This window comes from Photobacterium sp. 1_MG-2023, assembly GCF_030547945.1.
Taxonomy (GTDB): domain Bacteria; phylum Pseudomonadota; class Gammaproteobacteria; order Enterobacterales; family Vibrionaceae; genus Photobacterium.
Genome location: NZ_JAUORR010000003.1, coordinates 173,015 through 230,685 on the forward strand (window position 1 = coordinate 173,015; position 57,671 = coordinate 230,685).

Genomic DNA, 57,671 nt, shown 5'->3' on the forward strand with positions numbered 1-57,671 from the left:
CGCATTGCGCTGAAGCCGGTGTGCATGCACTGACGCTGGAGGTCAATATCGGGAACAAAGGTGCCCGGAGTTTCTATGAGAGACATGACTTTATCCCGCGCCGTCAGTTCTGCATGATGACCAAAACCATCAAACCGACCAAACTGCCCCTGAATATGGCATCCTGAATGCGACCTCAACACAGGGCTCTGCACAACGAGCCCTGATGACACCCGTCGCACCAAAGCTTGTCTCCCGCAGTTCAAAGCCGTTACACTCCTCTGCGCTGTTCATCAATCAAGTCTAATCCATGTATACCCTGCGTCCTTATCAGCAAGACTGTGTGAAAGCCACAGTGCACTATTTTCGTAAACACAGCACACCCGCAGTGCTGGCGCTGCCAACCGGTGCCGGAAAAAGCCTGGTCATTGCCGAACTGGCCCGGATTGCCCGGGGCCGGGTGCTGGTACTGACGCACGTAAAAGAACTGGTCGAGCAGAATCATGCCAAATATGAAAGTTACGGCTTAAAAGCTTCGATTTTTTCTGCCGGATTAGGGCGGAAAGAAACCGATCAGCAGGTGGTGTTTGCCTCGGTACAGTCCATGGTGAACAGCCTGGATCAGTTTGATGCAGAGTTTTCTCTGCTGGTCATCGACGAATGTCACCGGGTGCCGGACGATGAGAACAGTGCTTATCAGCGTGTCATCCAGCACCTTCAGGCCATCAATGCCGGCATCAAGATTCTGGGGCTCACTGCAACACCCTATCGGCTGGGTATGGGCTGGATCTACAAATATCACACGCGCGGTCAGGTCCGTACGGAGCAGGATCGCTTCTTCCGGGACTGCATTTTTGAACTGCCAATCCGCTACCTGCTGGATGAAGGGTTTCTGACCGAACCCAAAGTGATGGATATGGCGGTGATTGGCTACGATTTTTCCAGCCTGAAACCGGCCAATCATGGTCATTACCGCGAAGCGGATCTGGACGCTGTGATTGCCAGATCCGCACGCGCGACGCCCACGATTATTGAACAGGTCATTGATTATGCAACAGATCGCAAAGGCGTGATGATTTTCGCCTCTACGGTGAATCATGCCCAAGAAATTATGGGCTATCTGTCGGGCGAAAAAGCAGCACTGGTTGTCGGAGATACCCCGCTGGAAGAACGGGACAGGATCATCACCGCATTCAAGAACCAGCAGATCAAATTTCTGGTGAATGTCTCTGTACTCACCACGGGATTTGATGCCCCTCATGTCGATCTGATTGCGATCCTGCGTCCGACCGAGTCCATCAGCCTGTATCAGCAAATTGTAGGCCGTGGTTTGCGTTTATCTGAAGGGAAAACCGATTGTCTGGTGCTGGAATATGCCGGGAACTGTTATGACCTCTATCAGCCGGAAGTCGGCGACCCAAAACCGGACAGCGCCAGCGAAGTGATTATGGTGCCCTGCCCGGCCTGTGGTTTTAAAAACAGCTTCTGGGGCAAACTCGACCCGGCGGGATTTCTGATCGAACATTATGGTCGCCGCTGTCAGGGCTATTTTGAAGACGATGACACGGGTGAACGGGAAGAATGTGGCTACCGTTTCCGGGCCAAATACTGTGAAGAATGCGGTGCAGACAACGATATTGCGGCGCGGCGCTGTCATCAGTGCGACGCGGTCATGGTCGATCCGGACAAAAAGCTGCGGGATGCACTCAAGCTCAAAGACGCCATGATCATGAAATGTACCGACATGCAGCTTGAGCCGGGTAAAAACCAGTACGGGAAACCCCAGTTGAAAGTCACCTATTTCAGTGAAGAGGACGGCCAGATCAGTGAAACCTGGCAACTGACGAACAAAACTCAGAAATCCGAATTCCTGAAGAAATTTATCAATCCGCATCTGGTGGACCGCCATCGGCCCTTTACCGAGACGGCACCCACCAAAGTGGCCAGCAACGAACACCGGCTTCGCCCGCCGGAAATCATTATCGCCCGCAAAAGCGGCCGCTTCTGGGCAATCCGGGATAAGCTGTTCGATTTGGATCAGTACAAGCAGTAAGTCTGATGATTCAGAAAGAAAAAAGCCGCACTCTCGTGCGGCTCCTGTCATGCCCTATCTCCGATGAAGAATCAGAAGGCGTAATCCACATTCACACCCCAGTTACGACCTGGCTGAGTATGGCGGTCTAAGCCTGGTTCCGTCGGCTTAAACCCTTCAACATCCTGATAACGCCAGTATTTCTTATCGAATGCGTTAAACAGACCTGCACGCACCATCAGATTTTCGGTCGGCGTATAATAAGCAGTCAGATCAACCACGGTGTAACTTGGCGCATCAACATTGGTGTCATTCGACCAGTCTGAACCAGATTTCGATGCAACGTAAACCGTACTGATCTCACTTCCCCAGTCACCACTTGGCGCGTCATAACCTAGGCCCACAACCGAAGTGAACGGCGAGACAGAATCTAAGGCTGCTCCTGTCTCTTTGTCTTCACCTTCCTGATAAGCCAGAGAAACTTTTGCGTAAGTGCCACTCGGTGCATTCAGGGCTTCATCCAGCCAGAGTTCAGATGCGAATTCGACACCATAAATTTTGGCCGCATCTAAGTTTTCATTCGTGGTAACCTGAATTCCTTCGATAACCTCAGTCTGTGAAGCAATGAAATCTTCATAGTCGGTGTAAAAAACTGCCATGCTCATTGATCCGATGCGTCCCTGTGCTCTGGAACCGATTTCGTAAGCAAGGCTTTTTTCTGGTTTCAGGTTCGGGTTAGCAACAATTTTGTAGCCATATGCCCTGTTATCTTTATCTTCATACATTTCACCAATGGTTGGTGAACGGAAACCCTGACTGATTTGAGCATAAGTATTGAACGACTCAGTCCAGTGATATACCGCCCCCAGACGCCCCGTCACCGCATCACTATCATGATCAGGCAGACCTGAAGAATTGGCAGGTTCAGCCTGATAGTTGTCGTAGCGGAGGCCACCGGTCACGACCAGTTGATCCTGCATTAAATACAGTTGATCCTGCAAGAAAATACCGTATTTCACGGATTTTGCATTTGGCACTTCTACCGGGCCAGGTTTCACGGTCCCGGAATCCAGGAAGTAGTCTTTATAATCCAGTTCGAACTCATTTTGTACAACACTCAAACCATAAGTCAGCTCATGACGAGTATCGGAGAACGCAATAGCTTTATTAAACTGCGTATCAAACTGCATGCTGGAGTCTTCACCGCTACGGAAGCGATTCCGATGACCATATCTATCCGTATGATCGTAGTTATCATGTTTACTCTCACTACGCTGCCAGTTCAAAGCCCAGTTCACTGTATCCGCAGCGGCCAGATTAGCCTGCCATTCGTGGGTCAACCCCAATCGGATCCGATCATCTTCATCATGACCACGCACACTGGTGTAAACAAAACCCGGCATGAAACCACCGCCAGCATCGTAATTTTCCTGGCTCAGGATCTGGGCATCTGTATCACGTGTATAATATTCCGCAACCAAGCCGACCCGGTTGGTGTCGTTCACCTGAACATACACTTTGCCAAGCACGTTATGCGATGCAAAAGTCAGCGGGTTCGCCTGCCCACGACTGTTGCCTTCAATATCAGCCCCATCGCCATGTGCTTCTGTTTCATGGCCATCCCGATAGGTATAAATCAGCAAACTTTCCACAGCACCGGTACGATTCGCCGCTTCAACGGTTGCTTTGTATTGATCACTGTCACTCGCATAACCTGTTTTCACAGCCAGATGATTGTTTTCCCCAGTCTGTAAAACATCTTCCGGATTTTTAGTTCTCAGTAAGACTGTCCCGCCAATTGCATCGCTGCCATAAAGGCTTGAACCCGGTCCTTTGCTAACTTCCACAGCCGTTAACGTATCCACCTCAAATCCGTTTGAATATTTACGCATCTGCTCGGCTCCCGGATTGTAGCCCGCCGGTTGCTCCACATCATCAACCATCACTTTCACCCGGCTTCCTGACACACCACGCACAGTAAAATCAGAAATACCAAAGCGACCATTCCCATTCACCTGAACACCCGGTTCATACTTCAGTGCATCTTTCAGATCATTCGCGAGATTCTTTTCCATATCCTCCGCGGTAATCTTAGATACAGATCCCGGTACATCTTTGATGCTCTGCTCCATTCGGGTTGCAGTAATCACCATCTCATCTGTATAAGCTTTCTTTTCCTGAGCCTGCAATGAAGGAGAAAGGGCCAGCAGCACAGCACTGGCAATCAGTGATAATTGTTTGTGGTTCATAATCCCTGCTATTAATTTTTTTATCATTAAAGTTCTAATTGATAGGGATTATACAAAAAGAAATGAGAATTACTATCAATCTCAATGTTATTTAGATCACAGTTACACTACTTATTTGGAACTTCGTCCGAATGATGAAACCCGTTTGATGAATATCATTGCATGTATAAAAAAATACTGATCACACCTCATTTCGTGCAACCGCTTATTTTTTCGCTGATTTGGGATGTTTTCGGGAAATCTGCTTGTCTGGGGAGATTCGGGGTGTTAGTATCCGCGCTCGATTTGACGGTATTCGGTAAGGTCGCATTACGGAATACCTTTTTCATTCACTCAATAAAGAGTAAGCATCATGAAATTTGAAGCACAAGTACGTTCTGACCTGGGTAAAGGTGCGAGCCGCCGCCTGCGTCACGCTAACAAGTTCCCTGCAATCATCTACGGTGGCGAAGAAGCACCAGTTTCTATCGAACTGAACCACGATGACGTGATCAACCAAATGGATAAAGCTGGTTTCTACGAAGCTATCACTCTGGTTATCGACGGCAAAGAAGTGAACGTGAAGCCTCAAGACATCCAGCGTCACCCGTTCAAGCCAAAAGTTCAGCACATGGACTTCATCCGCATCTAATTGCGGATTGGCGGAAACGCTGAAAGAAAAGCGCCCTCTGGGCGCTTTTTTTGTACCTTTCAAAACAAGCTTTGTTGTGGATTTTCAGCCTGTTGTGCAGCCTGGGCATCTAATTCGCGCTGACGCCGCTTGATTCGCTGATAACGTTGCCGGCACAGTTTGATCACATGCCGCTTCTGATCATTACTCATAGCCTGCCAGTGAAAACGCTCTTCCCGGCTTCTCAGACAGCCTTTACAGTAGCCGCGATTATTCACCTGACAGACCCCAATACACGGACTGGGGATGATAAAGAATTCTAACTGCTCCACCCCTGCCTCCGCCTGATATTGGTGAAAAAATAGACATACCGAGATACTAACGGGTTTGCCTGCAGAACGCCAGTTCACGGGCTTTCACCGTTTCTGAGTTCTGACACAAGCCAGCCTCAGTGAGCCAACTCACAATCGATACATTTAATTAACATTATCAGCAAAAAGACTTACTCCGTAAACACCGCAACATTCCCCTCATTCCAACCCGAATAAAACAATAAAAAACATAACATTAGACATACCCCTTCAATTTACTAAGTAGATATACCTAATACCTTGGTCGAGAATTCGCGTCGCACACAATCAAACCAACTCCGTGTTATTGCGCTTGTTCCCGCCTATGCTTTGTTCAATGCTTTGATTGCAGAGGGTTATATCCCCAATATCACAATAATCATGAGGACGTGAAACATGAGTTTAGTAAAACGCACTGTACGCAATGCGCTGGTTGCCGCCGGCGCGGTTGCTGTTTTACTTTCAAGTACCGCTGCTTATTCAGCTGAAAAAGTCTATCGCCTGAAACTGGCTGAAACCTGGGGCGCAAACTTCCCGATTTTCGGCGACACCACGAAATCCATGGCCAAAATGGCCGAGGAAATGTCCAACGGGCGACTGCAGATCCGCATCGACTCCGCCAACAAACATAAAGCGCCACTTGGCGTGTTCGATATGGTGAAAGCCGGTCAGTACGACATCGGCCACTCCGCATCGTATTACTGGAAAGGTAAAGTACCGAACACCCTTTATTTCACAACCATGCCCTTTGGTATGGTTGCCGCAGAGCAATATGCCTGGTTCTACCATGGCGGCGGGATGGCACTCATGGAAAAAGTCTATGGGCCCCATAACCTGTTGTCATTTCCGGGCGGGAATACCGGCGTACAGATGGGCGGCTGGTTTCAGAAAGAAATCAAAACTGTGGATGACCTGAAAGGCCTGAAAATCCGGATTCCGGGTTTCGCGGGCGAAGTTTTAGCCAAATTGGGTGCGAGCCCGACCAATATTGCACCCGGTGAACTCTATACCGCACTGGAACGCCGTACCATCGACGCGCTGGAATGGGTGGGTCCGGGCCTGGATTTACGCATGGGTTTCCACAAAATTGCACCGTTCTACTATACCGGATGGCATGAGCCAGCAACCGAGCTGCAATTCCTGGTGAACAAGCGTTCCTGGGATCGCCTGCCTGCCGATTTACAGGAAATTCTGCGTGTGGCCATGCGACTGTCTGCCTATGACATGTATATCCAGAATACCCATGCCAGTGCAGAAAACTGGTCAACCATGAAAGAAGAGTATCCGGATATCAAAGTGATGAATTTCCCGGATGAAGTCATGGCAGCGGTTCGCAAAGCCAACGACGAGTTACTTGCCGAGCAGGCCAAAAATGATCCGCTGGCAAAAGAAATTCTGGACTCTCAGGCGGCTTATCTGAAGAAAGCCCGTGAATGGACACTGATTGCTGATAAAGCCTACCTCGACAGTCAGGCCGAACAGGAATAATCCAACCCCATACGCCGGACAATCCGGCGTATTTTTCTTCCATGCTGCCTCGCGACGGAGTCTCTATGCGAAGCCTTTTAGCCTTCGAGAAAATCCTGAACCGGTTTTCCGACTTGCTTGGCTGGATAGCCAGTACCTTATTTATTTTGCTGATGCTGAACGTCTTTTACGACGTTGTGATGCGTTATGTCTTTAACGATGTCTCAATTGCCATGCAGGAAATGGAGTGGCACCTGTTTTCTGCGGTGTTCCTGCTGGGCGTTCCTTATGCGCTGAAAGCAGGCGGACACGTCCGGGTGGATGTGTTTTACGAGAGATTCAGCCTGAAAACGCGGGCGCTGATCGATCTGATGGGATCCGTCATTTTTCTGCTGCCTTTCTGTCTGCTCGTGTTCTGGTATGGCATCGATTATGCCAGAGAATCCTACGCGCTGGGCGAATCCAGTGGTGACCCCGGCGGCCTGCCTCACCGATGGCTGATCAAAAGCCTGATCCCGGTGTCATTTCTGTTCATGGCAATCTCTGGGATCGGGATGATCCTGCACAACATCAACCGCCTGGTTCACCCAAGCCTGTTCCACGATAAATAAGGAGTATTCCGTGGTTGGTATTATCATGTTCATCGTGGCCCTGTTTGCCCTGCTGTTAGGCTTCCCGGTCGCATTTACCTTCGGTGGCATTGCGCTCCTGTTTGGACTTTGGGCCGAAGGCCCGGATATTTTCGCATTCATGCCTTTCCGGATCATGAGCATCATGCAAAACACCGTGCTGATGGCGGTCCCGCTTTTTGTGTTTATGGGACTGGTGCTGCAGAAAACCCGTCTGGCTGAACAATTGCTGGAATCTATGGGCAAACTGTTTGGCAGCGTTCGCGGTGGTTTAGCGATTTCAACCGTGTTGGTCGGCTCGTTGCTGGCTGCTTCAACGGGGGTCGTCGGTGCATCTGTTGTCGCGATGGGGTTAATTTCACTGCCGGTGATGATGAAGTATCAGTACAGCAAAGGGCTGGCCACCGGCACCATCTGTGCTTCAGGCACCCTGGGTCAGATTATTCCCCCGTCAATCGTGCTGATTCTTTTAGGCGATGTGCTGGGTATCCCGGTCGGCGATTTATTTCAGGCGGCCGTCTGGCCGGGTCTCGCACTGGTGCTGGCGTATATTATTTACATCATGATCTACAGCTGGATGAACCCGGACGCCACAAGACCGATGGAGAGAGATCCGACCCAATCCCGCCAGCAGGAAGTGATTGCCGCGCTGAAGGCCGTGATTCCCCCGCTGGCTCTGATCATTGTTGTGCTGGGTTCCATCTTCGCGGGAATTGCGACGCCTACAGAATCTGCGGCGCTCGGCGGGATGGGTGCCGTGCTGCTGTCCCTGCTTTACCGGCAGTTTTCCTGGAAGATGCTCTATGACAGCGCGTTTGAAACCGTCAAAGTCACGGCGATGGTCTTCGGGATTCTGCTGGGGGCAACTGCATTTTCAATGGCCTTCACTTATACCGGCGGGGATTATCTGGTTGAAGAATGGATGATGGCTTTGCCCGGCGAGCAATGGAGCTTCCTGATTCTGACCATGCTGATCATTCTGATCCTGGGCTTTTTCATCGACTTCGTTGAAATCTGCTTCATTGTTGTCCCGATTCTGGCACCGATTGCAGATGCGATGGGCATCAACATGCTTTGGTTTGCGATCCTGATTGCCATGAACCTGCAAACCTCGTTCCTGACGCCCCCTTTCGGATTTAGCCTGTTCTATTTGAAAGGCGTGGCGCCAGACGGCATCACAACACGGGATATTTATAAAGGCGTCATGCCGTTCATTACCATTCAGGTCATGGTACTCGCTTCCGTACTGCTCTTCCCTGGTTTTTACGGTATTTCGTGACAACATGAATCGCCATAAATGTCGCGTCAGTCGGCACTTTTCTCACAAAGTGCCGTCTTTTTGCTTTGTTCGCCTCAACAAATTGTTAACATTCTGAGCTGACCAAACCATGCAGATAAAACAGGTTGTTGCGATCATGCCCCTCAAAGTGAAGCTGATTCTCCTCACATTGCTACCGCTGCTCCTGATCAGTGGGGCGATTGGCTGGATTGCGATTCATCAGGCCACCTCACTGGGCGAGAAGGAAGTCGCGACCTTCCGGGCCAGCCTGATCGCCGCCAAAGAGCAAGCGCTGAAAGACACGGTCGATCTGGCTCTCGACAGTATTCATCATATCTATCAGCAAGCGGGTCCGGATGATGCGCATGCAAAAGCAGAAGTGGCGCGCATTCTCAGCGGCTTGCGTTACGGGGATGATGGCTATTTTTTTGTCTACCATGAAGACGGGACCAACCTGGCCCATCCTGTCCTGCCGGAACTGGTCGGAAAAAATTTGCTCAATTTACAGGATACCAACGGCGATTACCTGATCCGGGCTTTAATTGAAACGGCCAAATCAGGCGGGGGATTTCATCAGTACCTCTGGCATAAGCCTTCCAGCGAGCAAATCGTCACCAAGCTGAGTTACGCGGCATGGCTGCCCAAATGGCAGTGGATGATCGGCACTGGGCTTTATATTGAAGATATCGGGCTGCAGATGAGTCAGGTTGAGCAAGCTGTTCAGGCCAATATCCAGACGACTTTCATTTCCGTAATTGTCTTGGTGGCCATCACCACCCTGCTGATTCTGATCGCAACCCTGGCGATCAACTTGCATGAACACCGGCTGGCCGATAGCCGGCTCAAAGAATTGGCACATAAAACCGTGATGTTTCAGGAAGAAGAGAAGAAACATGTTGCCCGGGAATTACACGACGGGGTGAATCAGTTGCTTGTTTCCGGTAAATGTCATCTGGAGCTGCTGCAACAGCAACTCACGCAAACCAACACCGAACAAGCCCTCTATCATCGCGAATTAAGCGAAGCCGCCATTTTACAGGCCATTGCAGAACTCAGGCGGATTTCACATAACCTCCGGCCCAGTTCATTGGATGATATCGGTCTGGTCGCAGCGCTGGATAACCTGCTGAATGACTTTGCCGCTTCCACAGGCATCTGGATCAATCGGTCGCTGACCCTCAATCACCTGTGTTTACCCACCGATGTGATGACGACTTTATACCGGGTGGTGCAGGAATCTCTGGTGAACATCAGCAAGCATGCCCAATCCGAAAAGATCGATATCGAGCTGTCGGTGATTCAGAACACACTTCAGTTAATTATCCGTGATCACGGGATCGGATTTGATGTACAACAAGCCATGAATGGCAAAGGCATCGGCTTGCGGAATTTGCGGGAGCGGCTGGAATTTCTGGGGGGTGAATTAGATATCAGCAGTCAACCCGGCGAAGGCACAGAGGTGATGGTGAATCTCCTGCTCACCACAGATTCCCCAAAACTGAACACAACCAAAGGAATGAACTTTGATGACGAATATTCGCGTCCTGCTGGTTGATGACCATCAGGTCGTCATGCAGGGCTTCCAGGCTCGGCTGGACAATGAGAAAAACATTGATGTGGTCGCAACGGCTACAAATGGCGCGGAAGCACTCAAACAGGCCCAGTTGCATCAGCCGGATGTGGTGCTGATGGATATCAGTATGCCGGAAATGAACGGCATTGAAGCGACACGCATTTTCCGTCGCGACTTCCCGGCAATCAAAGTTCTGATCCTGACCATGCATGATAACCGGGAATACATTCTGCAGGTGATGCAAGCCGGGGCCAGTGGTTACATCCTCAAAGAAGTCTCAGCCGAAGAAATGGTCCAGGCGATAGAAGCCGTTCATCAGGGCGGTAGTTATTTCTGCCGTCTGGTAGCCAACACCCTGTTTTCAGCACCGATCGAGCCGCAGTCCGCCCCTCAACCCTCCCCGGTGATTGCGCTGAGCCGACGGGAAGAAACGATTTTGCGGCAAGTGGCTTCCGGAAAAAGCAGTAAAAAGATTGCGCTGGAATTAGGGATCAGTACCAGAACCGTTGAGACACACCGGCAAAATATCAAGCACAAGCTGAATCTGAATTCTACGGCAGAAATGACAGCCTACGCCGTCAAAGAAAACCTGATTTAACCAACGTCCGTGTGACATCAGAACAGTCCGAGCTGAGGCGCGATCAGATCATCAAAATTTTTGCCGATAAAAGGCAAAATCCCGTCAGCAATGGGCTTTAATTGTTTGTCGATATAATGGTCGTAGTCGATCGGGCTCTGCCGGGCCTCAACCGGCTCGGGACCACTGGTTGTGATCACGTATTCGATCCATCCCCCGGTTTGATACTGCAACGGACGCCCCAGTTGCTGATTCACTTCATCTGCCCGCCGGGCAGCCCGCACATGGGGCGGGACATTCTTCTGATACTCCGAAAGGTGACGGCGTAACCTTTTCCGGTAAATCAGTTTGTCATCCAGTTCGCCCTGTGCAGCCCGTTCGACATACTGACGCACGTATTCTTCAATATCTTCCTGATGAAACACCTTTTGATACAGGATTTGCTGAAACTCCTGTGCCAGCGGTGTCCAGTCGGTGCGGACCGTCTCCAATCCTTTAAACACCATTTCTTCTTGCCCATCCCGGACAATCAGGCCCGCGTAACGTTTCTTACTGCCTGTTTCCTGCCCCCGGATCGTGGGCATCAGAAATTTGTGATAATGGGTTTCGTACTCCAGCTCAAGCGCAGAAGTCAGGTTGTAGGTCTCTTTCAGATGGGAAGTCCACCACTGATTGATCTCCGCGACCAGCATTTTGCCAATCGCATCTGCCGCTTCACCGCTGTGTGCTTTTTTCAGGGACACAAAAGTAGAGTCTGTGTCGCCATAAATCACCTCAAAACCTTGTTCCTCAATCCGCTCACGGGTCATTTTCATAATTTCATGACCTCGCATGGTGATTGAAGACGCCAGGCGATGATCGAAAAAACGGCACCCGGACGATCCCAGCACACCGTAAAAGGAATTCATGATGATCTTAATGGCCTGAGAAAATGCTTTTTCACCGTCCCGTTTGGCCTGATCTCTGGCAGCCCACAAATTTTCGATCATTTCGGGCAGAAAATGTTTCTCGCGATGGAAACGTCCACCCCGGAAACCAGCAATCGCCTGATCATCAGCCTTGCCTTCTTCCAGCAGCAAACCTTCCACCAGCCCCATGGGATCGATTCGAAAGGTACGGATAATGGAGGGATACAGCGATTTGAAATCCAGCACCAGCACGGAATCATACAGGCCTGGTTTGGAATCCATCACATACCCGCCGGGGCTCGCTATCCAGTTTTCACTTTCCAGATTCGGCGCCACATAGCCAGCCCGGTGCAATTGCGGTAAATAGAGGTTGGTAAAAGCAGCCACCGAGCCGCCGACCCGATCCAGCTCAACGCCTGTCAACCGGCTGCGTTCAATCGCAAAATCCAGCAAATGGGTGGTTTCAAATATCCGGGTCACCAGTTTGCAATCTTGCAGGTTATATCTGGCCAGCGAGACTTTATCTTCCCGGAACATCTGATTGATTTCAGCCATCCGGTCATACACGTTGTGGATCGCCTTGCCTTCTCCCAGCAATGCTTGCGACACCGATTCCAGCGACCAGGAGCGAAAATTATACGTCGCTGTTTTGAGTGTATCGATTCCGTCCATCACGATCCGTCCCGGTAACGTGATAAAGCCTGAGTTCGGATTCTGGCTGGATTGCCGCCAGTGCGGGGTCTGTCGTCCCCGGCCAATGCGCAACGGGAGTTGGTGCCACTCCGCCCTTCTCAGCAGCAACCGGAAGTCAAAATCAATCACGTTCCAGCCGATCACAACATCCGGGTCAAATCGGGTAAACCAGTCCTGCAGTGCCATCAGCAGGCTTTTCTCATCCTTCACCCATTGAATCCAATCCAATAGTTCTGCGTCTGCAGCAGCTTGGCCGACCATGATCACCCGGCTGTCCTGCGCGCTATGCAGGCCGATAGAATACAAGATGCCTTTTTCTGAACACTCAATATCCAGAGACACGACAGACAGCATCGGCTGATCATCCGCAGCTTTGGTTTTGACCTGCGTGAATTCGGAATACCCCGCCCGTTCACTGACGTGACCAGCAAATGCAATCCCACCACGAATAAAGCGCTCCATCAGATACCGATCGGCAAGCCGGATATCGGATTCGTAAACTTTGATCCCCTCAGATGCCAGTAACACACTGGCCTGCTGGCTTGTCGAAATCGTCTCGGTATAGCAGGCAGACATAGGCTGATGCTGAAAATTTTTCAGGCCCAGCGGTCGAAAAGTCGCCGACACACCATGCCGGGCCAGTAACTGTTCGGCATGTGTTTGATCCTCTGCGGGAATAAAACAGACAGGCTTGTCCCCCTCAACAACCAGCTTGCACGGCCCCTGTTCAGTTTTCACCCACAGGGTGATCTGAGTCCGGCCCTGCACATCCCGGCTCTGCCGGGTCAGTACGAAGCCGGTTCTTTGCTGCCTGTTGTCTGGCTGATAATTCGGTATGCTTGCTTGATTCATGATGCTCTTATCTGGGGATCAGCCGATCTTGCGTTCAATTTTTTGCCACTCATCCGCAATCCACAGGCCAAAGTGCTGCATCAGATACAGGGTTGCTTTTTTGGGAACCTGCGTCCGGCTGGCCAGCATGGCGGCGCGCTCGGCCTCAAGCGATTTATCCGGATATATTCGTAAAAAGCACGCCGTGGCTTGATTTAACGACAGCGCCAGTGTTTTTTCTTTGTGCATCACCAGCGTAAACGCGGTCCATAACATTTTCTTGCCGATGTATTCACAGTAGTCGAGATAATGCTCTGCCACGCGGGTTTTCAGAATTTTGTGGCGATACTCATTCAGGATGGGTTCCAGAGGGCCGTTCAGAGATTTGGCCGCATCCCAGCTGGGCTCAAAATCGCCAAAACTGCCGGACAGATCTTTTCCGCTCAAACACACACAGCAATGTCTCAGCCAGAATCCCCATTCAAAAATACCTTCCAGTGAGAGAACGTTTTCATATAAAGCGAGTTTCAAATCCAGCCGGGTGATCGCTTTATGACGTCTGGCAAGATGCCAGTTCAGGCTGTGTAAACGGCTGGTTTCCTGGTCGTTCAGCGGCCGCTTGAGCACCAGTGTCAGATTCAGATCGGATCGGCCCGGAATGCCTTCCCGACGGGCCAGACTGCCAGAGAGGTAAACACTGTGCAGGGCATCTTTAAACAATACATTCAAATGCTGCAAAGCTTCATGGATACAAGGCTGAAATACGGGCTGAAAGGGACGCTGATTATCAATGACGGGAAGAAGAAGTGCCAAAAGCTGTTTCCTGGATCACAACATAAACTGCCTGCATCATAGCACGAAAGTTGTTGCCATTGATGGATATGCCATTCTGACTGCCGAAATCGGCATCGCCTTCTCATCATCCGGGACAGAAAAAGCATGCTCCCACGTAGCCTTTGCCCGTTCAGGCTTGATATACTGCGCCCTTGATTCACTCAAGATTGAACAAAACATGGAAAACTCAGATCTGCATACAGCGCTGCTCTCATACGACGACGTCATTGAAGCGGCTTACGATATCTTCCTGGAAATGGCTCAGGACAGTTTAGAACCCGCTGATGTGCTGTTATTTACCGCGCAGTTTGATGACCGTGGCGCTGCGGAAGTGGTTGAGACCGGCGCAGACTGGCCAGAGCATGTCGGCTTTCCGGTGGAAGACGACACTTATGCAGAAGTTCGTATCGGCCTGGTGAATGAAGCGAATGATGAGCTGGATGATATCTTCGCCCGCATGCTGATCAGCCGCGATCCAGACAATAAATTCTGCCATATTCTGTGGAAACGGGATTAAGTTTCTGCTCAGAAAGCAAAAAGCGGCGCTGAATCAGCACCGCTTTTCTGTTTTTTCTCACCCTGTTATCCAACCAGCACAGGCGTTTCTTCCTGCGGGCTGCGTCTGACCCAGACCACACTGGCAACCGCAATCATCACCATCGCCACCATGATCGCTCCCAGGCTGAACTGATCTTTCGCACTCAACATGGATGCAACCAAAGCTGCCAAACCTGCGCCCAGATTCTGCAAACCACCCAGCACCGCACCAGCTGTTCCGGCATGGTATGGGAAAGGTTCAATTGCCGCCGTTGTCGTGACCGGGAAAATCACCCCTGAGCCGATGAAATACAGGAATGCCCCCCCAATCAACGAACTCACCGTGACCATGCCCATGATTCCCGGCAGCAGAATAGTCAGCGCGCCAAAGGCCAGGGCCGCTAAGCCAAGATACAACACACGCTGCTGTCCCATCCGTTTCACCAGCTTCGATGACATCCATGATCCCAGCAGATAGCCGGGCAATGGCAACACAAAGAGCCAGCTGACTGTCGTCGGATCCAGCTTCAGGACGTTCCCAAGCAATACCCCGGCAGCCGCTTCAAAGACTGCCAGTCCGGCAAAAGTCGCGACCAGACACAGGACATAGCCCTGAAATTTCCGGTTACTCAGGACATATTGATAACTGGTGGTGACTTTCTCGATCCGGCGCTTTTCAGCAGGTAGCGTCTCCGTAAACTGCGTCAGAATAATCAGCGTGACTGCCGTTCCCAACCCCCCTAAAAACACATAACTCGCAGACCAGCCAAATAACTCTGAAAGATAGCCACCCAGAACCGGCGCAATCAGCGGAGAAAAAATCACCCCCATGCTGACCAGACTATTCACGCGGTGCAGCTCTGTGCCTTCATAACAGTCGCGGGTGACGGTCCGGCACATGGCACCGCCACAGCCGGTCCCCATCCCCTGAATGAAACTGGCCATCAGGAAGATTTCAAAAGTCGGCGCAAACAACGCAAACGTGGTTCCCAACACGAATATACTCATGCCGATCAGCATGACGCGTTTACGGCCAATCCGATCCGACAGTGGCCCGTAAATAAACTGGGATAAACCGTACGGAATGAGATATGCCGCCATCACTGCCTGTAAAAAAGCAGGTTTCACAGCAAATTCAGCAGCCATTTGTGGAATCGCTGGCACATACATGGTTTGGGTCATTTGTCCCACAGCGGCCAGAATGATGATCAGAAACAGAATTTTTGCCACATTGGCAGAATAAGATTGCCCTTGCACAACCTCACTCCTTACATAAAACGAAGGGTTTAAGATAAATACAGGTCATCGAAAAAACGGCACGACAATCGATTATTGAGACGTGGATTCAGAAACCCGATTTGTCGCGAGCGCCGCTATGACAACACTTCGAGCGGGATAGTAATGGCAGATTGATAGAACAACAAGTAAATCCTTTGTGAAACAGCACGATAGTTTGTTATAAATCGGATTAGAATTTCTAATTCAAAAACCTACCAGCTTCAGGCAAAAAAAAAGCGAGCCGGAGCTCGCTTCATCTGGTGTCTGAAAAGCTTAGTCAAAATGAAAACGATGCTTGCCCCGGCTTGCTTTGGCACGGAGATAGTTTTCATTGCCTTCTTTCAGATGCGCTTTAGTCCCGACAACCTCGGCAATGGAAATGCCTAAAGCTTCCAGATCCTGAATCTTCTTCGGGTTGTTGGTGATTAACCGAATTGATGCCACACCCAGTGCTTTGAGCATTTCAGCTGCCTCGGAGAAATCACGCAGATCGTCACCAAAGCCTAAATGATTATTGGCTTCATAGGTGTTCATGCCCTGACTTTGAAGCAAGTATGCGTCGATCTTGTTGTACAGACCAATACCACGACCTTCCTGACGCAGATAGAGCAAAATGCCACCTTCTTCAGCCATTCGCTCAATGGTTTCATCTAATTGCTCACCGCAATCACACCGTGACGAATGGAATACATCGCCCGTCAGACACTCAGAATGCATGCGCACTAATGGCGGTGTGGTTTGCTTGTCGGCACTTCGAAAAATCAGAGCAACATGCTCTTTACCGGAATCCAGGCCATCAAAAGAGAGAATGTCGGCGGGGATATGGCTGTTCATACCGACTTTAAAGGGGACTCTGGCCCTTACTTTTACCATCTTGTTCTACTACCTCTCTCACAATCCGTGCCTGACAACACAAGATTGCTCAGTTATCTACCGCAGCACCTCGGCATCTGCTTTGGTTCACCCGGTCTGTATGTGGGACTGATAATATCTAAAATTATGACACGAAAACAGTCAGTCTCAGGACTTCTGTTTCTGCACCAATAAAATATGTTATAACATAACACATTTTATCTGGATACCCGGTTTTCCCATCCGTCAGGGCAACCCGCCCGATTGCCCTGACTGGCACAGCACAAAATCAATCCCGTTCTATTAGCCCAATTGATCCTGAATCGCCTGTGCTTTGTGAATTAATGTATCCAGAATTCGCTCACCCGCGGCACGTAACCCATTGTGTTCGAACTCATTTGTCATCCAGGCATCGCTGTTTGGCATCCCATTGAGCGTCTGGCGGCTGAGGTCAAACTCAACATACATATCTTCAACATAGACAGCCGCAGCAACCGGCACTGTGTTTTGCGCCAGTTGTTTGGCATCGTACAACGCCGGCCAGTCGGATTTCTCTGCCAGCAGTTCGGCTGCAGCCTTCAGCGGTTTGAGCGTTTCCAGTTGATCAAACATCCATGGATACACCATCTCACCCGTGAAACAAAAGTTCTGTCCGCTTTGATAATGACACTGCGGATAATCGTCACGCACCCGGTGTGCAGACCAGCGCGATGCTTCTTTCTGACAATAGATTGACTCATGTAAAATGGCATAGATTGGATTCGTCTGATACGCCTGCTCGGCCAGCATGGCATTTAAAAAGCTGTAACTCAGCTCAGACTGACCATTCACGTCAACAAACGCGTTCTCCAATTGATAATAGAGTGCCAGATCACCGCCGCTGCGTCCTAAGTTGATACCAATCAGCTGAAACTGCTCTACCGTAAATTGCTGACCATTTGGTAACCGGATATCATGGGCAAGCAAATAATCTGCAATCCGGTTACATTGAACCTGCGCATCAGGGAAACGGCGGAAAAACGCCGCATTTTTATCAAGCACCCGGCGATATGTTGCTTGATACACCACATCCGCATGACCGTGAATCGGTGGAATACCGCCCGTCATATAAACGTGATGCAGACTTTTCGGGTAAAAAGACAAATAATGCAGCGCACAAAATCCACCGAAACTCTGACCGAGCAGCGACCACTGGGATACGCCCAGCGACTCACGAATGGCTTCCGCATCCCGGACAATATTGTCCGCACGGAAATGGCTCAGATATTCAGCCTGCTGTTCCGGCGTCAGCCCAGACAGCGTTTGTGCATGCACTGGCTGGCTCTGGCCCGTCCCGCGCTGATCAAGCAGTAAGACTCTGAAATCTTTCAGCGCGCGTTTCAGCCAGCCACTTTCCGATTCAGGCCGCGGTGACGGAAACCCCGGCCCGCCCTGCAAATAAACCAGCCAGGGTAGATCAGCATTCTGTTGCCCTCTGGCAACAACCTCACGAGCAAACACCTGAATCTGCTCACCATCCGGCTGCTGGTAATCCAATGGCAATTGAAATTGGTGGGATTGGCAAAACATATCATCCACAAAAAAGCCCTGTTGCATTTATCCTCCATGAACACAGACTTAAAAAACTGAGCTACTTTATCAGGAAATGCCTGAAACTGCCGAAGATCCCTTGGCTTTTCGCTCAATTGACCCGACAGCGGCAAATTCGGAATAAGGCCGTCCACTTTTCATGCGACAGTCGTTGAAAGGGACGCATGACGCCCATGAAAGCCGGGATGCGGAGGTTCGATCAAATGCAGGGACAATCAGCCCGTTGGCCGATTGTCCGAATGGTATTTATAGCGAAGTGTCGCAGTGAGGTTGGACTCAGGACCGCACGCTGCTATGGCGATTGAGGATATCAGCAAAGTTTTCCAGAAACTCACGGCCTAACTGGTGCCCATGCTGATAATCAAGCGTCAGATCCTGCTGGCTACTGAGCAGCGCCTTGCTGTGTAAGGCTCTTTCTGGTGCCAGTTGAATCACCTTCAGTGAATCAGGTGGATACAGCATAAACTCGTTCAGATCTTTATAGCTCTGATAGTACTTGTTCAGCATATCGAGCACTTCAGAACGTTTTCCCGTGAGTGACAGAAATCGCTCTATATTTAATCCGCTGAGCCATTTCCGGTAGCCATTCACCGCTTTTTTATCGTCTTCGAGTTCCTGATTTAAAGTATCTGCCGCATCCATCCCCTGCTGGGCTTTCTTCAGCCATGCACTTTTCCAGTGATCAAACCGTTCGGTGAGATCGCTGTGTACCGCTTTCACTTTCTCCAGCGACTCGTTCAAACTGAAGCGTTCAATGTATTCAGGTAAAGCCACTTCAATCCGCTCCCGCCAGTCATCAAACTTCCCAGCTGAAAGCTGAACTGTCTGGAGCGGCTCGGTTCGCACAACAACGACCAGATCAGCCCCCCTGTGCCAGGCCTCTTTCACAGGGACAGCAGCACTGACGCCGCCATCAACCCACTCCAGTTCATTCAGATTTACCGGCAAATTGTATAACAACGGTATCGCACAGGTTGCCCGGAGCACATCACGCCAGTTGTCCTGGTACATCGGCAGATAAATATCCTGCAAGGTATCCTTTCGAGTTGCACAGGCAAATGCCTGACGATAGGTCAGCACCCGGCGTGCAGTCGCAAGATCAAGCGGCGTATGACCATGCTGATCCAGCTGATCAAACGCCCAGTCCAGATTCATGGGTTTTTGCTGGCTCAGATAGTAATAGAGATTAAAAAACTCTTGCTGCGTCGTTAAATTGACAATGAAATTATGGCCAAACTTGTGTTGGCGACTAATAAAGGATGAGAGGTTTAAAGCGCCAGCCGAAGTCCCGATATAAAGTTCAAAAGGATCAAAGCCGGCTTCCAGAAATGCGTCGAACACACCCGCCGTAAAAATACCGCGCTGGCCGCCTCCCTGAACCACGAGTGCAATTTTTTGCTTTTTGGTCCCCGCCAGCTGGTTCGCAAATGTATCGACCAGATTCAGATCCAAATCCCCGAGACTAAAAGGCAAGTGATTCATCCAACATACTCACTTCAGCAAAAACAAACAGTTCCCCATTCTCTTATTGAAGCGCGATGCGCATCAAGGGACAGGGGAAAAATTTTGCAGGGACTTATCTTTATTAATCCCAAAAAGCCAAAAAGCTCGAAAATTGACAGATTTAGTGTGTGATTGCCGTCAGGCCAAATCCGAAAAGGACTATCATAATGATGAAGGCCACGACCAAAGCTGCCTTCAATTCAGGGTTCAGATGATTCATAAAAGCTCCTGGAACGTTGCCGCAATCAATTTGCCTGCAACAAAAAGTAACATATTCAAAAATTGTAGCGTCATCCCTCACCTTTGACCATACAGAAAAAATGGTTTTAGGATGATGGTCACAGTTCCCGACCCAAGTATAAGGAGAGCTTAATGCTTTTATATAACAAATACTTACCTTGTTTTTTCGGCATTTTTCTCTTGGGGTATCAATCAGCAGCGTTCGCGAGCGACGACCATCCCGTTTATATCACCCCTTACTGGGGTTATGCCTTTCCTGACAGCATCAATGCCGATGGCGGCCTCAAAATCGCTCCGGACAACAATGATCTCATTGGGATTACCGTCGAAGGGAATTACGGAAAACAACGGTATCAAAACGGAAGAATTGGTTTTACGGCACAGCACATGAACATGAAAACAGACGGATTCATCGATAATGATGAAAGTGTCAGCTTTTTTCATTTTCAGGCCAGTAACCATTACCGTATCGCACCTTTGCTGACCAGCTTCATCGGATTGAGTGTTGGCGGCACCCTCATTGAGGCCAGCTGGTCGAAACAGGATATTTTATTCTCCGGCGGTGCCTTTTTCGGTTCCGACTTTTTTATTAACAATAATGTCAGAATAAGACTGGAGGCGCGCTGGATTGCCAACCGTGTCGACGGGAAAACCAGCGCAGGTTGCGACACGGATTCAGGCCCACAAACGTGTGATATCAATATAGATAATGACTGGCTGAGTTTTTATCAGACCAATCTGGGGGTCAGCTTTGTATTTTGAGTAACCACACTAAACTCTGCGCTGTGGGAGTTTGATAGTCATAATGTTGCAAAAGTCTAATTTTTGACTATTTATTAGTCATAGGTACCAAATAATTAAAGAAAATAAATCACTCAGTAAGAAGTCATGTGTGGTGAGATCTTCTATACATTTTGTTAACAAGTCGTGAATCACGCAGAACGGAGGTCAATCGCAAAAGTTATCCCTGCAATTGGCAGATCGAACAAAACTTACTGTCTATTGCGCTAGCCAATATCAGTGGTTAATCTCATTTCATCTCGTGGGGTATCAAACCAGATTCCACGATACAGGAAGTAAATATTTAGAATAATAATCTTAAATAATGCTGTTTCATGGAGAATAGCAGTACATAAGGAGATACTTATGAAACGCGAACAATGGGGAACCCGAGCCGGCTTTATTCTGGCGGCCGTGGGTTCTGCAATTGGGTTGGGGAATATTTGGCGTTTCCCTTACATGGCTTACGAAAATGGCGGCGGCGCATTCTTTATTCCTTACCTTTTTGCAATGCTGACCGCAGGGATTCCATTCATGATTATGGAATTCAGCCTGGGCCACAAACTACGTGGGGCTGCACCCAGAGCTTTTTCTAAGTTGGGGGGCAAACTGGAATGGCTCGGCTGGTTTCAGGTGTTCATTGCCGCAGTGATTGCTGTTTATTACGTTGCAGTGATCGGATGGGCAATTTCCTATGTCGGTTTTTCATTCACACAGAGCTGGGGCACAGACACAAACGCCTTCTTCTTTAGTGAGTATCTGAAGTTAGGCGACAACTCACCCAGTAATCTGGGAGGGCTGCAATTGCACATTGCCATTCCGATGGTGATTGCCTGGGGGATCACATTCGCGGCAATTTTCACCGGTGTCAAAGGCGGGATTGAACGCGCAAGCAAAATCATGATGCCACTGCTGTTCATCATGGTTCTGGCACTGATTGCCCGGGTGATCTTCCTGGAAGGCGCAATGGACGGCCTGAACTATCTGTTCCAGCCTGACTTCAGCAAAATTATGGATGCAAAAGTCTGGTCAGCCGCATACGGACAAATCTTCTTCACCCTGAGTGTCGGGTTTGCCATCATGATTGCGTACTCCAGCTACCTGCCTGAAAAGTCAGACATTAACAATAACGCCTTCATGACAGTACTGATCAACTGTGGTTTCTCTATCGTTGCTGGTGTCCTGATTTTCTCTGTACTGGGATATATGGCGCAAGAACAATCGAAACCACTGACCGAAGTAGTTTCGGCTGGTGTGGGTCTCGCATTCGTCACCCTGCCCGCGGCAATTAACCTGCTTCCAGCACCCTACATTCTGGGTCCGGTGTTCTTCCTGGCGTTGGTTGTTGCCGGTTTGAGTTCACACATTTCAATTCTGGAAGCGGTCACGTCTGCCGTCATCGACAAACTGAAATGGAGCCGAAAAAAAGCTGCGTCTGTGGTATGTGGTCTCGGTTTTGTTATCTCGATGGCTTTTGCAACAAATGGTGGCTTGCTGCTGCTGGATCTGGTGGATTACTTCATCAACAACGTTGCATTGCTGGCAAGCTGCCTGATTGAACTGCTGGTGATCGGCTGGCTGTTGAAAGTCGCGGATATTCGTGCGTACGTCAACAACATTTCTGAGTTTTCAATCGGCAAATGGTTTGAGATCTGCATCCGCTTCATCAGCCCGATTATGTTAATTATCATCCTGGGGACCAACTTGGTGAATACATTCAACGATGGTTATGGCGGCTATGCCATGTCTGATCTGCTGATGCTGGGCTGGGGTCTGGTTGCTGCGATGTTCGTTGCTGCTGTACTCATCAATGTTGCTTCCAAACCAAACACGAACAGAGAGGTTTAATATGACTGCTGGTGCCATCATCATGATGCTTTTTGGCCTGGGGATTACCTGGGGAGGCGCAGCCTACTGCATCTCTGTCGCGATGAAGAATAAAGCTTAAGCGACCCACAACACTGAAGAGGCCATTTGGCCTCTTCTTTTACCTCTTTCCGGGGAAAGTTTTCAACAGACTTCATTAAAACCACATCAAAAGTGCGCTTTATTTCATATTCTGCAGAATCTCAGGCGCAATCCGCCTAAGATTTCTTTCCTTTCAGTAGCTTCTACCGCTACAATTTGAAAAAAATAATCCTGATGCAACGGCACGTTATGTATAAAGTGCCAGAATGCATGACAATAAATCGTTCAAGGAAAGCCCATGAAGTTTCCAGCGTTTGTTCTCTCATTAGCCCTGCTGCCCGTTTCTGCTTTCGCTTCAACAGAAAGCTGTGAAAGTGATAAATACCACAAGTACATCGACGCCTCGCTGACCTGGTATCAGTCACTGGTGCAACTCACCGTTCAAAAGGATCCAGGTTTACAAGAAGTCGGCGATTGGTTTCTCGAAGGTCGTACTCATCATTTTGAGCTGAAACGTGAGGCCGTTGACTGGTATTTAACACACGATAAAAGCCATTTAGATTTATCTCAGTCTGTAGAATCATGGCTGAAGCTAACGCAGCAGGACATTAAAAACCTGTCTGAACAGCAAGGTACACTCGGTGACTATGCGAAGAAAGTGTTCGAAGATCGTCAGGGCGCCCCGCATCCGAAGAACTACGAGCTGCGCAGCGCGTTTGCTGAACTGCTGACCCACCCAGATGACATTGACGAGCCCCTGAAAGCATACAACCAGCAAATGAGCGCCATTGCGGCAACGGTGTGTCAATAAGCCAGCCCCTACCACACCGGACGGATCCCGTCCGGTGATTATCCTCACTGATCACTGCAGACCATGCGTACACTGGGTAGATTTGAGAATTTCTCCAAGACAATCATTCTCATTTCCAGTACATTAGCTGGATTTGCCGACGTTAACGAAAAGTAACAACTGATTATGGCAGTGGAAAACAGACAAGCTGAAGCATCTCTTGAGACTCTGCACCGGATCTTTACAGTACCGGAAGCGCCAGACTCAACACTTGGCCGTATTGAGAAAGAGATCTCTGAAAACCTCAACGCTTTTTTACAAACGCATATTGCGGCACAGGAAAAACCGCTGACAGAAATTGAAAAAGATTTTTCATCAGCAACCGTGCCAGAGCAACCCAGCTTTGTATCGGAGCACACACACTTCCTGCTGAACAAACTGGTCGCACAATCGGTACATACTTCGGCACCGACTTTCATCGGTCACATGACTTCGGCACTCCCCTACTTTTTAATGCCGCTTTCAAAGATCATGATTGGCCTGAACCAGAATCTGGTCAAAATTGAAACGTCGAAAGCGTTCACGCCATTAGAGCGTCAGGTCCTGGGGATTCTGCATAACCTGATCTACGGTGAAACCGAGCCGTTTTATCAGCGATGGATGCACAGTGCGGAACACTCGCTGGGCGCATTCTGCTCTGGCGGTACTATCGCCAATATCACTGCACTTTGGGTCGCACGGAACAATCTGCTGAAGCCAGACGGTGATTTCAAAGGTGTTGCGCAGGAAGGCCTGTTCAGAGCCATGAAGCATTACGGTTATGATGATCTGGCTGTTCTGGTGTCTGAACGGGGTCATTATTCACTGAAAAAAGCTGCGGACGTGCTGGGGATCGGGCGGGAAAATCTGGTCGCGGTGAAAACCGATGCAAACAACCGGATCTGTACTCAGGATCTGGAAGCGGCGATTGAGTCACTCAAAGCCCGGAATATCAAACCCTTCGCGATTGTTGGCGTTGCCGGCACCACTGAAACCGGGAATATCGACCCGCTGGATGCGCTGGCTGACATTGCATTAGCGCACAACTGCCATTTCCATGTCGATGCCGCCTGGGGTGGCGCTACCCTGATGTCAAACGCGTATCGTACGCTGCTGAAAGGAATTGAACGGGCCGATTCCGTCACGATTGATGCCCATAAACAGCTCTATATCCCGATGGGTGCCGGCATGGTGATCTTTAAGAACCCAGCCTTGATGTCTGCTATTGAACATCACGCAGAATACATTTTGCGGAAAGGGTCCAAGGACCTTGGCAGCCATACACTGGAAGGATCACGCAGTGGCATGGCCATGCTGCTCTATGCCAGCCTGAATATCATCAGTCGGCAAGGCTACGAGCTTCTGATCAATCACAGTATTGAAAAAGCGCAGTATTTTGCCGAACTGATCAAAAACGATCCTGATTTCGAGCTGATTTCAGCACCCGAACTTTGCCTGCTGACTTACCGGTATGTGCCGGAAGAGACGCAAAAGGCGCTGGCCTTAGCGAATGATGAAGACAAGCAAGCCATTCATGATGCGCTCAATGACCTCACGCAATATATTCAGAAGCGGCAGCGTGAATCCGGGAAATCTTTCGTGTCGAGAACCCGGTTAATGCCGGAACAATGGGACAGACGAATGACCACGGTCTTCCGTGTTGTGCTGGCCAACCCACTGACCACACCTGACATTTTGAAAGATGTTCTTGCCGAGCAGAAGGAACTGGCACTCACCAGCCAGCAGAGCCTGCCGAAAGTGAAAGCGATCACAGCGAGAATTCTGGCTCAATCCGGGAAAACCACTTCCCCTCACACTTAAGCAAGCACAAAAAAACCGGACAGAAATCAATCTGTCCGGTTGGTTCATGTATCAGTGGAACAAATCAGGCCGATTTGACTTCCTGACCATCTTCAATGCGCTTATGGCCTTCAGTCAGGTGAACAAAATCAACCAGATCATCACCACTGACCTGAAATGCCTGGCCGAAGCCTTTCACAAAAAGCCCCTGCGTCGGTTCCAGACGGAACAGTTTGAAATCTTCCAGGCCACTCAATCCATCAATGATTTCGCCAAAACGCGCTTTCAGCGCCTCGACTCCAGCCTGCCAACGGTCCGTTTCACGCTCAACCAACACAACGTTCGCTTCGAATGTCAGACGGGTACGCGCATAAATGGTTTTCGACGATGCTTCGTCTTCAATCATCATCAAGGACACCTGTGGATTTTCCAGCAGGTTGCGAGCGTGACGTGCAATTTTTGAAATCAGCACATAGTAACCATCTTCAAGTAACGCAAAAGGTGCATAGCTGACATTCGGTTTCCCACCTGCATCGACGGTCGCTAGCTGCACGGTTTGGCATGCTGCACGAAATTCCTGAATTTGAGGACCCAGACGATTTTGCAAACGTTCTTGTTTGACTTCACTCATGACGCTTCTTCTCCAACCACAAAAGCTTGTTTTAACGCATTAAATTTCTCAACCTGAGCCGGAATCAGCTGACGCTTCTCATCACGGCCCAGATAAATTTTGAAAATACACTCACCATTTTCAGCCAGAAAACCAATGAAATAGCTTTCGTTACCACGCATAGGTTTGCTGACCAGCACGACATCAGAAACGCGATCCAGTTTCAAATGACCGTGCATTTCTCCGGCTTTCCCCATCAGATTATAGTAACCGCGGGCTTCTTTCCCTTTCGGGAAAGGGGCTTTGACTTCGAAGATTGACCCCATTGAATGCACAATGGTCGTCATCACTCCCCACTCTGGCAGCATTTCCAAGATTGCCTGGGCATGATGCCCCTGAATCCGAGTCACCAGCTCATCAGGAAATGCCATGATGATCTCGCCCTCGGTTACACCCAGCTCATCAGCCATTAAGACAGCATGCAGGCTTGGGTTTTCGTCTAACATTGTGCCGACTTTTTCTTTTAACTCAGGCAGGCTGAACTTCTCAAACACTTCGTCGTGCTCCTTCCACCGCAATTGCAGCTCCCTGATCTCATGTCAAGGCATCGATCGCACTGCAATCATCAATAAAAATAATGATAATGAATCGTATTTCTGAAAATGATAAGGCCCGACCTGCCCTTTTGCAAATGATAATTGATATTGTTTGACATTCATGGATAATCATTCTTAATTAAAAATAATTATCACTTTTGATAGCGCTCTCGTTTACGAAAATGAGTTGTTTTTCACACTTTATACGCTATTGATATATCTGTTCACACATTGACCAATATGTTGCTGAAATCCTTATATTTCAGTGAAGTGAGGAACCTTTAAATGAAACATGCTGCACTATCCGCCCTTCTCTTTTTGACAACTTCCACCACGGCCTGGGCAGGAGAACGCATCATCAGTGCGGGTTCAGGCATTACTGAACTCATGTATGCCGTTGGCGCAGAAGACCAGATCGTCGCTGTTGACATCACCAGCAAAGCTTATGTCGGTGATGAGGTGCCAAAACTGGGCTATCACAGACAACTCTCCGCTGAAAGTATGATCGCTCTGAATCCTGATCGGGTGCTCGGCTCAGAAGAAATGGGGCCTGAATCAACGCTAAACCTGCTGCGTCAGGCAGGCATCAAGATTGATATTCTGAATTCTGGCGAAACGGTTGAGGATCTGGCGTCCCGCGTCACTCAGGTTGGCGAACTCACCGGTAAACAGGAAGCTGCAAAAACACTGGTAGACACCATTCATCAGCAGGTGTCCGGCATTCAGCAACGCCTGACCGCACAGTCAGATCGTCAGCGGATACTTTTCCTGACCATTCATGGCGGCAGAGCGCCCATGGTAGGCGGACGTCATACAACTGCCGACACCTTGATTCAGCTTGCTGGCGGAATTAATCCTGCCGCAGAACAAATTGAATCCTACAAACCGCTGTCCGCAGAAGCCATGCTGGCCATGCAGCCAGACATCATTCTGCTCAGTACCCATACCAGTCAGTCTATTGGCGGGATTGATGGCCTGTTGAAAACACTGCCACTCCTTGCTGCGACGCCTGCAGGCCAGCAGAAAAAAATAGTTACGATTGATGGCACCGCCCTGATTGGCGGACTCAACTTGAAAAGCCTTGAAGAAGCAGAGCGATTGAATCAAGCGCTCTATGGTCAGTAATTCATGATCACAGTCATCAACCGCGCACGGCGCATCATCTGGCAACGTATTCCGGCAGCATATCTGATGCCGCTGATCATGGGGCTGTTATTGTTTGCGTCGGTCGCCTCTATCCTTGTCGGGCCGATGTCCATCCACGTCGCAGATGTGCTCTGGGCGCTGCTCCCGGGAAAAGGAACCGTTGCCCCACATATTGAGCTGATTATTCAACAAGTCCGTCTACCCCGGACACTGCTTTGCATTGCAATTGGTGCGATTCTTGCGCTGTGTGGGGCCATCATGCAAGGCTTATTCCGCAATCCACTGGCCGATCCGGGCATTATTGGGGTTGCGGGGGGCGCCAGTCTCGGGGCTGCAATGGCCATCGTCTTGTTCAGCGGCCTTGCCGTCTCCTACCCGCTCCTGCTGACACTCGGCACCGTTCCGGCGTTCGCGTTCATCGGCGGTGTTGTGACCACCTGGGTCGTTTACCAGCTGGGAACAGACCGCTCCGGGACTTCAGTCACCGTCATGTTGCTGGCAGGCGTCGCGATTGGTGCGCTATCAGGTGCTGCATTAGGGCTGCTGAATTTCTACGCCGATGATCAAGCGCTCCGGGATTTATCTCTGTGGACGATGGGATCACTTGCTGGCGCGACCTGGCCCGGGATTTCGTTAGCCTTTTCAACGCTGGCCATCCTGTTCTGGCTTTTTAACCGTCGCGCCAGCGCACTGAATGCACTCTTGCTGGGCGAAGCCGAAGCCAAGCATCTGGGCATTCATGTCCAACAGCTCAAACGGCTGCTGATTCTACTCTGTGCAGCAGGTGTTGGCGTCGCGGTTTCATTATCCGGGGTGATCGGTTTTGTCGGCTTGATTGTGCCGCACCTCGGACGAATGCTTGCTGGCCCAAATCATAAAACATTACTGCCCTTGTCCGCATTGCTGGGTGCATTGATCCTTTTGATTTCAGATATGCTTGCCCGTGTTGTGGCCGCTCCAGCAGAACTTCCCGTTGGGATTATCACCGCCCTGATCGGGGCGCCCTTCTTTATTGCGCTGCTGATGAAACAGCGAGGTCGCTTACAATGATTCACCATGTTGTTCGTCAACGTTCTAAGCCAACAGCGGGAATGCGCTCGGCCATTTCAGCGGAAGGGCTCCACCTCAGTCTGGGCGGTAAAACCTTACTCGACAATTTAAGTATCAGTTTCCACGGCGGTGAACTGACAGCTTTGTTGGGTCCAAATGGTGCGGGTAAAAGTACACTGCTCAAAGTCTTATGTGGTGAAGTCCAGTCCAAAGGCGATGTATATTTTTTTGGGGAAAAGCGACAACAATGGGCACCGGCAGCTCTGGCAAAACATTTAGGTGTGCTGCCACAACATAGCAGCTTGTCGTTTGGTTTTACGGCACAAGAAGTTGCAGAATTAGGCACGATGCCCTTGGGGTTAAAGCAGAATGACAGTCAGCGTCTTGCACAGAAAATGATGACAAATGTCGGGATTGCGCATCTTGGCCAGCGTTTATACCCCACGCTTTCTGGCGGTGAAAAACAGCGCGTTCATTTTGCCCGTGTGCTTGCACAGCTCAGTGAAGCCGGGGAACGTTGTGTCCTGATGCTGGACGAACCCACCTCGGCTTTGGATCTGGCGCACCAGCACAGTTGTCTTCGGCTCGCAAAAGAAAGGGCAGCTCAGGGCGCAGCCGTCATTCTGGTGATCCATGATCTCAACCTGGCCGCCGAATATGCCGACCGGCTTGTTCTGCTCAATCAAGGGAAGATTCAAGCCGATGGCGATGCCTGGCATACGCTGACCGCAGAAAACATTCAGTCTGTTTATGGGTCACCCGTGATGATAGAATCTCATCCCCGCGGCCATTTTCCTGTTGTGCTTTCGGCATAAGATCAACCCACAGGCATCAATTCGGATGCCTGAATTCATTTCAGATCATCTCTTTCACTGCCCACCAGTGCAATCGTTGCAGCTCATTATTGAGCTTCATCAAGATTCATTCGACTGATCAAGAGAAACGTTGCACTGTGCGAGAGTCCTTGTAAAATGTGATCGCAAGCGATTAACCTATGAAACGAAGAGTAATAGACAAGGTCAGACTTCTTATCTGGTGTCATGTATTGTAAGCACCGGGGCTGAGCCTCACTTTTTCCGCCGCTTTCTGATGCAGAAGCGGCGTTTTAGCGTCTGGCTGAAATTCAGGTATAAACCGGCCCACAGGGTATACAGACACCCTTGGCCTGATGACTAGAAGAATAATTATGGCAACGATTAAAGATGTTGCGCGTATGGCTGGTGTGTCCACGACCACAGTCTCACACGTAATCAATAAAACACGCTTCGTGGCAGAAGCAACCCAGAAGAAGGTTCTGGCTGCAGTAGAAGAACTGAACTACGCACCCAGTGCCGTCGCGCGCAGCCTGAAATGTAATACCACCAGCACCATTGGCATGCTGGTGACAAAATCCACCAACCCGTTCTTTGCAGAGTTGGTGCATGGCGTTGAAGAGTACTGTTACAAAGCAGGTTACACACTGATTCTGTGTAACACCGAAGGAAACCTCGCGAAGCAGAAAGATTATCTGCGGATGCTGTCTGAGAAACGGGTCGACGGCTTGCTGGTGATGTGTTCGGATCTGGATGATCAATTGCTGGAACAGCTGGAAAGACAGCGTGATCTGCCCATGGTCATCATGGACTGGGGCCCTGCTCGTCCGAAATGCGATAATATTCAGGATAACGCCGAACTCGGTGGCTATCTGGCGACCCGTCATTTTATTGACAATGGCCATACGCTCATTGGTTGCCTTTCCGGCCAGACCGACAAGTCGACCTGTCGTGAACGATTAAAGGGCTTCCGGAAAGCCATGAGTGAGTCAGGGCTCCCGGTCAATGAAGACTGGATTATTGAAGGTGACTTCGAGTGCGAATCTGCTGTAGATGCTGCGAAAGTCTTTATCGCGATGGAAAACCGCCCGACGGCGATTTTCTGCTTTAACGATATCATGGCCATGGCGCTCATCAGTACTTTTGCACAGGCAGGGATCAACGTACCGGAAGATGTTTCCATCATTGGTTATGACAATATTGATCTGACGCCCTATTTTTCCCCGCCTCTCACGACAATTCACCAACCCAAACGCCGTTTGGGTAAAACCGCAGTGGAAATCTTAATGGAGCGCGTGAAAGATAAGAATCATGCCTTTCAAACCTTTGAAATTAATCCGGAACTGGTGATTCGTCATTCGGTAAAGACAATTTCAAATAAGAAATAAACGATATAACTTCAAGTCGAACAAAAAATAGCCAATAATTATCCCTCTATTGGCTATTTGTATATGGAATATTACTACCACATGTAGGAATTTTCGGAATAAAGTCTTACTTTTTGTAATTTAAGGACGACTTTTATTGGGATAAATCTCACAATTTTTTGTGCGATCAATATCAAACCGAACTTATTGATATATGATTAAACAGTCACGAACAAGGCAAACCATTTGAAAGGATGGGACGCAAAGCTTCCGGCCTAAAAGCAATGACTTAGTGACAATGTTATTGCTCATGGTAGCGGGGTTGCCGATGGATGAAGTGAAGGTTTTGGACTAATTTTGTCATTCCTATGACAAAAGGTTCATAATCTTATGCACAATTGAATCCACGCTCCGTTGTTTGGTGACTTCTTTTTTGAATTTCATCACCGAGAAAAGAAGCATGGACAAACCACTACTGAAAGATTCAATTCGTTTATTTGAGAAATTTGGTCAAATAAAATCTCGCTCAATGTTTGGCGGGTTTGGTATTTTCGCAGGCGAAACGATGTTTGCCCTGGTTGTAAACGATAAGCTGCACCTTCGTGCAAATGCGAAAAACGAAGAAGCCTTCAAGCAAGCTGGCCTGAAACCGTACGTTTATCAAAAGCGCGGTTTTCCTGTCGTCACAAAACACTACGCCATTCCAGATAATTGGTGGGATAACACAGCAATTATTTTGGAACATGCGGAACGTTCTCTGAATGCTGCTCAGGCAGATAAAGAGAAAAAGATGCAGGCGAGTCCGAATCGCATTAAAGATCTGCCAAACCTTCGACTGGCCAACGAGCGCATGCTGAAAAAAGCAGGCATCAGCTCTGTTGACCAATTATTCGAAGTGGGTGCAATTGGTGCGTTTCAGGCACTACAGGAATCTCATCACGAATCTTTGAGTCTGGATTTGCTCTGGGCGCTGGAAGGTGCAGTCAGTGGTAAACACTGGTCTGTCATTACGCCACAACGCCGAAATGAGTTGCTCTCGAAACTGGAATCTCCTGTTTCAAGCGCTCACCACTAAGATTATTTCATCACGCTGTTTCCCCTGCGTGGTTTGAAATGACCTGCCCTACAGCCCTGACATCTGTCAGGGCTGTGTAAAAGGCAGACGCCAGTCACAAACATTAATAACAAGACACTCAGTTAACTTTTCTTCAGCCTCGCCGCCTTTAGAATGTATATTTTTACATCAGCAGAGAGGTCAAATGCGCTCATCTATCCCCTTTCCGGGCCAAAACGACAACATCTTCAGAGATAAATTCCACAAATGGCCAAAACTGATGCGTTATTTAGTGCTGGTCAGTCTGCTCCCCGCAGCATTTCTGCTGATTGTTTCTCAAATGACGGCTGATGACCAAAGTTTACAGGCGCCTTGTCTGATCGCTGCCAGTTTTAACGTTGCGCTCTTCTGCTGGGGCATGGTTCTGAAACTGAAGGCTCGTAAGTACTGGTATCGTCAATATCACATCGGAAAAACCATGTTGGTTGCCCTGTTACCCGTCCTGGTCAGTACTTATCTGATCCTGAATTCTGTGTCCCCTGAAGCCGTTGCCAGCCAGCCTTTGAGCCGCTCTGTTCAGATTTCAATCAACTAAACACTTTCTCTGCCTCAATCGCACTAAAATTGAAATTTGTCTAATATGACTCGGTCGGTATTTGAAACGACCAGTCCGGAGAATTCAGGTGCGTGTATCTCCCAGAAACCGTTACTCAATATTGATTCGCCCATTACTGTGGCTGCAGAAGCGCCATTTTGGACAACCGCTGAATCCGGCACTCTTATGGGGCCGGCGCCCGGTACTTTTCTATCTTGTGGCCAGTTTCTTCGGATATCTGGATCGCAAAGGCTCCCCGTTGTCAGCTGTCATGCGCTCTTTAGTCTGTGTTCGGGTGTCACAATTGAACAACTGTGCTTTCTGCGTGGATGCGAACGGCATGCGGTTGGCTGAACGGTGCCATTCTGTCGAGAAAATACAGGCGCTTGCCGAATGGCAGCAAAGCCCACATTTTGACGAACAAGAACAAGCCGTTCTGGTTTATACAGAAGCCATGACTGTCACTGGTAATAAAGTTACTCAACAAATGGTTGATACACTCCGGAAATGGTATGACGACGATGCGCTGATTGAACTGACAGCACTAGTCAGTTTTCAGAACCTGTCGGCTAAATTTAACACCGCACTGGATGTCCCCGCACAGGCATTTTGTTCGATTCCATTGGAATCCACAGCACCCACAGAAAACCAAAACTCACAGCAAACACACAACACGAGCAAGGATTCATGAAAGATATTAAAAAGCCACTGTTATTGGCGATGATCGCAGCCGCGATCATCGCTTGGTTTGCTTTCGATTTGGGAGCTTACTTCACGCTGGAACAGGCAAAAGCGTATCAGCATTCACTGCAGCAAAGCATTGCTGATCAGCCCATCTTCTCCAGTGCCATTTTCTTTGCTGTCTATGTTATTGTCACCGCACTTTCCTTCCCCGGCGCTGCTGTGATGACACTTCTGGGTGCAGCGTTATTCGGATTCTGGTGGAGCCTGTTCCTGGTGTCTTTTGCCAGTACTCTGGGTGCAACACTGGCATTCCTGGCAAGCCGCTTTCTGCTCCGGGAATGGGTTCAGCAACAATTCGGACGCCGGTTGGGTGCGATCAATCAGGGGGTTGAAAAAGATGGACCTTTTTACCTGTTTACACTACGCCTGATTCCGGTTTTCCCGTTCTTTCTGGTCAACCTGCTCTTGGGGCTTACCCCAATGCGCGCCAAAACGTTCTACTGGGTCAGTCAGCTCGGAATGCTGCCTGGAACAGCGGTCTATCTGAACGCAGGGACCCAGCTCGGTGAAATCCAATCCTTGTCCGGACTGATCTCTTTCCCGGTTCTGGTCTCTCTGGTGCTTTTGGGGATATTCCCTTTTCTGGCCAAAGCGGTCATGGCTTTCATTCAGCGTCGCCGCGTGTATCAGAACTGGCAGCGTCCGAAAACCTTTGATCAGAATCTGGTGGTGATTGGAGCAGGTGCCGGCGGTTTGGTGAGTGCCTATATTGCTGCCGCTGTCAAAGCCAAAGTCACCCTGATCGAAAAACACCAAATGGGGGGAGACTGCCTGAATACCGGCTGTGTTCCTTCAAAAGCGCTGATCCGTGCAGCCCACACCATGCATACCATCACCCGCAGTCCTGAATTTGGCATTGATACCGCACAACCTCAGGTGGACTTCGCCGCGGTGATGAAGCGCATCCACGGCGTCATTCAGTCCATCGAACCTCATGATTCCGTCGAACGTTACACTAAATTGGGCGTGAATTGTATTCAGGGAGAAGCCCGGATTTTATCTCCCTGGGAAGTTGAAGTGAACGGCACCCGAATCACAACACAGCATATGGTGATTGCCACAGGCGCTCGACCTGTCGTGCCGCCTATTCCGGGGATTGAATCCGTCAACTATCTGACTTCGGATACACTCTGGTCGATCACTGAACAGCCCAAACGACTGCTGGTACTCGGTGGTGGTCCGATTGGCTGCGAGCTGGCACAAAGCTTCCAACGCTTAGGCAGTCAGGTCACGCAGGTAGAAATGGCCGATCAGTTGCTGGTCCGGGAAGATCCGGATGCGGCCGCACTGGTGTTCGACAGCCTGCAGCGCGATGGGGTGGATATTCGCCTGCGCCACAAAGCAGTTGAATTCAGAACCCAAGAAACGGCAGAAGGAAAAGAACAATGGGTCGTGCTGGAAGACAGCCAGGGCCAGCATCATGATGTGCAGTTCGATGCGGCAATCCTAGCGCTGGGCCGCGCGGCGAATGTGACAGGCTTTGGCCTTGAAACACTGGGCATTACCCTGAGTCCCCGCAAAACCATCGAGATCAACGAGTATCTCCAGACAAATTATCCCAACATCTACGCGGTTGGCGATGTCGCTGGTCCTTTCCAGCTGACCCACGCAGCGGGTCATCAAGCCTGGTATGCTGCCGTGAACAGCCTGTTTGGCCGTTTCAAAAAATTCAAAGCGGATTACCGTGTCCTGCCCGCCGTCACCTACACTGCACCAGAGGTAGCCAGAGTCGGTCTGAACGAGAAAGAAGCCGCTGCGCAAGGACTGGAAGTTGCTGTCACCACCTATGGGATTGATGATTTAGATCGCGCAATTGCCGACGGAGAAGACTATGGTTGGGTGAAGGTCTTGACGCCAAAAGGGAAAGACACCATCCTCGGCGCGACCATTGTTGGGAATCAGGCCGGTGAACTGCTTGCAGAATTTACACTGGCCATGAAATATGGTCTGGGCCTGAATAAAATTTTAGGGACAGTGCACCCTTACCCAACCATGAGCGAAGCCAATAAATATACAGCAGGTGTGTGGAAACAAGCCCACAAACCGGAGCGAGTGCTGCGCTGGCTTGAGAAATTCCACAACTGGCAACGGGGCGCTTCAGATGCAAGCGACCACCCGCAGAAAGCGACCATTGCCGATAAGCAAACACACGTGCAGGAAAAATAAGGAACAGAAATGAAGCAGACATGGATCGCCCTTTGTTTGGCCGTTGCAGCAGCCATCCCCGGGATGGCTGCTGCTGCAGAACAAAAGCAATCTGCCAGCAACATGAGCTGGCAGGAAATCGAGCAACAAGCGCGCGGACAGACGGTCTTTTTCAACGCCTGGGGCGGCAGCCAGCCCATTAACAGCTATCTGCGCTGGGTCGCCCGCGAAGTGAAAAGCCGTTACGGTATCACGTTGAATCATGTCAAAGTTGCCGATATTGCAGAAACCTCGCAACGGTTACTGGCAGAAAAAGCAGCCGGAAAAGCCAGTGGCGGCAGTGTCGATCTGGTTTGGATTAATGGTGAAAACTTCCGGACCCTCAAAACCAATGATCTGCTGGACGGCCCTTTTGTGGCCAAGCTACCAAACTGGAAACGGGTCGATAAACGGTTACCTGTTTATGAAGATTTCACCGAACCCACCGACGGTCTGGAAGCCCCTTGGGGCATCGGTCAACTGGTTTTCATTCATGACACTCTAACGCTGAAAAATCCACCAGCCAGCTTTACCGAACTCCTCAGTCTTGCAAAAGCTTTTCCGGGAAAAGTGACTTATCCGCAGCCACCTGCGTTTCACGGGACCAGTTTTCTGAAAGCAGCCTTGATCGAATTATCCAACGCAGACCCGGCACTATATGAACCCATTGATCCTGCTGCAGATCAGGCGAAATTTGACCGAATTACCGCCCCACTCTGGCGCTATCTGGATCAACTGCATCCGGTAGCCTGGCAGCAGGGCGAACGCTTTCCAGGCAGCGCCACGGAAATGCTGCAGTTACTGGATGACCGCCAATTGCTGGTTGCGATCACCTTTAACCCCAATGAAGCCAAGGCAGCCATTCTACGTGGCGAGCTCCCGGAAACCGCACAAACCTTTGCATTCGAACAAGGCGCTCTGTCCAACATTCATTTTCTGGCGATCCCCTGGAATGCCAGCGCGAAAGCAGGCGCACGCGTGGTCATCAATTTCCTGATGAGCCCTGAAGCCCAGGCCAGAAAAGCCAACAGTCAAATCTGGGGGGATCCGTCCGTGTTAACAACCGATGCGTTCAGCGGTGCTGACGAAGCGCAGACGTTCGAGTTATTCCGCGCGATTGCCGAACCACACCCAAGCTGGCAGACCGCCCTTGAAACTGCCTGGCAACAACGCTATGGGCATTAAGTCAGCCCGGCAAGCCGATATTTTGTTTGAAAAGAGTCACGTTGCAATATGTTGTATTTGTTGTTTATTGCCACGCTAATCCTGTGCTGCCTGCCATTGCTGCCCGGATTATTCGGGATTCTCTTGCCCGCATTTTTCTGGCAACCCGGCACAGGATTTCATTCACCGGACCTGCAGGCTGTGCAGATGATGCTGGCCTGGCCCGGTTTGCCGACCTCCGTCGGGCTCACGTTGGCTTCAGGTATCCTCAGCACACTGATGGCTATCCTCTTTACCTTTCTGATCCTTCAGAAAAGCTGGGGAACCACACGCTGGCACCGGCTGGAGTCGTGGCTCTCACCTGTCCTGGCGATCCCGCATGTCGCTTTTGCCATCGGATTTGCGTTCACTTTCTCTTCAACAGGTATGCTCGCCCGCCTTCTCACCGCATTCGGTGTGGACACTGAGTCTTTCCATCTGATTCAGGATCCTCTGGGGATCGGGCTGACACTGGCACTCGCCATCAAAGAAACACCCTTCCTGCTGCTGATGAGTTTATCCGTGCTGCAACAACTCAATATCGAGCGTTTGCTGGCTGCCGGAAACGGATTAGGTTACAGCAGCACAACAGTGTGGCTCAAAGTGATCCTGCCGCAATGGTTGCCCCGGATGCGGTTGCCCGTCTATGCGGTACTGGCTTACGGACTGTCTGTGGTCGATATGGCCATGATACTGGGCCCCAACCGACCACCGACATTTTCAGTGTTGGTTTGGCAATGGTTCAATGATCCGGATATCAGTCTGATGCCCAGAGCTGCAATGGGCGCCCTTGGCTTATTAACGCTGGGGATGCTGTGCATTGCTGTTTTCCGATGTCTGGAATGGCTGATTTGCCACGGCTATCCGCATTGGCAATTCAGCGGGAAGCGGGTCCACCGTCTGCCGGGCAGGACGCTGCACTGGCCGCTGATCCTCGTCCCGTTCACGGTGATCCCGGTATTGCTGCTGTGGTCTCTCAGCTTACGCTGGCGTTTTCCGGACATACTTCCCAGCCAGATGAGCGTGCGATTCTGGCAACAGGAAACAGCGTTCGTCACCGAGCTTGCAACCACCAGCGTTCTGCTGGCGGTGATCAGTACCCTGATCGCGTTACTCCTGGCCATCGGCTGTCTCGAATTCAGAGACAAAACCGGCATCGGCCTCCCCAGTTGGCTGATTGCGATGCCCATGGTGCTGCCGCAGGTCTCGCTGCTGTTTGGCATTCAAGTCTCCACTTATCTGGTGCCCGGACAACATTACGTGGTCTGGGTGGTCTGGAGCCATGTGCTGTTTGTCTTCCCGTATCTGTATTTAGCGCTGGACGGTCCGTGGCAGACTTACGACTGCCGTTACACACAAACCGCCAAGAGTCTGGGATATTCAGCCATGGCAGCCTGGTGGCAGGTCAAACGTCCGATGCTGATGCCAGCCATTTGTCTGGCTGTTGCGGTCGGTTGCAGTGTCAGTCTGGCGCAATATCTGCCCACACTCAGCCTGGGTGCCGGACGCATCAGTACGCTCACAACAGAAGCCGTTGCACTGGCCAGCGGGCAGGATCGGCGCATCAGCGCAATTTACGGTTTACTGCAAGGCCTGGTGCCGTTTCTGATCTTTGTCGCTGCCATGCTGGCCAACCGCTTTTATCAGTCGAAAATGACTGCTCACCCATCAACAAGGAAGCCTGCACCTGATGTGCTTATCCGTGAAAAACCTCACTATTAATAACGGGGGCAAAATTTTACTGAAGTCGCTCTCGTTTTCTGTGCCGCCAGGGCAGATTCTCACCCTGATGGGGCCGAGCGGATGCGGTAAATCCACCTTGCTGAATGTGATTGCCGGGCACAGTGCACCGGACACACAGGCAGATGGCCAGATCCGTCTGAACGATCAGGACATACACCCGTTAGCGCCCGAACAGCGCAGGATTGGCCTCCTTTTTCAGGATGATCTGCTTTTTCCTCATCTGAATGTCTGGCAAAACCTGGCCTTCGGCCTGCCGCCCCAAGTGAAGAAAGCGACACGTCAGGCAAAAGCCATGGAAACGTTACACACCCTTGGTCTGTTGGATTTAGCGCTGGCTCATCCTGATCAGATCTCAGGCGGTCAGCGTGCCCGCATCAGTTTAATGCGTTGTTTGCTGGCCGAACCCGATGCGCTTTTACTGGATGAACCTTTCAGTAAACTGGATAAAACCCTGCGGGTACAATTTCGGGATTTCGTATTTCAGCAAATCCGACAACAAAACATACCGGCACTCATGGTGACCCATGATCAGGATGATGTGCCCCCCGAAGGACAATTATTGCACTGGCCCGAGCAACAGAGTGAGAATGGCGATGCTTGACCGTTACGCAATACAGCTGATTCGGCTGCCTTTAAATCAATTCGGAAAACTGCTGAATAAAAGCCCTTTCAGCGCCAACCAGATCACGGTAGCAGGGTTTGTCATCGGCCTGCTGGCATTACCGGCCCTGGCTTTACAGCAATATTGGCTGGCACTGATTCTGATCCTTCTGAACCGGCTGTTCGATGGTCTGGACGGGGCTCTGGCGCGGCGAAGAGGGATTACCGACTGCGGGGGATTTCTAGACATTACTTTAGATTTTCTGTTTTATTCGCTCATCCCTTTTGGCTTTGTCCTGGCTCAACCGGAACAGAATGCTGTCGCAGGGGCATTCTTAATCTTTGCCTTCGTCGGCACAGGTTCCAGCTTCCTGGCATTTGCCATTATGGCCAGCAAGCGTCAGATTGAGAATCCGGTGTACCAGCACAAATCATTGTTCTACCTGGGTGGATTAACGGAAGGCAGTGAAACCATCGCTTGTTTTGTCCTGTTCTGCCTGCTGCCTGAGCACTTTGCGCTCATTGCGTGGATCTTTGGCTCCTTATGCTGGATCACTACAGCGACCCGAATCTGGGCGGGTTATCAGACACTCAAACCAGCCAACGAATAAGTTTTCCCCCATAAAAAAGCTGCTCTTCCCGAGCAGCTTTCTCTTCACTGACACAGCGTCCTGTTAACTGAAGGCTGGCAGTTGCTGATGCTGTTTAACCAGACGACTGTGAAATTTGTTGATCTCAATTTCAATGGCGTCGTAACTGCTTTTCATCAGTTCTCCTAAAAATGCAGGAGAGTCCGGATTCTGACTTTGCAAAAATGCAGCCAGCAGTTTCACATCATCCGGTCTGGGCCGGTAGCTCAGGTTCGGAAAAGCGTGATAGATATAGTCAATCGCCGTAGCCAACTTCACGTGATTGTCTTTAATATTCTGATCCATAGTCATTCTTTTGTGTCTTATTGGATTTAACGCAGGGCATCCTAAAGACTCTGAATGAAAGAATTATGACTTAGCGCATCTTTGATGACGATAATTCTCTGATTGAGCAAATTTCATTCAGAATTCAGCCCCCTGCCTCACCCTCAGACTAAGCGTACACAGACAAAAAGAGATTAAGTCGGACCAGTGCTAACGCATCCATTCCTGATGAAGTTGTTGACTGTCTCCCAAATATTGCAATAACCAATTTAATGCCGGGTTCAGGCTTGCTTTATTCCAGGCTAAACAACAGGGACTCACCGGGGGTGAATGCGGCAAGAGTCGGCTCACCAGCACGCCTTCCTTCAGTTTTGGCATCGCCATATGCTCCGGCACCACGCCAATACCTAAGCCGGCTTCCAGACACTGAAACGCACTCGACCAGTCTGGTACCATGACCCGACGCTGATTGTTCATCAGCCATGTAGTTCGTTTCGGTAAGACACGGGACGTATCTTCAAGGCAAATCGCGGGATACTTGGCCAGCTCAGCTTCATCCAGCGTGTTCTGGCACTGAATCAGCGGATGATCAGGGGACATCACAAACACCCAGTTGAGGCTGCCCATATCCCGGTAATCAAAATCACCACTCACCGGAATCGCTGCAGTGGCACCAATCACAAGATCCGCCCGGCCATCTGCCAGCGCATCCCAGACCCCGTTGTAAACTTCCATCGTCAAATGCAATTCAACATCTGGAAACGCCTGATAAAAATCCCGGACCATGGTGCTCACCCGGCTCTGGCGAACCACGGTATCCAGTGCAACCGAGACATTTTCAGCCCAGCCATTGGCAACCCTTTGTGTCTGGTGTTTGATGAGTTCCATGTGTTTTATCAGTTGCCGGGCTTCTTCAACGAAATAGCGCCCTGCTGGCGTCAACGCGACCTGACGGTGATGACGTTCGAACAATTCAACCGCTAATTTTTCCTCCATTAAACGAACGGTGTAGCTGATTGCACTGGGGACTTTGTGTAATTCTTCAGCAGCAGCCGAGAAACTGCCACGCCGGGAGACGACATCAACGACCTGTAAATCATTGAAAGAAAACATATTTATCTCGCTTACAATCGAGTAAAGTTCACATCAAAATTTTTGAAGGCAATGGTGAAATTTTAGCGTTTCACAGCACAAAACACCAAGATTAAAATCTGAAACACAATGTTTTAACTGGTTTAAATAAAATGACGACAAAACCATCCGTCACCACACTTGTTTGGTTTGCCTTACTCAGTATGCTGGGCTTCCTAGCAACAGATATGTATCTGCCTGCTTTCAGTGCGATGCAGACAGATTTAGGCACTTCGTCGAGCCTGATTGGCATGACGTTAAGCATCTTTTTACTTGGCATGGCTGTCGGTCAGCTGATTTACGGCCCGCTGTCCGATCGTCTGGGACGGAAGAAGGTCCTGCTGGGCGCGATGTTCCTGTTCAGTGTGGCAACCGTTGGCTGTGCCATGGCTCCGAATGTCGAAATCCTGCTGGCGTTTCGTTTCCTTCAGGCGCTGGGGGCCTGTAGTGCCACCGTCCTGTGGCAAGCCATTGTGATCGATCGCTATCAGGGCAAAGTCGCTGAAAAGGTGTTTGCCACAATTATGCCGCTGGTTGCCCTGTCACCCGCCCTTGCACCATTGGTGGGTGCAGCGATTCAGTCCCACTTTGGCTGGCGTGCCATCTTCCTGAGCCTGATCCTGCTTGGTGCCGTCCTCGCACTCATGACCGCATGGCAGCCGGAAAGCGCAGCCAAAAAAGACAAGCAGGAAAAAATGCTGTCTGAAATGGCTGTGAACTATCGCTCTCTGCTCAAGTCAAAAAAATTCATCGGTAATATGATGATTTTTGCCGCTTGCTCGGCTGCATTCTTTGCCTATCTGACCGGCTCTCCTTTTGTCATGTCTTCCATGGGTTATTCCAGCGAAGATATCGGGTTGAGTTATGTGCCACAGACAATTGCCTTCCTGATTGGCGGCTACGGCTGTCGTGCGCTGCTGGGCCGGACTGAAGGGAAGAAAATTCTGCCATGGCTGCTGAAACTGTTCATTGGCAGTGCGCTGGTGATTTTGGTGATTACCGTTCAGACCCAACCTGACACCATCTGGCCCATTCTGATCCCTTTCTGCTTTATTGCGATTGCCAATGGTGCCATCTACCCGATTGTGATCAGCAAGGCGCTGGAAGATTTCAAACACTGCAGCGCAACGGCAGCTGGCCTGCTGAATTTCCTGCAAACCATGGGTTGTTTTGCAGCCAGCTCGCTTGTGGCAGCATACGCAGAAAAAGGATTGGATATTGTCGCTTACGGGATTGCCGGTACCTGTGTCTTTGTTCTGGCCGGTTTTGCGCTGGTGATGAAAAGTCAGGCCGCAGAAACCCGCGAAGCAGCCACCGCCATCAGTTCATGATTCACTGATTCGCGTCGTGCTTACGTCCCCCCTCTTCATATACCCGGTAACCTCAGGATACTGGGTATATTTTTTTCCTCTGCCAGAAGATCGTCTATTGTTCATCAGAGAATCATAAAAACTCACAGGACTTTTTTGTGATATCCATATGCAGGTTTCTATACGCACTGACTGGATATCTGCTCTGTCATGGATGATATATGAAGAGAAATCTACTCCATTTCCGGAAACGCCAACTCTTGCTCGTCCCCCTGATAGTCCTTATTGCTCTGTTTGTTATTTTCAGCGGGCTATGGATAGTTTCCGCTGCACAGCCAGTCGATACTGCGTCTTCCTCACTTGCTGTGACTGAGCAGAATGTCACCTACGCCTATCACCGGATTGCAGAAGAATGGAAAAATGCCAGCGATCTGCATGCCTTTCTGAATCAGTTCAGTGTGAACCATTTCATCCTCAATAACCTTTATTCTCAGGAAAAACTGCAAAAATTCACCCTGTTCTCTTTAATCTCTTTTGGTTTCCTGATTGGCTGTTTACTGCTGGCCTGGCATTTACACAAAGCGCTCAGACATGAGCGCCGACTCAAAGCTGAACTCCATGATATGGTGCGAAAGTATGGTCATGTGCTGAAGTACGCGCCAGATGGCATGGTCATTCTGAGTCAGGACAATCGGATTGTGACCCTGAACCAGTCGGCCTGCCAGATTCTGGGAACAGAAGAAAACGAGGCAAGCAACACACATATTGAAGATCTGCTTCTGGATCCGAAGGCCAAAGCGCAAGTGCAGGATTTACTGGAACAAGTCCACCAAGCCATGCGCCAGGGAGATAACCAGCCCGTCAGTACGCAAATCACTTTGCGTGTAAACCCTCCCCAGCACCTTGAGATCATTGCAACTGAAACGACCTATCTCGACGGGAACGAGTTACTGCTGAATATCCGTGACATCACCTCTTGGGTTGAACGTGAAGAGAAGCTGAAAAGTATGTCACGCGCACTCGAACAAAGTGATGATTCGATCATCATTACCAATGACAGAGGCATCATTGAGTATGTGAATCACAGCTTTGAGAAAATCAATGACATGCAAGCCAACGAGTTGATCGGCAGCGACGCCGCGCATCTGATCCTGGCCACGTTACAAAGTCCGAGCGAACTGGAAAAACTGCAGCAGCAATTAGTCCGCGGTCAAACGGTCAACCGCATCATTTCGCTTCGCAAAAAAGACAACAGCCTGCGATATCTGGAAAAAAGGATCTCACCGATTCGTAACAACCGCGGCAAAATCAGCCACTACATTACGACAGGCAAAGATATTACCGAGCGCGTACTCTTTGAAACCAAGCTGGAAAAGCTGGCGCACTTTGATTTACTGACTCAGCTTCCCAACCGTCTGATGCTCAAAAGACACATCGACATGCTCAGGAAGCAGCCGTCAGCTGTCCAAATGGGGCTGATGACGCTGAATCTGGATCGCTTTAAGCAGATTAACGAATCCCTCGGCCACGATACGGGGGATCAGGTACTGATTGCTGTCAGCCAGCGTCTGCAAAATACTTTGCGGGAACACGATATTCTTGCCCGGCTGGGCAGTGATGAATTTGCGATTCTGGTGGTTTCAGAACAGAGATTTCCGGTGCTGGAACAACTTGCCGAACGGATTCTGGATCAGCTTCATGAGCCTTTTGTGATCGACAACAAAGAAGTCGTCGTGGGTGCCAGCATCGGTATCACGTATTGTGAACAGGAAGAAACCAGCAGCGAGGATTTACTCCGCCAGGCCGACATCGCGCTCTACAAAGCCAAGGATAAAGGCCAACAACATCAGTATCGGGTCTATAACCGGCAGATGGGCCTCAACAGTGTGAAACGGCTGGAGATGGAGGCACAGTTACGACAATCTTGTGGCTCAGACCGGTATCAGTTTTACTATCAGGGCCGCTTTGATTCACAAAACCGCAAACTTTGTGGCGTTGAAGCCTTGCTGCGCTGGCACAACGATGCGGGAGAAATGCAGTCTCCGACAGAGTTTATCCCTATTCTTGAAACCACGGGCCTCATCGTTGATGTGGGTGAAGCCATGATTCATCAGGCTTGCAAACAACTCCGCCAATGGCAGTTACAAGGCCACTGGCTGCATTTTGCGCTGAACATTTCTGCCCGGCAATTACTGAATTCGGATATCGTGTCAACCATCCAGAGATCCATCCAGATCAACCGATGTGACCCAAGCTATCTGGAGCTGGAAATCACTGAAAGTGTGCTGATGTCTGATGTGAAACAGGCACTCAGCAAACTACGTCAGTTGAACGCGCTGGGCGTCAGAATCGCGATTGATGATTTCGGTACCGGTTACTCATCTTTGGCCTATTTAAGCCGGTTTCCCATTCAAATCCTGAAAGTCGATCGGGAATTTGTCCGTGATCTGCCGATTAACCGGGAATCAGTCACCATCACCAATGCGATTGTTGAACTGGCACATAACCTGAACATTCGCGTGGTTGCGGAAGGTGTCGAAAATCAGGGGCAGGCCGATTTTCTGGCCAGTATAGGTGTGGAAGAATTTCAGGGCTTTCTGTATTGTCAGCCACTACCCGTGGCGCAGTTTGAAACTGAATTTTTAACCGCTGCGCTCGATCTCAAACGCCACTCGATTTCCTGATCTGAAGCAGCAGGGATTCGAAACTTTGCGCAAAAGCGTCGTGAATCTGCTTTGCCATTCGATGGCAGCGGTTTACAATATTCCGCCCAGCCAAGAGGAGGCCGCCATGGACTTTAGTGATTATCTGGACAATGTGCTCAAGCAACGCCAGCAGCAAGCCAAACAGCCAGCCCAATCCAAGCAGCAACCCCTTTGGGTTCAGCAACGTCAGGAAGATAAAACCAGTCAGAGTCTGGCCCGAGATGCGCTGGCAAAAGCTCAGGAAGATGCTTCTGAACGTGCGGAACAAGAATCCAAAGCACTTCACGTTCGCTTAAATGGCCGTTACCTCACCGCAGAAGAAGCACAAGCCAAAACAAAGCTGCAAACTCAGGCTGCACCGGCAAACCCAGATCGCATTGCTTACATTCAGTCGCTCAAAAAAACGCTGCGCAGTAAAAAATACAAAGGCAATTGATTCTGTGATGATCCATCGCTGAGCCAGTGATGGATAGCAGCCCTCTGAATACTTCCCCTTGCTTGGCTGCTTTGTTCTGACGCTGAGCACACCTTTGTGACAACGTCACTTTAAATAACCTTCCTTTCCCTCAATTTTCGGGCTGACTCGCTTGAAAGTGGCACGATTCGACTATCCTTAACAAGGTGCTGCCGTACTTTAGACTGCAAGGATTGCAAAAAGCAGCATCAATCTCCGACCTGAAGCCATATCAGATGCATATGGATAAGAATTAAAGGAGAAAAAGCAGGGCTTTCATTCACGTAAACTATGGAGTGACAAACATGTTAGGTGAAAATCACGCACTCTTCATTGAGTTCCCCGAGATGCAGGAAAGAATCACAGAACTGAAGTCGCAGGATGAAAACTTCAAAGCCATGTCCGACCGATATCACGAACTTGACCACAAAATCCGGGGACTGGAATGCACCAATATTCCGACCGAAGACCACCACTTCACCCAACTGAAAATGGAACGTTTACAACTGAAGGATAAGCTTCACAGCATCCTGACGAATTAATCAGACATTGAGGTACCCACCCAGGAAATCGACCCTGTCTTCACCTTCACGCCATGGAGGTGAAGACATCAGCACCGAACCATCTTCCGAGTTGAACACCCCATTTGTAACAAAACATTACCCTTCGATATTTCTTCAACATTTATTGATAGAATCCGCGCCTTTATCAAGAAATGCATCTTTTTTTGATTATTATCAAAAATTGTTTAACGAATGAAGCAGTTAGCTTTTCCGCAATAGAGAGTCCTATGAAAACATTTGATCGTGCCAAGCAAATCCTGCTGGCAGGCTTCTGTATTAACCTATGTATGGGCATTTTGTATGCCTGGAGTGTGTTTAAGAAAGCGCTGGTTGTCGATCTGGGCTGGTCAAATGCCGACGCATCACTTCCCTACACCGTCGCCATTATTACCTTCTCTCTGTCCCTGTTAATGGCGGGTATTCTGCAGGATAAAATTGGTCCCCGGAAAGTTCTGCTGTTAGGAACCACCATGGTTGGCCTTGGCATGATGATCTCCAGTTTTGCCACCACCCCACTGATGCTGGTGCTGACGTTTGGTGTCCTGACCGGTTGTGGTATCGGGTTTGGTTATGCCTGTTTAAGCCCTTCGGCCATGAAATGGTTCCACCCGTCGAAAAAAGGCATGGTGAATGGCCTGATCGCTGCTGGTTTTGGTCTGGCAGCTGTGTATCTTGCGCCCCTGACCGCTTCGCTGATTGCTGGCTACGGCATCAACCAAAGCTTCCTGATCCTGGGTGTTGCCGTGCTGCTGATTGCCGTACCACTGGCCTGCACGATCTCTAACCCACCAGCAGGCTATCAGCCTGAAGCACCCGCCAGTACGGATGCAAAAGCTGCGCAGGCACCGAGTGTGGATATCACTTGGCGCGGCATGGTCAAGACACCTCAGTTTTACTCTCTGTGGGTGATGTATGCGTTCGCTTCAGCGGCGGGCCTGATGATCATTGGTAATATCACTTCGATTGCAGCGGCACAGGCAGATTTGTCAGACGCTGCGTTTCTGGTGGTGATTCTGGCGGTTTTCAACTCAGGCGGCCGGATTGTTGCTGGAATGCTGTCCGACAAAATCGGTGGTGTGAAAACCCTGCTGATCGCCTTCGTGATGCAAGCCATCAACATGGTGATGTTTGCTACCTTTGACAACGAGTTCAGCATGATGGTTGGCGCGGCTGTTGCCGGTGTGGGTTACGGTACGTTGCTGGCGGTATTCCCATCCATTACGGCAGATTTCTACGGCCTGAAGAACTACGGTGCAAACTATGGTGTACTCTACACGGCCTGGGGTGTGAGTGGCTTCATTGGTCCTGTGGTTGCTGCTGTTGCCGTCGACATGACAGGCACTTACACGCTGGCTTACACCGTGTGCTCCGCCATGCTGGGTGTTGCTGTGCTGCTGGCACTTATCACCAAACCCGTAAACGCACAGGCGCTGCAACAAAAATTAGCGACCGCTGCTTAACAACAAGCAACCCGAAAACACGAAGCACAGCCACTGGCTGTGCTTTTTTATGGGTTCATATTCTGAAGCCAAAAAAAACCCGATACCAACAAGATATCGGGTAAACAAATAGTGGTGAAAATGTTCCTAACGGGAACAGGATATGCGCTATTCAGTACCACGGCTGAAGACTGTGCGATTGGCTTAACAACAATCTTCATGGGTACTCTGGTAGCAAATAGTTAAGGCGTCCAATTTTTGGTTTGATTAAACATTTTTTCAATATAATCACTGATGTTGCTGATTCAAGGATGAATGATTGTGACAGGCGAGAGTAAATGCAACAATGCGCCTAACCTACGGCACATTTTTCAACTCAAGGATAAGAGGAATTTATTTTGCTGACGACACTCTTGCTCTACTGCATCGCTTCATTTACCGTGACCGTCATTCCGGGACCGACCATGCTGTTGTCTCTGTCGAACGGTGTGAGTAAAAACAAGAAAATTGTACTTTATGGCATTTTAGGAGCAGCTCTCTCTGATGCGATTCTAATCAGTGCTGCCGGACTGGGGCTGGGGGCATTAATGGCGGCTTCTGAAACCCTCTTTCTGACCGTGAAGTATTGTGGCGTTGCTTATCTGCTGTGGCTGGCATACCAGTTGTGGCGCAGTACACCTTCAGCCAGCGCGTTGACAGCAGACAAACTCAAAAGCGCACAAGCACACAGCCCTGCTGCAGCGTTCCGGCGCAGCCTGTTCGCGGCCCTATCTAACCCTAAGGGGCTCCTGTTCTTCGGCGCTTTTCTTCCTCAGTTTCTGGATTTAACCATGCCGGTTTTGATGCAATACATTCTTTTCGCAATTGCTACCATCGTGATTGACGTCACTGTGATGCTAGTTTACGCAGCTGCAGGTTTCCAGGCGGCAAAGTATTTATCGGTCAGTCGCCTGAAATCACTCAACAAAACATGCGCTTCCGTGTTACTCGCCATGGCATCTGGCTTGGCTTTTTTCAGACAAACATCCTGAGCTTATCGATGAAAAAAGCGCCCTTTCGGCGCTTTTCTTATAATGCTCTGCGTTTGCTGCGGGCGTTGATTAAGTCTTCAATGAGCTTTTGATCTTTTCTGGCCTGTTCATAGCGCTGTTTGACTTTCCAGCGTTCCATGACGGTTTCCAGACCTTTTACCTTCACCTGGCTCTGTTCCAGCGCCTTTTTGGTGCGCTGGCTTTCTGCGTGCATGAGCGCCATTTCATGCTGCTGGTGGGTGATCAGGCGGTTCAGCATGGCATTCACCTGTGTGGAGTTTTGCAGCGCAAGCGGATTCACACCGCCTGCACCTTGCTGAACATTCCCCGGTTTCAGTACAGCCAAAGCCTGTAATTGCTGGGCAAAAAAACCAACCTGCTCCTGCTGCCGGGCAAAATCCTGCCCCTGTTGATCACGCTGCTGTTCCGCGATTTGCTGAAGCTGGCTGACGGCTTTTAATTTACCCTTCATAACATACCTGTCCTTGCCTTACTGAGTCTGTGTAAACAGTTCTGCCAAACGGACCAGAGACTGTTGGTAATCGGTTACCTCATCCACTTGCTGCACCAGAAAATCTTTCAGCTGCGGATGAAGCCGAACAGACAGATCCAACTCTGGATCCTGTCCCGGCTGATAGCCCCCGAGCGGCAATAACTCTTTCACTTGCAGATAGTTCGCATTCAGCTGGCGGAACCGGTTTGCGACCGTGACATGTGAGCTTTCGGTACAACTGCTCATACAACGGCTGATCGAGGCATTGATATCAATCGCCGGATAATGACCCTGTTCAGCCAGTGTGCGTGATAACACGACATGGCCGTCCAGAATGGCCCGCGCTGAATCCACCACAGGATCCTGCTGATCATCGCCATCTGCAAGCACGGTATAAATCGCCGTGAGACTGCCATCCGGATGCTCCCCGTTTCCCGCGCGTTCCAGTAACTGTGGCAACTGACCAAACACCGAAGGCGGATAGCCCCGGGAAGCTGGTGGCTCCCCCAGAGACAGGGCGATTTCACGCTGCGCCATGGCAAATCGAGTCAGGGAATCCATCATCAGCAACACGTCTTTTCCCTTGTCGCGGAAATACTCCGCAACCCGGTGACACAGTTTGGTCGCACGCAGACGCATCAGCGGCGATTCATCAGCCGGAGCAGCGATCACGACTGCGCGCTTCATGCCTTCTTCACCGAGGTTACGCTCGATAAATTCACGCACTTCCCGGCCTCGTTCGCCGATGAGCCCAACCACCACAATGTCCGCTTTGGTGTTTTTGGTGATCATGCCCATCAGGACACTTTTACCCACGCCGCTGCCTGCCATCAGACCAATCCGCTGGCCTTTCCCAAGCGTGAGAATCCCGTTCATCGCCCGGATACCAACATCCAGGGGTGTATCGACGATACGACGTTTCATCGGGTTAATCGGGGCAGGATTTAAAGACACCTTTTCGCCGCCTTTCAGAGGGCCCAGATCATCAAAAGGCTCGCCAAGACCGTTCACGACCCTGCCAAGCCAGTGCTCACCCAGTGAAACCGTACTGTCGCCATCCAGCGGCACCACTTTGGCACCCGCATAAAGACCGCCCAGTTGCCGGACCGGCATCAGATAAGCAACATCCCGGTCGAAGCCAACCACTTGGGCTTCAATGGCTTCCCCATCATCGGTTTCGACCAGACAACGTTGTTCCAGACGGAATTTACAGCCAACGGCCTGAAGCATCAGGCCGTTCACTTTCACCAAACGCCCGGTGACCCGGGCAATCGGAATGGATGACATCGATGCAATCGCATCGTTCAAACGCTCATGGAAAGCAGGGTCACTCACGGATTTCCTCCGTGCTTACCGCTTGTGGTTGCGTCTCCGTTGCTGCAGCGGGCTGCTGATTTTCTTCCAGCAGGTGCTCACGGAGCGTTTCCATACAGGCTTCCAGTCGCGCATCGCTGCTGGCGTCGGCTTCCGCATGTTCGGTCACCAGTTGAACGCCACCAATGGGCATCTCTTTGTTCGCCACCAGCTTCCAGCTTGGATGCAGGGTCGGACTCAGATTGTTGATTCGCTCCAGATCCTGAGGGTTGAGGTGAACCACAACTTTGTCGCTGTTCCCCGGCATGCTGTCGAGTGTTTCTTCAACCAGCGCCAGAATTTGCTGAGGCATCAGTGTCAGTTCGGCGCGAATCACTTGTTGCGCGACTTTCTGAACCAGCGAACAGATCTGCTCACGCTGTGCATGTTCCCGCTCGTTCTGCCACTGCTGAATATGGGCCTCCAGTGCCTGCAACGGCGCAATCACTGACTCATACTTTTCACGTCCCTGACCTTCTCCTTTGGTATAGCCCTGCTGAAAACCATCCTGCTGACCCAGATTAAAGCCCTGCTGACGACCCTGTTCGGTCCCCTGACGCAGTCCCTCGTCATAGCCTTGCTGCAATCCCTGCTGGAAACCTTCCTCCAGTCGTTTTTGCAGTGCGGCCTGATGCTCCTGCGTGTTCAGCGGCGTTTCGTCCGTAAAGCCATCCAAATTCTGAACCGTCTCTTCGCTGCCATGCACCACAGGTTTCACCATCGGCGGGAAGCGGTGAGAACGGTATTCACCGGGGGTCAGGCGCATCACTTTTAATGAACGCATCAATTACTCCACCGTTTGTTCCTGATACAGGCTCAGTTCAATCTCACCGGCATCTGCCAGTTCGCGGACCACCTGCATAATTTCCTGACGTGCTTTTTCAACACGGGACAGCGGCATCGCACCCCGCATCGCCATTTCGTCGTCGAGTGAACTTGCCATCCGCTGCGGCATCGACTGTTTGATCGCTATCTGCAGCTTAAGATCAGCACCTTTCAGTGCAGTTGCCCACAGATCGATGGTGATTTCCTGCACCAGACGGTCCATCGTTGCTTCGCGCTGACGTGCCAGAATCACGAAGTCGAACATGTTTTCTTCGATTTCGCTGACAATTTTCTCGTCGTGCAGTTTCAGCATTTCCATCAGCTGAGCACGATCACCTTCAAAGCGGTTAATGATATCGGCAGCCTGCTTGGCCCCCAGAACAGATGCGCCCTGTCCGCCAGACACCTGCTGAATACAGCGGTCAACCAGCTGATGAAGATCCTGTGCGACCTCATGGTCGATCTCGCTCAGGCGGGCAACGCGGTAAATCAGCTCATCATGCTGCTCCGATGGCAGTTTGCTCAGCACCTGAGACGACGTCTCCGGCGGCAGATAGGCCAGGAAAATGGCCTGCATCTGCGGGTGCTCGTGGCTGATGAACTTGGCGATCACATCCGTATCGACCCATTGCAGACGCTGCATGTTATTTCGCAGTTCATCACCGTAAATACTGTTCAGAACCCCTTTGGCCAGATCCTGACCCAGCGCTTTCGACAGGGTGTTCGACAGATAATCTTTCGAAGCGCCCCGGATACCACTGTGGGCACGAAAATCATCAAAGAAACGCTGGATCACATGCTTAGCATTCTCGCTTTTAATGCCCGTGAGTTTGGCCATCGAACGGGTGACACGTTGTACTTCTTCGCGGAAGAAATAACGCAGCACCTGTGCCGCTGCGTCTTCACCCATTCCCAACAGAACCAGCGCAGTTTTATCAACACTGCTCAGCGATTCCAGATCTGCCGGATTAATTGTCTCGGTTTTGCTCATTTCCATTCACCCATTGTTTAAGGACTTCAGCAACACGCTGCGGCTCTTCGCTGGCAATCAAAGTCAGGTGCTTCAGCTGGATGTGCAATGGTGAACCGGAAGGCGGCAACATCATTTCAGCATCCGCATCCAGACCGTTGGTGGTATTGCTTAACCCACGGTCAGACAGACGACGGTTCAGTTCATTTTCCTGGGCTTTTTCATCCAGTTCTTTGCTCAGAATGTCATCTGGCAGGCTGGCAATTTCCATTTCTCGGCGCGCTTTATCGACACCAGTCAGGTGACGGATCAGCGGACGTAAGACAAAGAAGATCATCGCCAGACCCAGCAAACCACCAATGATGTAGCGCAGCGGCTGTTGCAGTGCGGTATCCTGCCACCAAGGCATTGGCGCGGCAGAATCGATCGTGACCGGTTTGAAGGCAAAATTCATCAGACTCAGGCTGTCACCCCGCTGGGCATTCAGGCCCACCGCTTCAGAAATCATCTGACTGATCTCGGCTTTCTGAGCGTCATTCCATGCGGTGCCATCCGGTGCGGATTTGTCATCCAGCAGCACAGAGACATTCAGCTTCTTAATCTGGCCCTGCTGATATTGTGTATGGCGCACACTGCTGCCCAGCGCAAACTGGCGGTTCACTTCAGAACGCTCGCTGGTATTTTTCGGCGCATCCGGATTGTTGTCTTCTTCCACCGTCGGCGGCTGGTTGCTCAATGAACCCGGTACACCCAGTGCAATTTTATCGATGGAGTTGTTCTCGATGCTGTGCTCAGAGCGGACAACCGGATTGTCATCAACAATTTCACGGGTTTCTTCAATACGGTTGAAGTCCAAATCAGCAGCCACCTGCACGCGGAAGTTACTCGGGCCGACAATCGGTGTCAGCATGTCGGACGCACGCTGAATGATCTGCTTTTCCAGGTTCTTCTGGTATTCCAGATATTTGGTATTCATCCGGCCTGCGGAATCGGAACCGATATCCACACTGAGCAGACGACCAAACTGATCCACAACGGAAACCTGTTCCATTGACATGCCCGTCACACTGCCGGACACCAGATTCACGATGGCTTCCACTTGCTCCGGCTTCAGATCTTCGCCGGACTTCAGTTCAACCATGACTGAAGCAGTCGGTTTTTCGCTGTTCTGACGCACGAAGAGTGTCTGACGCGGAATCGCCAGATGAACCCGGGCATTATTAACTGCATTCAGAGAAATAATGGTCCGGGCCAGCTCACCTTCCAGACCGTGGCGGTAACGCGCGGTTTCGATGAACTGGCTGGTGCCTAAAGAAGAGTCATTCTGAAGTGTTTCCAGCCCGGTTGGCAGTTTCGCCTTGACGCCTTTCGCAGCCAGCAGCATGCGGACTTCGGCGACACGGCCTTCCTCAACCAGCACCTGACCGTTGGTTTCCTGCAAGCGGTAAGGCACACCTTCCGCTTCCAGCACGGAGATGATTTCACTGGTATCAAAACGTTCCTGCTGACTGTAAAGCGGGCGGTAACTTTGCGTGGATGTCCACAGTGCTACAACGATAATCGCCGCAACAACAGCAGCCAATGCGGCAGACAGAACAAGATTGCGCTGACTGCTTTGCCAGGCCAGCTTGGCCCGATTCAGCAGATTATTTGAACGGTCAGAAGCGGTCAGCTCGGCTGCTTCTGCTTGAGTAATCATGGTCATAATTTACACCGGCATCTTCATTACATCTTCAAACGCACCGACCACCTTGTTTCGCACCTGCATCAGCGCAGAGAACGACAGGCTGGCCTTCTGGCTGGCAATCATTGCCCCGACCAGATCATCACTTTTACCGGTTTCTACCGCAGTCATTTTCGCACTCGCATGCGCCTGATGGTTGTTCACCAGGTCCAGTACCCCTGTCATTGCCGAAGAAAAAGAAAGTGGCTTGACCTGTTGATCCAAAGGGTTGGCTTTCACAGCAAATTCCTGATTTGCCTGTGCTTGCATGAGCTGCATTTTATCCAGCATGAGCTGCTGGGCTGTGGTTGTCTGCGTCAGATTCGTCGCAAGCATACTTGTGTCTCCTAGTCGTTAAGCTGCTGAGCCAATTTGTGAAATATCAATGCCTTGCTCACGCATTGCCGCTAATTTATATCGCAGAGCCCGGGTGGTGACACCCAGTGCTTTTGCGGTCATGGTCCGATTGCCGTCATGCTGTTTGAGCACATCGAGCACATACTGAAATTCAGCCTGTTTTTTCGCACCGATATGTCCCTGCTCCGTACCCATTGCCACGGGGGCAGTTGGCAGGTAGTCCGGCTTGATGGCCTGAACTTTGCTGCTGTCAATCGGCAACATCAGGTCCTGAGCGGTGATGAAATCACCATGACGCATGACCAGTGCCCGCTGAATAATATTTTCCAGTTCGCGAATATTGCCCGGCCAGTGGTAGTGCATCATCATCTGCTGAGCATCTGATGACATCTGACAGGCACTGCCCTGCTGATATCTACGGATGAAAAAGTCTGCCAGCGGGAGAATATCTTCAGGACGTTCGCGCAGAGGTGGCCAGTGCAGCGGCAGGACATCTAACCGGTAATACAGATCTTCACGGAAAGAGCCTTCCTGAACGGCGATCCGCAGATCCTTGTTCGTTGAAGCAATCACCCGGATATCCAGTTTGATCGTTTTGTGGCTTCCGACACGCTCAACTTCACGCTCCTGCAACACACGCAGTAATTTGGCTTGCAGCGGTGGAGACATTTCTGCAATTTCATCCAGCAGAATCGTGCCTCCGTTCGCTTCTTCAAACTTACCGCTCTGGCTGCCTGTTGCCCCGGTAAACGCACCTTTCACATGACCAAACAATACGGCTTCCAGCATGGATTCCGGAATTGCAGCGCAGTTCACCGCCACAAAAGGCATCTTGCTGCGTGGCGACTGCTGGTGCACATAGCGCGCCAGCACTTCTTTGCCCGTCCCGGATTCGCCTGTGATCAGCACACTGGCATGGGTACAAGCCGCCCGGTGCGCCAATTGCAGAATCTGCTTGCTCCGCCACGATTCAGCCACGATGTCAGACATCGGTTTTTGCAACGCTTCGACCCGGGCCAGCAGACTGAGCAACTGCGCCGGTTCAAAAGGTTTCAGCAGATAGTCTGTCGCCCCGGCTTTCATCGCTTCTGCAGCCAGCAAACCTTCATGCTGATCGACAATTGCGATGGCAATCCGGCGTTGCTGAGGATCCGCAGCTGTCTGGCTGAAGCGGACCCACTCCGTCAGCGACATATCCGGCAATGCAGAACTCACCAGCGTGATCAGAGCCCGCTGGGATTGCAGGCCTGCTTTGCCTGACGTGAGATAATCCACCTGATAGCCTGCCTGCTCCAGCACCTGAATCACTTGCTGGGCTTGCTGTCTGTCCGGCTCAATGAGCTGAATCGTTTTTGTGAACATTACTGCACCCTGCTTTTTTCATGATTATCAGCACGCAGTACCCTCACCGTGACCCGGCGATTTAACGCCTGTCCGTCCGCCGTCTTATTGCTGGCGACCGGGTAACGTGAACCGTGTGCCCTTGTCTGAATTAAGCCGTCCTTCACACCGGCTTCCCGGAGAAAACTGGCGACATCATCCGCCCGGACTTTTGAAACCTGAATGTTGCCCAGATTGGAGCCGACGCTGTCTGTGTGGCCATCAACCAGAACCTTGCGAATCGATGTATCCCGGCGAATGTAATCCGCCAGATTCATTAAGGTTTCTTTTTGAGAGGCACTCACCGTGCGTTGCCCCAGTTCGAACTGGAACACCAGATCCCGAGCCTGTTTATAGGACATCGCCGGTAAACGGGAACGGCACTCATTGAACTGCGCCAGCGGGCCGGACATATTGACACTGGAAAGCATGACATCGACCGGTGTGCTCGGGCGCTGATACATCAGGGAAACCCTGGCCCACTGTCCGGCCATCATGCCATCCAGCAGTGCATCAGCCATGCCCGTGAACGTGACTTCTAACGGACTCATTTGCTGACCGGGAGTCAGTGGTTTCTGAGTCGGTGATTCCACCCAAGGGCCATCCTGCAGATAGAGGCCAGCATTGTCGTACTGGGCCACAGGACGCAGAGGTTTGACTTTCAGAACCAGCTCTTCCCCGGCATCGGCAATAAAGCTGACTTCACCAAACTGATGTACCTGCTGGTTTAATGAACACTGAAATTTGCCGCCCTGGTATTTCCATTCGACAAGATCCATTGGCGTAGAAACAACCTGTGCTTCAGCAGAGGAAACCGCCGCAAGAGTCATTAATAAGAATGTGTATTTCTTGTTGAATGAAATTAACATTTTCGCCCTTCTCTGATTTCGGAAATAACCAAAAAATCATTTTCTGCCCGTAAGAACCAACTTAGCCAATATTATTAAATAGCCAAATTGCTTTTATATTTATTTGTCTATTTTTCTTGCTCAAAATCACTTTAAAACGTCAAAGGTGATCTTGATTCAATTTATATTTGACGCACCGCTGACACTAAATTGACACCAGCGAGACAAAATTTTCCGACACTTAAAAATCTTTGATATGGCTTCAAAAACAGCAAGTTGGGATTAATATCACTGATTAAAACAATGCGCCATTTATAGCGGACATAAAAGTCTCATCAATTCATATATAAGAAAACCCTATAAATGACTCGATAATCAACATGTGGACTAACATCACAAATTTAAAATCAATAACTAAAACACAAGAAATAGCTCAGGCTAGACTTAGGTAAAACTAATACTGATGAATACTTTTAGCAGTAATTAAAGCCGCAACGTTTAATTCGTTGCATATGAGTTCTGACGGATATGCCATATGAAAAAAATTGAGTTAAATAGTGCTCAACAATTCCCAAAGCTGAACGTTGAACATTTAGGACGTCCAATCCATGTCATCCGGGAATCGTTACAAAAAGCTTTCTCGCAGGCAGATTCGTCAATCACCCAGGATCTGCAACGCTGGGTGAAGGATAAGAACCTGTCGTTCCGGTTGTCTGACATTCAGTTGGCAAGCAGACAGCCGACCGAGCACACGGAACACACCTCTGTGATTCGCCATCCCTCTGGCGGACTGATTCAGGCACAGCTTGATGTCTCAATGCTGTTGTCTTTGTCGGATAAGTTTTACAACGCGGATATTGACCGCAGTGACCTGGCAAATGCTGCTTCGAAGCTAACCGCCAGTGACCTTCGTTTGCAGCATCGCCTGCTGAAACGGCTGTGCGCATTGATTGACGACAATGACAACTGGCAAATGACAGATGAAACCCTGAGCGTCGGTGTCGGACTGATGGCCACCTTCATGGTCGGCTACCGCAAGAAAACTGCGGAATTCACCGTGTATCTGAATGAAACCATGCTGCAGTCGCTGATGGACGAGATGGCGGTTCAGACCAACGAGTCACTCGACGATGGTTTTCGCAA

53 protein-coding genes and 1 riboswitch (2 of these 54 running past the window's edge) are annotated in these 57,671 nt (G+C 50.2%); of the genes, 33 read left to right on the forward strand and 20 right to left on the reverse strand.

The features are described 5' to 3' along the window. Positions 1-167, forward strand: partial view of an N-acetyltransferase gene (locus tag Q4579_RS04325; protein ID WP_303561908.1) — the 3' end only. Its footprint begins 328 nt before the window's first position; only the last 167 of its 495 coding nucleotides appear in the window; its start codon lies off the left edge, out of view; it ends in the stop codon at positions 165-167. A gap of 122 nt (positions 168-289) precedes the next feature. Continuing rightward, positions 290-2,032, forward strand: a complete 1,743-nt coding sequence (locus Q4579_RS04330; protein ID WP_303561910.1) for a DEAD/DEAH box helicase — start codon at positions 290-292, stop codon at positions 2,030-2,032. A gap of 71 nt (positions 2,033-2,103) precedes the next feature. Here Q4579_RS04330 and Q4579_RS04335 read toward each other — a convergent pair whose 3' ends face one another. Beyond that, positions 2,104-4,260 (reverse strand): TonB-dependent hemoglobin/transferrin/lactoferrin family receptor, encoded by a 2,157-nt coding sequence (locus Q4579_RS04335; RefSeq protein WP_303561911.1) that lies wholly within the window; start codon positions 4,258-4,260, stop codon positions 2,104-2,106. 352 nt (positions 4,261-4,612) lie between these two features. Here Q4579_RS04335 and rplY point away from each other — a divergent pair, with 352 nt between their 5' ends. Continuing rightward, on the forward strand, positions 4,613-4,891 hold the full coding sequence (gene rplY / locus Q4579_RS04340; RefSeq protein ID WP_303561912.1) for a 50S ribosomal protein L25: 279 nt from the start codon (positions 4,613-4,615) through the stop codon (positions 4,889-4,891). A gap of 59 nt (positions 4,892-4,950) precedes the next feature. Here the strand turns inward: rplY and Q4579_RS04345 are convergent, their stop codons facing one another. Beyond that, entirely contained in the window at positions 4,951-5,202 is a 252-nt protein-coding gene (locus Q4579_RS04345; RefSeq protein ID WP_303561914.1) for a DUF1289 domain-containing protein, read from the reverse strand. Between the two features lie 414 nt (positions 5,203-5,616). Here Q4579_RS04345 and Q4579_RS04350 point away from each other — a divergent pair, with 414 nt between their 5' ends. The 5 genes from Q4579_RS04350 (at position 5,617) to Q4579_RS04370 (ending at position 10,766) form a co-directional block, all read left to right on the forward strand. Further along, on the forward strand, positions 5,617-6,708 hold the full coding sequence (locus Q4579_RS04350; protein ID WP_303561916.1) for a TRAP transporter substrate-binding protein: 1,092 nt from the start codon (positions 5,617-5,619) through the stop codon (positions 6,706-6,708). A 65-nt stretch (positions 6,709-6,773) separates the two neighbouring features. Further along, positions 6,774-7,298 carry a TRAP transporter small permease subunit gene (locus tag Q4579_RS04355; RefSeq protein ID WP_303561917.1) on the forward strand — a complete coding sequence of 175 codons (525 nt, stop codon included), beginning with the start codon at positions 6,774-6,776 and terminating at the stop codon, positions 7,296-7,298. Positions 7,299-7,308: 10 nt separating this feature from the next. Continuing rightward, a complete protein-coding gene (locus tag Q4579_RS04360) occupies positions 7,309-8,595 on the forward strand; it encodes a TRAP transporter large permease subunit (RefSeq protein ID WP_303561918.1) in 1,287 nt (428 codons plus the stop codon). Positions 8,596-8,731: 136 nt separating this feature from the next. Then, entirely contained in the window at positions 8,732-10,150 is a 1,419-nt protein-coding gene (locus Q4579_RS04365) for a cache domain-containing protein (protein ID WP_303562183.1), read from the forward strand. After that, a complete protein-coding gene (locus Q4579_RS04370) occupies positions 10,119-10,766 on the forward strand; it encodes a response regulator transcription factor (RefSeq protein ID WP_303561919.1) in 648 nt (215 codons plus the stop codon). Before Q4579_RS04365 ends, Q4579_RS04370 begins: the two co-directional genes overlap by 32 nt. A gap of 17 nt (positions 10,767-10,783) precedes the next feature. Here the strand turns inward: Q4579_RS04370 and Q4579_RS04375 are convergent, their stop codons facing one another. Beyond that, a complete protein-coding gene (locus tag Q4579_RS04375; protein WP_303561921.1) occupies positions 10,784-13,198 on the reverse strand; it encodes a DNA polymerase II in 2,415 nt (804 codons plus the stop codon). Positions 13,199-13,216: 18 nt separating this feature from the next. Beyond that, positions 13,217-13,990, reverse strand: a complete 774-nt coding sequence (locus tag Q4579_RS04380; protein WP_303561923.1) for a nucleotidyltransferase domain-containing protein — start codon at positions 13,988-13,990, stop codon at positions 13,217-13,219. Positions 13,991-14,189: 199 nt separating this feature from the next. On the opposite strand from Q4579_RS04380, the gene Q4579_RS04385 reads away from it, so the two are divergent. After that, positions 14,190-14,528 (forward strand): HI1450 family dsDNA-mimic protein, encoded by a 339-nt coding sequence (locus tag Q4579_RS04385; RefSeq protein WP_303561925.1) that lies wholly within the window; start codon positions 14,190-14,192, stop codon positions 14,526-14,528. Positions 14,529-14,593: 65 nt separating this feature from the next. Here Q4579_RS04385 and emrD read toward each other — a convergent pair whose 3' ends face one another. The 4 genes from emrD to Q4579_RS04405 all read right to left on the reverse strand — a co-directional run bounded on the left by emrD (position 14,594) and on the right by Q4579_RS04405 (position 19,750). Beyond that, on the reverse strand, positions 14,594-15,805 hold the full coding sequence (emrD, locus tag Q4579_RS04390; RefSeq protein ID WP_303561926.1) for a multidrug efflux MFS transporter EmrD: 1,212 nt from the start codon (positions 15,803-15,805) through the stop codon (positions 14,594-14,596). A 294-nt stretch (positions 15,806-16,099) separates the two neighbouring features. Then, entirely contained in the window at positions 16,100-16,699 is a 600-nt protein-coding gene (gene ribA / locus Q4579_RS04395; RefSeq protein ID WP_211648356.1) for a GTP cyclohydrolase II, read from the reverse strand. Between the two features lie 282 nt (positions 16,700-16,981). Next, positions 16,982-18,274 carry an alpha/beta fold hydrolase gene (locus Q4579_RS04400; RefSeq protein ID WP_303561927.1) on the reverse strand — a complete coding sequence of 431 codons (1,293 nt, stop codon included), beginning with the start codon at positions 18,272-18,274 and terminating at the stop codon, positions 16,982-16,984. A gap of 270 nt (positions 18,275-18,544) precedes the next feature. Beyond that, complete coding sequence (locus Q4579_RS04405; RefSeq protein ID WP_303561929.1) at positions 18,545-19,750, reverse strand: patatin family protein; 1,206 nt, start codon at positions 19,748-19,750, stop codon at positions 18,545-18,547. 393 nt (positions 19,751-20,143) lie between these two features. Between Q4579_RS04405 and Q4579_RS04410 the strand changes: the two genes are divergently transcribed. The 5 genes from Q4579_RS04410 to panP all read left to right on the forward strand — a co-directional run bounded on the left by Q4579_RS04410 (position 20,144) and on the right by panP (position 25,349). Next, complete coding sequence (locus Q4579_RS04410) at positions 20,144-20,773, forward strand: hypothetical protein (RefSeq protein WP_303561931.1); 630 nt, start codon at positions 20,144-20,146, stop codon at positions 20,771-20,773. A 384-nt stretch (positions 20,774-21,157) separates the two neighbouring features. Then, entirely contained in the window at positions 21,158-22,639 is a 1,482-nt protein-coding gene (locus tag Q4579_RS04415; protein WP_303561933.1) for a sodium-dependent transporter, read from the forward strand. A 1-nt stretch (position 22,640) separates the two neighbouring features. Beyond that, positions 22,641-22,739 (forward strand): MetS family NSS transporter small subunit, encoded by a 99-nt coding sequence (locus Q4579_RS04420; RefSeq protein WP_211648342.1) that lies wholly within the window; start codon positions 22,641-22,643, stop codon positions 22,737-22,739. Positions 22,740-22,997: 258 nt separating this feature from the next. Further along, positions 22,998-23,510 carry a hypothetical protein gene (locus Q4579_RS04425; RefSeq protein ID WP_303561934.1) on the forward strand — a complete coding sequence of 171 codons (513 nt, stop codon included), beginning with the start codon at positions 22,998-23,000 and terminating at the stop codon, positions 23,508-23,510. A gap of 165 nt (positions 23,511-23,675) precedes the next feature. Continuing rightward, the gene (gene panP, locus Q4579_RS04430) at positions 23,676-25,349 is read left to right on the forward strand and encodes a pyridoxal-dependent aspartate 1-decarboxylase PanP (protein ID WP_303561936.1); all 1,674 of its coding nucleotides are present in this window, start codon (positions 23,676-23,678) and stop codon (positions 25,347-25,349) included. 64 nt (positions 25,350-25,413) lie between these two features. On the opposite strand, the gene hutZ is transcribed toward panP, so the two are convergent. Continuing rightward, entirely contained in the window at positions 25,414-25,959 is a 546-nt protein-coding gene (gene hutZ, locus Q4579_RS04435; protein WP_303561937.1) for a heme utilization protein HutZ, read from the reverse strand. Beyond that, positions 25,956-26,444, reverse strand: a complete 489-nt coding sequence (hutX, locus tag Q4579_RS04440) for a heme utilization cystosolic carrier protein HutX (RefSeq protein WP_303562184.1) — start codon at positions 26,442-26,444, stop codon at positions 25,956-25,958. The genes hutZ and hutX overlap by 4 nt, the downstream gene beginning before the upstream one ends. 375 nt (positions 26,445-26,819) lie before the next feature. Between hutX and Q4579_RS04445 the strand changes: the two genes are divergently transcribed. The 12 genes from Q4579_RS04445 (at position 26,820) to Q4579_RS04500 (ending at position 39,643) form a co-directional block, all read left to right on the forward strand. Beyond that, positions 26,820-27,659 (forward strand): hemin ABC transporter substrate-binding protein, encoded by an 840-nt coding sequence (locus Q4579_RS04445; RefSeq protein WP_303561939.1) that lies wholly within the window; start codon positions 26,820-26,822, stop codon positions 27,657-27,659. 66 nt (positions 27,660-27,725) lie between these two features. Continuing rightward, positions 27,726-28,730 (forward strand): iron ABC transporter permease, encoded by a 1,005-nt coding sequence (locus Q4579_RS04450; RefSeq protein ID WP_303562185.1) that lies wholly within the window; start codon positions 27,726-27,728, stop codon positions 28,728-28,730. Next, positions 28,727-29,545: a heme ABC transporter ATP-binding protein gene (locus Q4579_RS04455; RefSeq protein WP_303561941.1), complete on the forward strand. Its 819-nt coding sequence runs from the start codon at positions 28,727-28,729 to the stop codon at positions 29,543-29,545. The genes Q4579_RS04450 and Q4579_RS04455 overlap by 4 nt, the downstream gene beginning before the upstream one ends. Positions 29,546-29,916: 371 nt before the next feature. After that, entirely contained in the window at positions 29,917-30,930 is a 1,014-nt protein-coding gene (locus Q4579_RS04460; protein WP_303561943.1) for a substrate-binding domain-containing protein, read from the forward strand. Positions 30,931-31,135: 205 nt separating this feature from the next. Then, a riboswitch (cyclic di-GMP riboswitch) is annotated at positions 31,136-31,239 on the forward strand. A gap of 130 nt (positions 31,240-31,369) precedes the next feature. Further along, positions 31,370-31,984, forward strand: coding sequence for a TfoX/Sxy family DNA transformation protein (locus tag Q4579_RS04465; protein WP_303561946.1), 615 nt, complete (start codon positions 31,370-31,372; stop codon positions 31,982-31,984). Positions 31,985-32,168: 184 nt separating this feature from the next. After that, positions 32,169-32,558: a hypothetical protein gene (locus Q4579_RS04470; protein WP_303561947.1), complete on the forward strand. Its 390-nt coding sequence runs from the start codon at positions 32,169-32,171 to the stop codon at positions 32,556-32,558. 88 nt (positions 32,559-32,646) lie between these two features. Further along, complete coding sequence (locus Q4579_RS04475) at positions 32,647-33,249, forward strand: carboxymuconolactone decarboxylase family protein (RefSeq protein ID WP_303561949.1); 603 nt, start codon at positions 32,647-32,649, stop codon at positions 33,247-33,249. Beyond that, a complete protein-coding gene (locus Q4579_RS04480; protein ID WP_303561950.1) occupies positions 33,246-35,468 on the forward strand; it encodes an FAD-dependent oxidoreductase in 2,223 nt (740 codons plus the stop codon). Before Q4579_RS04475 ends, Q4579_RS04480 begins: the two co-directional genes overlap by 4 nt. 63 nt (positions 35,469-35,531) lie before the next feature. Continuing rightward, positions 35,532-36,671 (forward strand): ABC transporter substrate-binding protein, encoded by a 1,140-nt coding sequence (locus Q4579_RS04485; protein ID WP_303562186.1) that lies wholly within the window; start codon positions 35,532-35,534, stop codon positions 36,669-36,671. Between the two features lie 48 nt (positions 36,672-36,719). Continuing rightward, entirely contained in the window at positions 36,720-38,411 is a 1,692-nt protein-coding gene (locus tag Q4579_RS04490) for an ABC transporter permease (RefSeq protein WP_303561951.1), read from the forward strand. Further along, positions 38,380-39,033, forward strand: a complete 654-nt coding sequence (locus Q4579_RS04495; protein ID WP_303561953.1) for an ATP-binding cassette domain-containing protein — start codon at positions 38,380-38,382, stop codon at positions 39,031-39,033. The genes Q4579_RS04490 and Q4579_RS04495 overlap by 32 nt, the downstream gene beginning before the upstream one ends. Beyond that, on the forward strand, positions 39,026-39,643 hold the full coding sequence (locus Q4579_RS04500; RefSeq protein ID WP_303562187.1) for a CDP-alcohol phosphatidyltransferase family protein: 618 nt from the start codon (positions 39,026-39,028) through the stop codon (positions 39,641-39,643). Before Q4579_RS04495 ends, Q4579_RS04500 begins: the two co-directional genes overlap by 8 nt. Before the next feature lie 63 nt (positions 39,644-39,706). Here Q4579_RS04500 and Q4579_RS04505 read toward each other — a convergent pair whose 3' ends face one another. Next, on the reverse strand, positions 39,707-39,967 hold the full coding sequence (locus tag Q4579_RS04505) for a hypothetical protein (RefSeq protein ID WP_303561956.1): 261 nt from the start codon (positions 39,965-39,967) through the stop codon (positions 39,707-39,709). 189 nt (positions 39,968-40,156) lie between these two features. Then, positions 40,157-41,059, reverse strand: coding sequence for a DNA-binding transcriptional activator PunR (gene punR / locus Q4579_RS04510; protein WP_303561958.1), 903 nt, complete (start codon positions 41,057-41,059; stop codon positions 40,157-40,159). A 131-nt stretch (positions 41,060-41,190) separates the two neighbouring features. Here punR and punC point away from each other — a divergent pair, with 131 nt between their 5' ends. From punC to Q4579_RS04540, 6 genes are all read left to right on the forward strand, one after another. Beyond that, positions 41,191-42,408 (forward strand): purine nucleoside transporter PunC, encoded by a 1,218-nt coding sequence (gene punC / locus Q4579_RS04515; protein ID WP_303561961.1) that lies wholly within the window; start codon positions 41,191-41,193, stop codon positions 42,406-42,408. A gap of 200 nt (positions 42,409-42,608) precedes the next feature. Then, on the forward strand, positions 42,609-45,071 hold the full coding sequence (locus Q4579_RS04520; RefSeq protein ID WP_303561963.1) for a bifunctional diguanylate cyclase/phosphodiesterase: 2,463 nt from the start codon (positions 42,609-42,611) through the stop codon (positions 45,069-45,071). Between the two features lie 106 nt (positions 45,072-45,177). After that, positions 45,178-45,528, forward strand: coding sequence for a hypothetical protein (locus Q4579_RS04525; RefSeq protein ID WP_303561965.1), 351 nt, complete (start codon positions 45,178-45,180; stop codon positions 45,526-45,528). Positions 45,529-45,851: 323 nt separating this feature from the next. Beyond that, the gene (locus Q4579_RS04530) at positions 45,852-46,088 is read left to right on the forward strand and encodes a YdcH family protein (protein ID WP_303561967.1); all 237 of its coding nucleotides are present in this window, start codon (positions 45,852-45,854) and stop codon (positions 46,086-46,088) included. Between the two features lie 248 nt (positions 46,089-46,336). Beyond that, positions 46,337-47,569 (forward strand): OFA family MFS transporter, encoded by a 1,233-nt coding sequence (locus tag Q4579_RS04535; RefSeq protein ID WP_303561968.1) that lies wholly within the window; start codon positions 46,337-46,339, stop codon positions 47,567-47,569. 377 nt (positions 47,570-47,946) lie between these two features. Then, the gene (locus tag Q4579_RS04540; RefSeq protein WP_303561969.1) at positions 47,947-48,579 is read left to right on the forward strand and encodes a LysE family translocator; all 633 of its coding nucleotides are present in this window, start codon (positions 47,947-47,949) and stop codon (positions 48,577-48,579) included. A gap of 37 nt (positions 48,580-48,616) precedes the next feature. Here the strand turns inward: Q4579_RS04540 and fliJ are convergent, their stop codons facing one another. From fliJ to Q4579_RS04580, 8 genes are read right to left on the reverse strand one after another with little or no spacing between them, the layout of a single operon-like run. After that, positions 48,617-49,051 (reverse strand): flagellar export protein FliJ, encoded by a 435-nt coding sequence (fliJ, locus tag Q4579_RS04545; RefSeq protein WP_303561970.1) that lies wholly within the window; start codon positions 49,049-49,051, stop codon positions 48,617-48,619. 18 nt (positions 49,052-49,069) lie between these two features. After that, a complete protein-coding gene (fliI, locus tag Q4579_RS04550) occupies positions 49,070-50,407 on the reverse strand; it encodes a flagellar protein export ATPase FliI (RefSeq protein ID WP_303561973.1) in 1,338 nt (445 codons plus the stop codon). Then, entirely contained in the window at positions 50,400-51,209 is an 810-nt protein-coding gene (gene fliH, locus Q4579_RS04555) for a flagellar assembly protein FliH (protein ID WP_303561976.1), read from the reverse strand. Before fliH ends, fliI begins: the two co-directional genes overlap by 8 nt. Positions 51,210-51,212: 3 nt before the next feature. After that, on the reverse strand, positions 51,213-52,241 hold the full coding sequence (locus Q4579_RS04560; RefSeq protein ID WP_303561978.1) for a flagellar motor switch protein FliG: 1,029 nt from the start codon (positions 52,239-52,241) through the stop codon (positions 51,213-51,215). Then, positions 52,219-53,925, reverse strand: a complete 1,707-nt coding sequence (fliF, locus tag Q4579_RS04565) for a flagellar basal-body MS-ring/collar protein FliF (protein ID WP_303561980.1) — start codon at positions 53,923-53,925, stop codon at positions 52,219-52,221. The genes Q4579_RS04560 and fliF overlap by 23 nt, the downstream gene beginning before the upstream one ends. A 3-nt stretch (positions 53,926-53,928) precedes the next feature. Then, positions 53,929-54,279 (reverse strand): flagellar hook-basal body complex protein FliE, encoded by a 351-nt coding sequence (fliE, locus tag Q4579_RS04570; RefSeq protein ID WP_211648245.1) that lies wholly within the window; start codon positions 54,277-54,279, stop codon positions 53,929-53,931. Between the two features lie 18 nt (positions 54,280-54,297). After that, positions 54,298-55,662, reverse strand: a complete 1,365-nt coding sequence (locus Q4579_RS04575; RefSeq protein ID WP_303561982.1) for a sigma-54 dependent transcriptional regulator — start codon at positions 55,660-55,662, stop codon at positions 54,298-54,300. Continuing rightward, positions 55,662-56,549 (reverse strand): OmpA family protein, encoded by an 888-nt coding sequence (locus Q4579_RS04580; RefSeq protein WP_303561984.1) that lies wholly within the window; start codon positions 56,547-56,549, stop codon positions 55,662-55,664. The genes Q4579_RS04575 and Q4579_RS04580 overlap by 1 nt, the downstream gene beginning before the upstream one ends. 514 nt (positions 56,550-57,063) lie before the next feature. On the opposite strand from Q4579_RS04580, the gene Q4579_RS04585 reads away from it, so the two are divergent. Beyond that, a protein-coding gene (locus Q4579_RS04585; RefSeq protein ID WP_303561987.1) for a FliM/FliN family flagellar motor switch protein crosses the window boundary here: on the forward strand, positions 57,064-57,671 show its 5' portion. Its footprint extends 208 nt past the window's final position; the window shows 608 of its 816 coding nt (coding positions 1-608); it begins with the start codon at positions 57,064-57,066; the stop codon falls past the right edge of the window.

Bases quoted from the DNA above. Each gene is read 5' to 3' on its own strand.
- hutX (WP_303562184.1), bottom strand. From the start codon at position 26,444: ATGTTAGACGAAAACCCAAGCCTGCATGCTGTCTTAATGGCTGATGAG.
- Q4579_RS04480 (WP_303561950.1), top strand. From the start codon at position 33,246: ATGAAAGATATTAAAAAGCCACTGTTATTGGCGATGATCGCAGCCGCG.
- hutZ (WP_303561937.1), bottom strand. From the start codon at position 25,959: ATGAGTGAAGTCAAACAAGAACGTTTGCAAAATCGTCTGGGTCCTCAA.
- Q4579_RS04450 (WP_303562185.1), top strand. From the start codon at position 27,726: ATGCCGCTGATCATGGGGCTGTTATTGTTTGCGTCGGTCGCCTCTATC.
- Q4579_RS04350 (WP_303561916.1), top strand. From the start codon at position 5,617: ATGAGTTTAGTAAAACGCACTGTACGCAATGCGCTGGTTGCCGCCGGC.
- Q4579_RS04495 (WP_303561953.1), top strand. From the start codon at position 38,380: ATGTGCTTATCCGTGAAAAACCTCACTATTAATAACGGGGGCAAAATT.
- Q4579_RS04525 (WP_303561965.1), top strand. From the start codon at position 45,178: ATGGACTTTAGTGATTATCTGGACAATGTGCTCAAGCAACGCCAGCAG.
- Q4579_RS04410 (WP_303561931.1), top strand. From the start codon at position 20,144: ATGCTTTTATATAACAAATACTTACCTTGTTTTTTCGGCATTTTTCTC.
- rplY (WP_303561912.1), top strand. From the start codon at position 4,613: ATGAAATTTGAAGCACAAGTACGTTCTGACCTGGGTAAAGGTGCGAGC.
- Q4579_RS04505 (WP_303561956.1), bottom strand. From the start codon at position 39,967: ATGGATCAGAATATTAAAGACAATCACGTGAAGTTGGCTACGGCGATT.
- Q4579_RS04425 (WP_303561934.1), top strand. From the start codon at position 22,998: ATGAAGTTTCCAGCGTTTGTTCTCTCATTAGCCCTGCTGCCCGTTTCT.
- Q4579_RS04445 (WP_303561939.1), top strand. From the start codon at position 26,820: ATGAAACATGCTGCACTATCCGCCCTTCTCTTTTTGACAACTTCCACC.
- Q4579_RS04465 (WP_303561946.1), top strand. From the start codon at position 31,370: ATGGACAAACCACTACTGAAAGATTCAATTCGTTTATTTGAGAAATTT.
- Q4579_RS04355 (WP_303561917.1), top strand. From the start codon at position 6,774: ATGCGAAGCCTTTTAGCCTTCGAGAAAATCCTGAACCGGTTTTCCGAC.
- ribA (WP_211648356.1), bottom strand. From the start codon at position 16,699: ATGGTAAAAGTAAGGGCCAGAGTCCCCTTTAAAGTCGGTATGAACAGC.
- fliF (WP_303561980.1), bottom strand. From the start codon at position 53,925: ATGACCATGATTACTCAAGCAGAAGCAGCCGAGCTGACCGCTTCTGAC.
- fliJ (WP_303561970.1), bottom strand. From the start codon at position 49,051: ATGAAGGGTAAATTAAAAGCCGTCAGCCAGCTTCAGCAAATCGCGGAA.
- fliE (WP_211648245.1), bottom strand. From the start codon at position 54,279: ATGCTTGCGACGAATCTGACGCAGACAACCACAGCCCAGCAGCTCATG.
- fliH (WP_303561976.1), bottom strand. From the start codon at position 51,209: ATGCGTTCATTAAAAGTGATGCGCCTGACCCCCGGTGAATACCGTTCT.
- Q4579_RS04460 (WP_303561943.1), top strand. From the start codon at position 29,917: ATGGCAACGATTAAAGATGTTGCGCGTATGGCTGGTGTGTCCACGACC.
- Q4579_RS04580 (WP_303561984.1), bottom strand. From the start codon at position 56,549: ATGTTAATTTCATTCAACAAGAAATACACATTCTTATTAATGACTCTT.
- Q4579_RS04415 (WP_303561933.1), top strand. From the start codon at position 21,158: ATGAAACGCGAACAATGGGGAACCCGAGCCGGCTTTATTCTGGCGGCC.
- Q4579_RS04365 (WP_303562183.1), top strand. From the start codon at position 8,732: ATGCCCCTCAAAGTGAAGCTGATTCTCCTCACATTGCTACCGCTGCTC.
- punR (WP_303561958.1), bottom strand. From the start codon at position 41,059: ATGTTTTCTTTCAATGATTTACAGGTCGTTGATGTCGTCTCCCGGCGT.
- Q4579_RS04485 (WP_303562186.1), top strand. From the start codon at position 35,532: ATGGCTGCTGCTGCAGAACAAAAGCAATCTGCCAGCAACATGAGCTGG.
- Q4579_RS04330 (WP_303561910.1), top strand. From the start codon at position 290: ATGTATACCCTGCGTCCTTATCAGCAAGACTGTGTGAAAGCCACAGTG.
- Q4579_RS04520 (WP_303561963.1), top strand. From the start codon at position 42,609: ATGAAGAGAAATCTACTCCATTTCCGGAAACGCCAACTCTTGCTCGTC.
- Q4579_RS04400 (WP_303561927.1), bottom strand. From the start codon at position 18,274: ATGCAACAGGGCTTTTTTGTGGATGATATGTTTTGCCAATCCCACCAA.
- panP (WP_303561936.1), top strand. From the start codon at position 23,676: ATGGCAGTGGAAAACAGACAAGCTGAAGCATCTCTTGAGACTCTGCAC.
- Q4579_RS04455 (WP_303561941.1), top strand. From the start codon at position 28,727: ATGATTCACCATGTTGTTCGTCAACGTTCTAAGCCAACAGCGGGAATG.
- Q4579_RS04335 (WP_303561911.1), bottom strand. From the start codon at position 4,260: ATGAACCACAAACAATTATCACTGATTGCCAGTGCTGTGCTGCTGGCC.
- punC (WP_303561961.1), top strand. From the start codon at position 41,191: ATGACGACAAAACCATCCGTCACCACACTTGTTTGGTTTGCCTTACTC.
- Q4579_RS04420 (WP_211648342.1), top strand. From the start codon at position 22,641: ATGACTGCTGGTGCCATCATCATGATGCTTTTTGGCCTGGGGATTACC.
- Q4579_RS04385 (WP_303561925.1), top strand. From the start codon at position 14,190: ATGGAAAACTCAGATCTGCATACAGCGCTGCTCTCATACGACGACGTC.
- Q4579_RS04500 (WP_303562187.1), top strand. From the start codon at position 39,026: ATGCTTGACCGTTACGCAATACAGCTGATTCGGCTGCCTTTAAATCAA.
- Q4579_RS04535 (WP_303561968.1), top strand. From the start codon at position 46,337: ATGAAAACATTTGATCGTGCCAAGCAAATCCTGCTGGCAGGCTTCTGT.
- Q4579_RS04470 (WP_303561947.1), top strand. From the start codon at position 32,169: ATGCGCTCATCTATCCCCTTTCCGGGCCAAAACGACAACATCTTCAGA.
- Q4579_RS04405 (WP_303561929.1), bottom strand. From the start codon at position 19,750: ATGAATCACTTGCCTTTTAGTCTCGGGGATTTGGATCTGAATCTGGTC.
- Q4579_RS04575 (WP_303561982.1), bottom strand. From the start codon at position 55,662: ATGTTCACAAAAACGATTCAGCTCATTGAGCCGGACAGACAGCAAGCC.
- Q4579_RS04375 (WP_303561921.1), bottom strand. From the start codon at position 13,198: ATGAATCAAGCAAGCATACCGAATTATCAGCCAGACAACAGGCAGCAA.
- Q4579_RS04560 (WP_303561978.1), bottom strand. From the start codon at position 52,241: ATGAGCAAAACCGAGACAATTAATCCGGCAGATCTGGAATCGCTGAGC.
- Q4579_RS04530 (WP_303561967.1), top strand. From the start codon at position 45,852: ATGTTAGGTGAAAATCACGCACTCTTCATTGAGTTCCCCGAGATGCAG.
- Q4579_RS04490 (WP_303561951.1), top strand. From the start codon at position 36,720: ATGTTGTATTTGTTGTTTATTGCCACGCTAATCCTGTGCTGCCTGCCA.